Below are 43,616 nucleotides of genomic sequence, written 5' to 3'. Positions count from 1 at the left end.
ACCACTGCGTCTTGCTTGACAATCCAAAAATAATTGAGAGGCTAGGACTTTTGTCCCAGCCTCATCTTTTGTTTTTCAATGAATCATCAGTATTGGATATCAAAGAAGAAGGATCATTAGTTTATTGGACTTGGTAAGAGAATCTCCGTTCGATAGTGGCTATTTTCTTTGAATCGCTTGATAGTTCCTTGGTATTCTTGTACTAGGGCATCAACGTTTCGCAAGCCCCAACCATCTCTTTGACGTGTTTTACGAGTCTCTTGTTCCTGTTCATTAAAGGTATTGTTGATCGAAATAAATAGATTTTGTTGAAAATAACGTATATTTAGTGACAATGTTCTCTCTGATTTATCAGTCAATCGAAGACAGGCTGAAATACTATTATCTAAACAATTTCCTAGAATAACAGCTAGCACATCTGGCTGAATAGATAGTTCTTGTGGTATAAAGCAGTCAATTTCTAATGCAATTTCATCTTCCACATCGTGCAGTTTTTGATTCAGTAAATAATTAACCGTTGGATTTTTGGAGTAAAAGGTTTGTTTTCCTGAAATACTATCGGTTAATGATTGAAGATACTCTCTAGCCTCATCAGGATTTTCTTCTAGAAGTGCCAAGAGGGTTAAATGTTTATTTTTTAAGTCATGCCGAAGACTTTGCAATCGTTGGTATTCTTCTTGAGACTGTTGTGTTTCTCTTAATTGGAATTGAAGTTGTTCTTTATCCAATTTATTTTGATAATAAGCGTGCTGTTGTTGAGAAAGATGCAAGGTAAAATACAGCGAGGAAAACGACAATACAATAAGAGACAAGAGTGAAATGACAGAAAGATAATCTGGTCCAAATACTTGCCCTTGAATAGCAGATACAGTAAAGGCAAAAATAATCGATAAAATCGGCACGATAAATTGATAAAGCCAATTTCTTCTAGATGTTGCCATGCTTAACTTTTGATGTGTTCGAAATAGCTGTCGAAGAACAAGAGTGATCACAGTTGAAAAAAGAAAACTGATGGCAAGGTAACCACTAATCATTCCTAAATTTTTCGATACTTTTGACAGTGGAAGAAATAGTTGGATAGCTTGATTGAGGACAGCTCCGGCTAATAATGTCAGGCTTGTTTGTAAGAATATCCAAAAGGAAGAATCACGAAAGGAGTAGCCAAAATAGAGTCCTACAAGAGAGGATTCTAAAATACTAAGAAGGAGATTGCTGACTAAAAAAACGCGACTTTCTAAAAATATAAACACAAGAGCTACATGAAAAAGCAAGCAACAACAAAGGGCTAAAAGTGTCTCTTTTGAATGTTTACTTTTGGATATTGGCCTATAAAATAAAACACTTGCCAGAAATAAGTCAAACAAGATACTAATGATCCGCAATCCTATTAGCATTAGAAATTCCTTTCACTGAGATAGTTATAGTATTTTTCTTTAAAAGAAGACTGGAACTTACGACTAATTGGAAGTGAATGCTCCTCGGTTCCATTTAGCAAAATAGTTACTGTTTTCGCATCAAAATCTTTTATATATTTGGGATTTACAATATAAGAAGCATGAATTTGAATAAAATAATCAGGTAGTTTATCTAAAATTTCTTGAGTTTTCAGTAAGGACTTATAGGTATCTGCTAGTGTGTAAATAAAAACGGAACGCTTATCTTTTTCAAAATAGGTAATGTCACTTAAAGGAATAGAGTAACTTTGTTTTCCAAATGAGAAGTTAAAGATGGTTTGTCCTAGATCTAAATAACGCAAGATCCTATCTACTACCTTATTTAACCTTTGGGGTTCAATGGGTTTTACTAAGTAATCAAAAGTCTGTACTTCAAATACTTGTTCCATGTAATCTCGATAGCTGGTCACAAAAATAATGGGGATAAAAGGATTGAACTGACGAATTTCACGTGCAAGGTCAATTCCAGTAATTTGTGGCATATCAATATCCAAAAAAACACAATGTGTATCCCTTGTTAACTGTTCTAGCATTTTTTGTGGATTTGTATATAGTTTTGTTTCTACAGGAACCTTGTCGTAAGAAAGTAAATACTGTTCTAACTGACTAGCATCTCTAGTTGAGTCATCACAAATAACGACGTTTAACATAAGTCCCCCTTATCAAATTGAGTTGGCTAATTATGACACTTAAATGGTAAATCATGACGTAAACCATGGAAAGTCATATGTTTATTATACAATAATCTTATCAAAAATGAAGGAAGCTGGGACAATCTTCTCAGTTTTGAGTGATAAGATGAAGACATTTGCGACACTGACTATTAAAGATTTGACAAAATCATTCGATAAGCAACATTTTGCTAATAACCATATTTCCTTAGAAATAGAAGCTGCTAAAATTACAGCCTTTTTAGGACATAATGGTGCTGGTAAGTCCACCCTCTTAAATCAAATGATTGGTTTTACCAAACCCGATAAAGGAGATGTATGCTATGGAGACATTTCTTTTGTACAGAATCGTAAACAAGCTCGCTCAATGATGAGCTATATGTCGCAACAGTATGCACCACTTGAGAAATTGACGGTGGAACAAAACATAGAAATGCTTGGAAGAATGAGAGGGTTAAACACCTTGGATTTGCAAAAAGAAATGGATCAGCTCTTAACCGATTTGGAAATTAAGGAGTACCGGGCAAAACAAGGAAAGGACCTTTCAGGTGGTTTAAAGCGTCTGACCTCTTTTGCAATGGCTTTAATCGGATCTCCGACCATCATTCTTCTTGATGAGCCGACGAACGATGTTGATCCAATACGTCGTGAAAAACAATGGCAATTATTACAGAAGCTAGCGCATAAAGGTCATACCATTATTATCGTGACGCATAATCTCTTAGAAGTTGAAAAATATGCTGACAACTATGCCTTATTTAACCATGGGAAGTTAATCAAATCAGGACCAGTTCAGCAAATAACCTATCAAAAACAGTATCAAATATCTTTTGAGTTTAGGAATAAAGATAGCTTAGCTCTATTTCAAGATTACACCATTATCAATGGTTCGATCTGCCAGATTGAAATAGAAGAGAAGGAGTTAACGAGACTGCTACCAAAAATCACACAGGAATTGGATAGAAAGAATATTTTAAATCTGTCACTTACTCAGAAAAACATATCCATTTCAGATCTTTATAGAGAGGAGTTGACAAACTGATATGACTCAATTTTTTTACTTACTTCGTTGGAACTATCTTCGTCAAAAAGATTTATTTTTACTCTTTACGCTAGCTCAGGTTCTGTTATCCATTTCACTTCTTTTTGGTTATCCACTAGTGATAGGTGAGATTGATACGACAGCTGCCTACTATCTCTCTTCTGGTTCAGTTCTGATAGGAATTATTTCTATTGGCTGTACTATCTCCTCACCTGTTATAGCAAATGCGAAGTCAGAAGGACATGTAGACTATGTACGAGCCCTTCCAATACCTCGAATTCTTATTTCCTTAGCAGATCTTTGGATGTGGATGATTGCTATTTTACCTGGAGTATTCATTTCTGTTATACTTGGCTATTTTCGTTTTTCTGTCCGCTTAAATGTATCTATTCTGGCTGTTTTCATTCTATTTCTTATCTGTCTTACAATGATCAGTCTTGGATTTGCCATTGCGTATACTTTTTCTCCCAATATTGTCACGCTGATGTCTCAGTTGATTCTTATGATCGGTTTGATGTTTTCGCCAATTATGTACCCAGCAAGTCGTCTTCCAGATTGGATAAACCATCTCTACCATGTTCTTCCTTTTGTCCCTTCTGTCAACCTCCTACGAGCTTGCGTCTATGGCCATGACAGCATCTCATTGTTTGACTTCACTATTCTGATTATTTGGATTTTGCTAACACAGTTACTGATCTTGAGAGTTCTTTATAAGGAAAAATAAAGGAAGGAGGGTAGATAGAAGGTTCTTCTACGAAACAGTCATCCATTTAAAAGGAGTTCAATTGAAGAGATATTCCTACAACAAAAAGCAACAGCTGTGTTCAGATGTTGCTTATTTTAGTATATTCGTACCCTTTGTATCTTATTTGAAATACCAGTGGTGTTTGAGGCTGGCAAAAATAGCTTTGCTGGTGATTGTGATGATGATCAGTTTGATGAGGTCGGCAAGGATAAAGGGAGCAACGACCAAAGTAAATGCTTTTTGGAGATCGGTATGCGTGACCAGCATAAAGCCGATAGCTCCTGACACAAAGAGGAGAGCACTACTGAGGAGATTGGCCAAAAAGATAGTGAAAATGCTGGATTTAGCATTGGTAAATAGAGACGTGATCCATGCTCGGAATGGGAAGAAGAGGAGGAAACCAGCAGTAGGACCAAGGAAATGTGAAGCGCCACCAGCACCGCCGGCAAATACTGGAAAACCTAAGAAGCCTAGAAGTAGGTAAAGGCAGACTGTGACAAAGGCATGGCTGGGTTTATAGATGGTCCCGATGATCCCGATCATGAGCGTTTGTAGGGTCAAAGGAATCGGACCAAATGGAATGGTGAATTGAGATAGGACGGAGATCATGGCCACTCCAATGGAGATGAGCACTAAAGGAAAGATTTTCTTCATAACAGTTAACCTCTGATTTATTTTATGGTAACTATTCTACAATAAGGAGCTCAACCTGTCAATAGCCCACGCTTGTTTTAGGATTTTTTAAGTAAAAATTTAGGCAGGCTTAAGACTCCTAAAGTATAATCGCCTTACTAAAGGATCGAGCTCCCTTTAAATTTTAAAAGACAAGTACTTGTACAAAAAGATAAAAGGTAAAAAGATGAATCAAAAAGAAACAAAACAAGTAGTCGAAACGCAAGAATCCAAAGAAAAAATGGTTGTCCTCAAACGAAGTCCTAAGTGGTGGATTGGCATGGCAGCCGTTGGTGGATTGTTGGTCGGTGCTGGAAGTGGCTTTGGTGTCGGTGTCATCGCCTCACAATCTTCCAATAATCAACAATTTTCTCAACCGGTCCAAACGGGTCAGAACCAAGGATCCAATCAGCAACAAAATAGTCAAAATGGCCATGCTTCACAAGGAAACCAGCAAACTGGTGGCCCACAGGATGGCGGTCCTCAAGGCGGTGGCCCACAAGGTGGTGGCCAAGGCCAAGGTGGCGGTCCGGGTCAAATGCCACAAGAAGGCAATGGTGGCCCACAAGGGAATGGTCCAGATAATGGCATGAACCAATCTGGCGGACAAGAAGGGAACCAGGGGTCCTCTAACAAGTCCAATAAGAAGAATTCAAAAAATAAAAACAAGACGAGTGACAGTCAAAGTAACAAAGAAAACACGACAAACTCATAGAATTAGCCTTCCTCAGGCAGGCTGAATTTGATCATAAAACCAGATTCTAAACTATAGGAAATGAAGGCAAGTCGTGTTATAATGGTTAAGAATAGATTAGAAAGACTCACTCACGAAAGAGAAGAGGATACGACGATGATTAAAATTCTATTGGTCGAAGATGACCTTGGTTTGTCAAATTCAGTATTTGATTTTTTAGATGATTTTGCGGATGTCATGCAGGTCTTTGACGGAGAAGAAGGTCTTTACGAAGCAGAAAGCGGGATCTATGATTTGATTTTGCTGGACCTGATGCTTCCTGAAAAAGACGGTTTCCATGTCTTGAAAGAATTGCGTGAAAAAGGCGTGACAACCCCTGTTTTGATCATGACAGCCAAAGAAAGTCTGGATGACAAAGGGCACGGCTTTGAACTAGGGGCAGACGATTACCTGACCAAGCCTTTCTACCTAGAAGAGCTTAAGATGCGGATTCAAGCCCTTTTGAAGCGCTCAGGAAAGGTCAATGAAAACACCCTCAATTATGGCAATTTGAAGGTCAATTTATCTACCAATTCGACTTATGTGGATGGGAAAGAAGTGGAACTTCTTGGGAAGGAATTTGATCTTTTGGTCTATTTCCTTCAAAACCAAAATGTCATCCTTCCAAAGACCCAGATCTTCGATCGTCTCTGGGGCTTTGATAGTGACACAACCATCTCAGTGGTTGAAGTCTATGTTTCAAAAATCCGTAAGAAATTAAAAGGTACTGATTTCGTTGAGAACTTGCAAACATTGCGCAGTGTGGGGTATATCTTAAAAGATGCTAACCAGAATTAAGAAAACCGTCGGGGAAGATGATTTTTCCTATTTCATCCGATATTTTGGGCTCTTTACTTTGATATTCTCAGCCATGACCCTGATAATCATCCAGGTCATGCGCTCGAGTCTCTATACAACGGTCGATGAAAACCTCAAGACTCTCAGTCAGGATCCCTACTCACTTGTAGCGATTGCTTATCGAGACCAGCGACAGTCAAATACCAAAGGAGATGATAATGATCATGAGATGATGATCCCAGATCATGATAAATCAGAACCTAAAGGGGATGTCACATCCAATACCACTGTTGTTTTGCTCAATAAAAAATATGAAAACTTGACAACCGGTAATGGTTTTTTAAACTTCAAAACGGTGACGTTTGGTCGAAAGCTCCTCAACAAGGTTTCCCAGCTTCAAATTACAAATAGCTATGGGAAAAAAGAAAGTTACCGGGCCTATATGGCAGAGTTGAGTTTATCTGATGATGAAAGTGATAGTGATATCAAGTATGCGGTTGTCATGACCAATATCAGTCAGTTAGAGCAGACCAGTGAAGAGCACGAAAGCCAAATCGCCCTTGTCATGATCTGCTTCTGGGGAATCTCTTTATTCGCTAGTCTCTTCTTAGCACGTCTCAGCGTCAAGCCCCTTCTTGAGAGTATGCAAAAGCAAAAGGCTTTCGTGGAAAATGCTTCCCATGAGTTGAGGACGCCTTTAGCAGTTCTGCAAAATCGCCTCGAAACGCTTTTTAGAAAGCCTGAAGCGACCATTATGGAATCGAGTGAGAATATTGCATCCAGCTTGGATGAAGTTCGAAATATGAAGCTCTTGACTACCAACCTTCTCAATATCGCCCGAAGAGATGATGGCTTGAAGCCAGAGATGGAAGACATCGAACCAAGCTTTTTCGATCAGACCTTCTCGAATTTTGAGATCATTGCGGAAGAAAATGACAAAATCTTCCGAGGAGACAATCAGGTGGACAAAGTCATTTGTTCTGATAGAACGCTCCTCAAGCAATTGATGACCATTCTCTATGATAATGCCTTGAAATATACCGATGAAGATGGCGAGATCCAGTTTGAAGTTCAATTGAAGGACAAAAATCTACTTTTGAGGGTGCTGGATAATGGTCCAGGGATTCGAGATGAGGATAAGAAACGGATCTTTGATCGTTTTTACCGCGTCGACAAGGCCAGAACCCGTCAAAAAGGTGGATTTGGTTTGGGGTTATCCCTCGCTAAGCAGATTGTAGAAGCCTTCAAAGGGACCATTCAAGTCAAAGATAATAAACCCAAAGGGACCATCTTTGAAGTGAAATTATCCATTAAGACGGAAAGTCGTAAAAAAAATCGTTCATAATTTTTTAAAAATAGAAAAGAGGAATACCTATGAGTTCAAAAATGTTGCACACTTGCCTTCGTGTGGAAAACTTAGAAAAATCAATCGCTTTTTACCAAGATGCTTTTGGTTTTGAAGAAAAACGTCGGAAAGATTTCCCAGACTACAAGTTCACGATTGTCTATTTGGCCTTGCCTGGAGATGACTATGAGTTGGAATTGACTTACAATTATGATCATGGTCCATATGTGATCGGAGACGGCTATGCTCACGTCGCATTGAGTACTCCTGATCTAGAAGGTTTGAATGCCGAACACAAGGCTAAAGGCTATGAAGTGACGGAACCAAAAGGTCTTCCAGGAACACAGCCGAATTACTATTTTGTTGTAGATCCAGATGGTTATAAGGTAGAAGTCATTCGCGAAAAATAAGAGTGATTAAAAATTAGGGCCGTTGTCGGCGACGACAGTCGGCCTCTTTTTTATGAAACCATTTACAAAAAAGGAATGTTTTTTCGAGAGAAATTTGCTATAATAAAGTTATGAGATTCAAACACACGAAAACTATTTTATTAATCATTATAAATCTCCTTTTTCTGAGTCTTTTGTATATCGGGTATCAAAAGATTCAAAGGCTTCGTGAGCAAAAAGCCTATCAAGATCAGTTTGCTAAGGTTACCCAACTAGAGAAAAGCTCTGAAAAAGGAAAAGATGCCCAGGTTCAGGAAGGAATTTTAGGAACTTCTTATGTGACTGCTTTTTATCCTACTAAGGATGGACAGCCTGTTGAGATTATTAAAGAGAAGATCCAAGAAGACCTTCAGCGTCTAGGAACCGATGAGAAAACCAAAGAGCCTAAGCATCTGACCTTCTACCATAGTGAAGAAGCAGAAGCACCTTTTGTTGGTTATCATCCTATCCAAATTAAACGGGCTGAATACCAGTACAAAAAAGGAAAATTCATCAAAGATGAGACGGTGAAGTTGCCTCTCTTTTACTTGGATGATGAGGACAATCCTTTGACCCTGAGCCAGGTTTTTGCGGATCCAGATGGAGCCAAACAGATCTTTTTGGAGGAACTACGAGGGAATCTAGCCTTTCGTCAGCTAGATGAGGAAAGCATTGATCAAATGGTTGCCCACTTCTCAGAGTTGGACTTGAGCCAATGGGAATTCCAATATGAAAAAGGGAATTTCACCATCCCGTTTCCAAGCAAGGTCAAGGGAGATGATACCTTTACTGTTCCCTTATCTAAATTCTATGACGTGATTGATACAGAGCGCTTGCTTCCTGATGATTTAGCTTCTTACCAATCCTATATTGAAGAACGCCATCGTAAGATGATTGCCCTGACCTTTGATGATGGACCAGATCCAACGACGACCCCTCAGGCACTGGCTATCTTGAAGAAATACAATGCTAAAGCTACCTTCTTTATGGTCGGAAAAAATGTCAGTGCGAATCCTGATATTGCTAAGCAAGTCCGCAAAGAAGGTCATCAAATCGGGAACCATACCTGGGATCACCCTCAATTGCCAAAATTGAGCTTGGATAATGCAAAAAAAGAGATCTTGGATACCCAAGAAGCTATTCAAAAAGCGACAGGCGTTCAAACTAAGATCACGCGTCCTCCGTATGGAGCCATCAATAACGCCATCCAATACAGTGTAGACCAGTCCTTCATCATGTGGGATGTGGATAGCCTGGATTGGAAAACTCATAATACGACGGCTATTCTCAATGAAGTGAAAAAAGAAGTCAAACCGGGTTCGATTATCCTCATGCATGATATCCATCAAACCACGATTGATGCTCTACCGACCGTCCTTGACTACCTCAAATCACAAGGCTATACCTTTGTAACGGTGGATGAATTGTTGGATTACCAACTTGAAAGTCATCGCATTTATTACAATGGAAATTAACATAAAAATCCTCTGCAGTTCATACACTAGCAGAGGATTTTCTTATTCATTTAAATAGAGTTCTGAATTTTTTAAAACCAGTTCACGTACAGAAGTGTATTTTTTTAAGGATTTGAGTTCTTCTGGGTGAGTGATAAAGGTAATCACATAGCCATCCCGCCCCATTCGTCCTGTTCTACCAGCGCGGTGGGTATAGGTCTCCATATCACGGGGAATATCGTAGTTAATCACACACTCAAGATGTTCAATATCGATTCCACGAGCGACCAAATCGGTGGCCAACAAAAGGGTTAGCTGATGGTCTTTGAAGCGTTCCAGAATGACCTTGCGGTATTTGACATTGACATCACTGGCGAGCGACACGGCCTCAACACCACGGTATTGTAGTTTTTCTTCAGCACTCCCCAGATCAGACAGGCTGTTGAAAAAAGCCAGACCACGAAAATCTTCGACGTAGGCGAGTTTACGGAGCAATTCGACCTTGTCCCGCTTATCCACTTGCATATAAAAATGTTGGATATTGTCCAAAGAAACTCCATCAACCGTAACGCGAAGAGTATTTTCCTCTAGCTGATCTGGATCGACCTTGGCTGTCGCGCTCATATAGATATATTGGTGGTCACGGGGAGCATAGTGGCTGATCTTGTCGACGAAGTGGTACTGAGAATCACTCAGTAATTGGTCAAATTCATCTAAAATGATGGTTTCCACATTCATCATTTTGATCTTTTTCAGCTTGATCAGTTCAAAGATTCGACCAGGCGTCCCAACCAGGATTTCGGGTCCTTTTTTGAGTCGTTCGATTTGCCGTTTTTGACTGGATCCTGATAGGAAGAGTTGGGTCTGGAGCCCAAGAGGCTCTGCCCATTGCTTGGTGACATCAAAAATTTGTCCAGCTAATTCTGTATTAGGAGCCAAAATCAAGAGTTGTTGGGCCTTCTTCGGTTTGAGTTTGAGCAAGCTCGGAAAGAGGTAGGCGAGAGTCTTACCAGTACCGGTAGGACTGATCCCGAGGACATTTTCTCCTTCATAGATAGGGGTGAAGATTTGCTCTTGAATTTCAGTGAATGTATCAAATCCGAGTGTTTCTAGCTGATCTTTCCAGATTTGTGGAAATTGTTCTTTCATTCTTTTTCATCCTTAAATTGTATTCCAGCGCTTTGACGCATCTGGTAGAGGGTTTCATGGACCTGCGTAGCCGTTTGTAACCATTCGAGATAAGCAGCCTCCTTATGACCAGCCATGGCATGGGAAAAGGCTTCCGCCTCTTCTTGCATTTGGTGTGGGCAGGGCTGGCTCGGAAGGTCGATGACCTCTCCAGAATAGCTGACGAAGCGAGCCTGGTTGATGGCTGCTACAGCATTTAGAGTTAGTGTTCCAGTCTTAGTATAGATTTCAGCAGGTAGATGGCTGGTGATATTTTTCCCCGCCTGAATGGCAACCTGAAACTCTGGATAGATCAAAACACCCTGACCATAGAGATCAACCGAATTGGGTAATTGCTGAGCGCAATAGTGACTGGAGATCGGTTTTCCAAAGAAGCCAATCGCCAAGTAGAGGCAGTAGACTCCCAGATCCATCAAGGCTCCGCCTGCATAGATATCTGAGAAAATATTGGGCATCTCACCTGCAAGAAGGGCCGGCAATTTAGAAGAATATTTGGCAAAGGTGAAGTTGGCGCCCAGTATTTCCTGGTTAGAGAGGAAGTTTTTAACTACTTGAAAGGCTGCTTCTTGGTAATTTCTGGCAGCTTCAAAGAGATAGACCTGGTGCTCATTAGCAAGCTTGACCAGTTCCTTCCATTCAGAAGGCTTGGTCACAGCCGGTTTTTCAATGATGACATGCTTCTTTGCTAAAATAGCAAGCTTGGCCTGAGCGAAATGAAGAGAATTGGGGCTGGCAATGTAGACCACATCCAGCTCACTGTCTAAAAAGTCGATGAAATCCGTGTAGCAAGAGATCGCTCCATAAGGCTCACAAAACTCTTGAGCTGTCTTCATCTTTCTCGAATACACAGCCTGCAAGTGATAGTGGCCCGTCTGATGAGCGGCTGTAATAAATTCATGTGAAATCCAACTCGTACCAATAATTCCCAGCTTTAACATAAGGTGTCCTTCCGTCATCGATTCACTCTATTATACCATGAAAAGGGGGAGGGGACAGTATAAAGTAGAAAATATGCACTGATTATTGTATAATGAAGTGATATGCTTAGAAGGGAAAACAATAGGATTGAGAAATTCAGAATTATTGATCATTATTCCTGCTTATAATGAGAGTGGAAATATTGAAAAAACAATCAAGATGATTGAAGAACATACACCTGAATTTGATTATGTCATTATCAATGATTGTTCTACAGATCATACACTTGAAATTTGTCGCAATAACAACTTTAATGTTATCGATTTACCGATTAATTTAGGAATTGGTGGTGCTGTCCAGACTGGTTATCAATATGCAGTTAAAAATGGCTATCAATATGCTGTTCAAGTGGATGGAGATGGTCAGCATAATCCTGAATTTATCAGAAAGATGCTTCAAGTCCTTCAAGAGAAGAATGTGAACATGGTGATTGGCTCTCGTTTCATTGAAAATCAAGGTTTCCAATCCTCCTTCGCGCGACGGATTGGAATTTCATTTTTTGAAAAATTAATTAAGATTTTAACCGGTCAAAAGGTAACAGATCCTACATCAGGATTGCGAGTGGCTGATCGAAAAGTGATTGAAGAATTTGCTAAACAATATCCAAGTGATTATCCAGAACCAGAAACGATTGTGTCCCTCTTAACCTCAGGCTATTCCGTTGCAGAAGTACCGGTCTTGATGAACGAGCGAGAACACGGAGAATCATCGATTACATTCAGTAAGTCTGTTTACTATATGATCAAGGTGACAATGGCAATGCTATTGGCTAGAATTGGTGGAGGATATAAGAAATAACATGCTAAATATTTGGTTAACCCTTATTGTAATTATTTTTATCGTTTATATTCTACGCCTAGTTGCAAAGAAAGTCGTTGAACTGAGAAATGTCATTTCTTGGCTCATTCTTTGTTTGCTATCGTTGCCAGTCATTTGGTTTCCTAATTTGATTGGAGCAATATCTTCATTTCTCGGTATTCAGACGCTAAGTAACTTTATTTTTTTATTAAGTACATTTTTATTAATATTTTTAATTTTTTCATTAACTCGTACTGTATCAAAGCAATCCGTTCAGATTAAGAGATTGTCACAAACTATAGCTTTACTAAGAAGTGAGAATGAAAATGAACAATAAAGTAAATAGGAGTATTTATTTTTGGAATTTTGCAGGGAATATAGCAGCAGCTGCAGTTTCTATATTGTATTTGATAATTGTCTCTCGTTATACTTCAGCAAGTGATGCTGATAATTTTAGTTTGGCTTATGCAATTGGAAACCTATGGGTTGTCATTGGTATTTTTCAAGTTAGAAATTATCAGGCGACTGATTTGAAAGAAACGTACTCGTATTTGGAATATTGGCTAACTAGGGTTATTACAGTTTGTTTAATGTTAGTTTCACTATTTCCGTATTTATTTTTTAGTGGAAATAATGTTGGAAAAGGGGATTTATTTTTAATTATCATCCTAACAGTTATTTATCGTTCATGTGATGCTTTTTCTGATTTATTCCAAGGATTATTTCAACAACATGAACGTTTAGATATTGCAGGGAAATTAATGGTGCTTCGTTATAGTTTAAGCACAATCATTCTCCTAATTAGTTTGTTACTTTCAAATTCTTTAATTTTTTCTTTAATTTGTTTATGTTTTTTTAATGTTCTTTTTGTTTATGGGGGTGATTACGTCCAATCCAAACAAATTAGAACGATACCTTTTAATCAGATTTCATCTGCTACATTTAAGCGATCAATTAGTATCATGAAAACTTGCCTTCCATTGTTTGTCAACGGCTTTTTATTGGTATATGTTTTGAATTATCCAAAACAAGTGATTGATAAATTGCTAGTAGAGGGCGTACTACGTGAAGGTGCTCAAAGGGATTTCAGTATTCTATTCATGCCTGTTTTCTTTATGAGTTTATTTGTATTAGCACTGAGACCGTTAATAACCGATTTGGCAAAACAATGGTCAGAAAAAAGATTTCATACATTTAATGCTATGATTCGTAAGATTTTATTATTACTTATGATTTTGGGACTGGTAGTATCAATACTAGCCTATTTGATAGGAATTCCTATTTTAAATATTATAAGTGGTATTGATTTATCAAATTACAGTTTATTACTTACTATTTTAGTGCTTTCCGGCTTTTTATATTCTATAGCTTCTGTAATTGGTGATTTTTTAATTATATTGAGGAAGCAAGTCTATCTACTCTATGTTTATGTCGCAATGGCGTTATTGACGAATATTCTTACGCCTCTGGCGATGAGGGAGTTTGGCTTGTTTGGAGCAGGGCTTAGTTTTGTTATTGTTATGTTGTTTTACACCATTGCTAGTTGGATTGTCTTTGTTATTATGAGAAGGAAGGAGATTCAAAAATATGAATCAGTGGAATGATCATACATTTGTAATCTGTGCTTATGGGGATAGTCCTTTTTTAGAGGATTGTATAAACTCGTTATTAAGCCAAACCGTAAAAAGTAATATCATTTTGTATACTTCTACTCCAAGTGTATTTATCGAAAGTATTTGCCAAAAATATGCCATTCCGTTTAATACAACTGTAGGTGGCGGGATTGGAAAAGATTGGAATAATGCTTTATCTTTTGTTACTACCCAATATGCTACAATAGCCCATCAAGATGATTATTATGAGCCAACCTATTTAATGGAAATTCAAGAGAGGATAAAGAAGCATCAAGATGCTATCATTCTTTATTCTGATTATTTTGAAGAAAAAAATGGAGAGGTCATTAAACCGACTTCAAATCTAAAAATCAAATCATTAATGTTAAAAACAATCTCATTATTCCCTAAAACTAGGTGGTGGAGAAATCGGATTCTTGCTTTTGGAAATCCAATTTGTTGCCCTGCTGTAACTTATAATTTAGAATTGGTTAAGGGCTTTAGATTTGATGAGGAATGGAGAGTTAGTCTAGATTGGCTTGCCTGGTACCATTTGGCTAAATTTGATGGCAGATTTGTATATGTTCCAAAAAAATTAATGTGCCATCGTATTCATGAAGACTCTGAAACGAGTAATACCATTAGTGACAATACTCGAACAAAGGAAGATTACATGATGTTTAAACTCTTTTGGCCAAACGGATTAGCGAAATGTTTAAATCGTTTTTATAAAAAGAGTCAGGATACGAATGGTTAAAGTTTGCGTGCTCGAGGTTTGATAACAATATAAAAGTATGAATATCTTAATTATTTGAAAAACTATGGGTTCTATTAAAATATATAAAGGATAAGATTGTGAAAGAAGCGCCTAAGATTAGTGTCATTATTCCAGTATATAATGCAGAATTATATCTCAAAAGATGTATAGATTCCGTTTTGAATCAAAGTTTTAAATCATTTGAAATTATTGCAATTGATGATGGTTCAAAGGATAATTCGTTTAAAATATTGAATGAATACCAACAATTTTCTCCAAATATTAGAACTTTGAGTCGAGAAAATAAAGGTGCAGCCTATACTAGAAATGAAGGTATCAAGCTTGCAAAAGGTGAATTCATCATGTTTATCGATAGTGATGATTATATAAACCCAGATTACTTGCAGGTGTTTTATGATGAAATATCAAGTGGGATAGATGATGCAGTTATTGGTGGCCTTCAGAGAGTAAACCAAGATGGTAAACAACTATTTTCTATCCAATTGGGTAAAGATAAATGGTCGAAATATAGATCGATTTCACCATGTGCTCGCATCTATAGAAAAAAATTCTTACAAGATAACAATCTTCATTTTCCGGAATTTCCTTTGGGTGAAGATTTATTATTTAGTTTAAAAGTGTATTCAAAGTCAAAAAATATAAATACGATTAGTTATTGTGGTTATTTTTGGTTTTATAATGAAAATAGTGCATCTAATACACTTAATAAAGGTTTTAACCCAGATGTAAATATTATTGATCTATTGACTGAAATTTCTAAAATTATTCCGAAAGACTATTACGAACTAGATCTAATCAAATTCTTTATTAAAAAATTCACACTATATTGGTTATTAGATGGCGGAAGAAACTCGAGTAGTGATGAATTTTTATCACAATATAAAAAAATAAATGAGTGGGTGATAAATCATGATATGCAAAGTAAGATTTCAGGTCTAAATCCAAAAATCAAAAGTGAAAGATTAATCGTGAAAGTAGCCATTGTATTTACTGATTTGTTGAATAGACTTAAATTAATGAAATTGTTTTCAAAAGTATATTGTAAAGGTCATATTAAGAATAAAAAGTGATATCTATTATTGCTATTAAATGACCATTCCTTTGGCTATTGTAGAATCTAATTTATATCTATAGTGAGGTTATCTTGAATAAAATATTTAGAAATATTGGAATCGCAGGTTTATTTACTTCTTTGATTTCAATTTGGTTATTATTAACTACTGTAAAAAAAATAGGTGCCCCAGATGCGTCTATTAAAATTATACATTGGATAACAAAATATGAAAACATCTTGTTGATTTTAATGTTATTCGTCGCTTTATTATCTGTTGTTTTTTTGATAAGTTCTTCCAAAAAAATTAGAGAGTTATTATTTAAATATAGGTATATATTAGCTTTAGTAGTATTATTTATTGCTGTTTTATTTAAAATTAATGGGTCATCCATGGGAATTTTAGGTATCTTTTTAAATAATACTGATAAAGATCATATATTACTTGGTGTAAGTAGGACTTTACGATCGGATGAGTGGTCGGTAAGTCTTCCATTTCAATTATCTCAATCATTTAATCATTATGCTTATTACTCATCTTTGATAAGGGGTGGAGGTACAGATACTTTTATTTTGAGTGGTTTAGCATCATGGGATTTTGCTACCTTATTTAGACCAGCGAACTTAGGATTCCTATTTTTAGGTTTTGAGCGTGGCCTTTCATTTTTATGGACCTTCAAAATACTATTTCTATTCATGTCTGTGTTTGAAATGGGCCGGGTTGTGACGAATGATAATAGAAAGTTATCATTGTTTCTATCATTTATGATAACATTTAGTGCCGTTGTTCAATGGTGGTATGGCATGATCGAAATGATTGCGGCAGGTAGTATTTTTATTGTCTTATTTGATAAATATTTGAAAGAAAATAGGCCTTTTCTAAAATTAATTTATACAGTAATTATGTCATGGGCGGGAAGTGTATATATTCTTACCTTCTATCCGGCCTGGCAAGTACCATTGGCTTATATTTTCTTTGTATTATTAGTTTATATTATCATTGAAAATTACAAGACTTTTAATTTCAATTATAAACTTGATTTATCACTGCTTACTTTAATGACAGTCCTTATCATTACTTCCTCATATATAGTATTAAGTAAGGCATGGCCTACTGTTCAAACAACAATGAATACTGTCTATCCAGGTAATAGGGTTTCTTTTGGAGGTGGAGCCTTTAAATGGATATTTGACTATGTTTATCAGATTTTCTATCCTATAACTGATATTATTGATGAGCGTGCAATGGATTCAGTTTATGATCTGTTTCCAGTCACACAGGTTTTAGCAATTTTAGCAATTATTAAAACAAAAGATAAATTGTTAAGTATGCTAATGATGATTGATGCCCTATTCTTGTTATATATCTCATTTTCTATTCCCAAAATTTTTGCAAGAATTACGTTATTGTCTTTTACAACCCCTGCAAGATTACTGAGTGTCTTTGGAATTTTGAATTTAATAATATTAGTTCGTTTTCTAACGATTTCAACAAAAAGATGTTTATCAAGGATTGGCTCTTTTATCACTGCTATCCTGTTATCAGTAGGAATCGTTTTTATTTCTAAAGGGGAGATTAGAGAGTACTTATTGACAACAATAGGTGGAGTTGATCAACAGACTTACTTTAGATTATTTACTTTAGTTGCAATTTTTGTATTGTTTGCTATCCTGTATTTTGTATTTCGTAGAAATTTAAATGGAATCTTAGTTATGGGAATTTCCATTAGTTTCCTAGCTGGTGTACTTGCGAACCCAGTTCGTGTTGGAAGTGATGTAGTAACAAAAAGTCCTTTAGTAGAACGTATTAAATCTATAAATAGTTCTGATCCAGGATTATGGATCGTCGAAGGAGGACTTCCTGCATTACCATACAATAATGTACCATTATTAGGAGGAGCTTCTGTTTTAAATTCTACAAATGCATATCCGAATATAAAATTATGGAAGAAAATTGATAAAGAAAATGATGATTCGAAAGTATACAATCGTTATGCACATATTAGTTTTAATCTAATAGATGAAAATTCTGAAGCAAAATTTAAATTGAATAGCCCAGATTCTTATACTGTTTCACTACCAATCACTGAATTGAAAACACTGAAAATTAAGTATATTATGACTGATCGGAATCTTGAAGATCTTTCTAATGGCATGATAAATTTTGAGCAGATAGCTGATGTGAATGGAATTAAAATATATACGGTTAAGTATTAATTTTATAGTATATAACAAAAAACTAGGGGAAACCCTAGTTTTTTGTTACAATAGAAAGTGAATAAGTCAAGGAGTAAGAGATGACACTATCAGTTGTAGTCCCATGTTTTAACGAAGAAGAATCAATTCCATTGTTTTATAGAGAAATGGAACGTGTTCGGATGAAGATGGGAGAAAAGTTTGAATATATTTTTATAAATGATGGCTCTTCAGATGGTACGCTATCCGTTCTTCGAAAGCTACGTGTTACAGATTCAAATGTGCACTACCTTTCTTTTTCTCGAAATTTCGGAAAAGAGGCTGCACTATATGCTGGACTTGAGCGTGCTAGTGGTGAATACGTAACCGTCATGGATGTAGATCTGCAGGACCCTCCGGAGTTATTGATCGAAATGAAGCAGAAGTTGGAGGAACAGCCGAATTTAGACTGTGTCGGAACGAGACGCGTAACCCGTGATGGGGAACCACCGATCCGCTCTTTCTTTGCACGGATGTTTTATAAATTGATCAATCATATTAGTCAAGTGGAAATGGTTGACGGGGCGCGTGATTTTCGTTTGATGCGTCGTCCTATGGTCGATGCGATTCTTGAGCTCTCGGAGTACAATCGTTTCTCAAAAGGAATTTTTGCTTGGGTAGGATTTGATACAGAATACCTCGAATATAAAAATGTTGAGCGCGTGGCAGGAGAGACATCTTGGAATTTTTGGTCCCTCTTTAAGTACTCGATTGAAGGGATTGTCAATTTCTCGGATGCCCCATTAAACATTGCCTTTATTGGTGGACTGTTATCTTGGATTTTGGCCTTTATCATGATGATTTTGATTGTAATCCGTACCTTGGTCTTTGGGGATCCTACTTCAGGTTGGCCATCCCTTATGACAGTGATTCTTTTCCTGGGAGGGTTCCAATTATTGACCATTGGGATTTTAGGGAAATATATCGGTAAGATTTTCATGGAGACTAAGAAACGTCCAATCTATGTAATCAAAGAGAAAAGCAAGTAAAAAGCAGAAAACTTCTGCTTTTTTTGCTATAATGATAGGGATAAAGCATTTGAAAGGAACGTAACATGATTTTAATTACAGGTGCAAATGGTCAACTTGGAACGGAGCTTCGCCATTTGTTAGACGAACGAAATGAAGAATATGTAGCTGTTGATGTAGCTGAAATGGACATCACAAATTCAGAGAAAGTAGACGAGGTATTTGCGGAAGTAAAACCAACCTTGGTCTACCACTGTGCTGCCTATACAGCTGTTGATGCTGCGGAAGATGAAGGTAAAGAGTTGGACTATGCCATCAACGTGACGGGTACGGAAAATGTAGCAAAAGCGTCTGAAAAACACGGTGCAACCTTAGTTTATATCTCAACCGACTACGTTTTTGATGGGAAAAAACCAGTGGGACAAGAATGGGAAGTAGACGATCAACCAGATCCTCAAACAGAGTACGGTCGTACCAAACGTATGGGGGAAGAATTGGTTGAGAAGCATGTATCTAACTTCTATATCATCCGTACAGCTTGGGTATTTGGGAACTACGGTAAGAACTTTGTTTTCACCATGCAAAACCTTGCGAAGACTCACAAAACACTTACAGTCGTTAATGACCAACATGGTCGTCCAACCTGGACACGTACTCTTGCAGAGTTCATGACTTATTTGGCTGAAAACCGTAAGGAGTATGGTTATTACCACTTGTCTAACGATGCGAAAGAAGATACAACTTGGTATGACTTTGCAGTTGAAATCCTCAAAGATACGGATGTTGAAGTGAAACCAGTGGATTCTAGCCAATTCCCAGCTAAGGCAAAACGCCCTCTCAACTCAACGATGAGCTTGGCTAAGGCTAAGGCTACAGGGTTCGTCATTCCAACTTGGCAAGATGCTTTGAAAGAATTTTATAAACAAGAAGTGAAATAAGAACAAATAGAAGCGGCCCTGGAGGGTCGCTTTTCTGTTTGGATTAGGCAAAAAGCCTAGAAAATGGTATAATTGAATAGACTGTGAATGATTTGAAAGGGAACTCTATGCAACATGTTTTTATTATCGGAAGTCGTGGGCTTCCGGCTCAATATGGCGGTTTTGAGACTTTTGTGGACCAATTGGTTTCGCATCAAGTGTCTTCAGATATCCAATACCATGTTGCCTGCCTTTCTAATGATCAAGCTTATCAACATTTTGACTACAAGGGTGTCGATTGTTTTACCATTAAAGCCCCTAAGCTTGGGCCTGCGCGTGTCATTGCCTATGATATGATGGCCATCAACTACGCCTTGAAGCTTATTAAGAAACAAGGAATTGAACAGCCGATTTTTTATGTCTTGGGCAATACAATCGGAGCCTTTGTGGCGCCTTTTGCGCGTAAGATCCATAAGATGGGTGGTCGATTCTATATCAATCCAGATGGACTGGAGTGGAAGCGGGCCAAGTGGGCTAAACCGATCCAAGCCTATCTCAAGTATTCTGAAAAGATCATGACGCGCCATGCTGACCTGGTAATTTCAGACAACCCTGGTATTGAGTCCTATATCAAGGAAGCCTACTCTTGGTCTAAGACGACCTATATTGCCTATGGAACGGACTTATCTCCGACCAGCCTAAACAGTCAGGATAGGAAGGTCCGAGAATTCTATCACAAGTGGCAGACACAAGAGAAAAACTATTACCTAATTTTGGGCCGCTTTGTCCCAGAAAATAATTATGAGACCGCCATTCGTGAATTTATGACCTCTTCAACCAAGCGGGATTTGGTGATCATTTGTAACCATGAAGGCAATCCTTATTTTGAGGAGCTCCGAGCTCGGACTGGATTTGATCAGGATCCTCGTATTAAGTTTGTAGGAACGGTTTATGATCAAGACCTTTTGAAGTATATCCGTAAAGAAGCCTTTGCCTATATCCATGGTCATGAAGTGGGCGGGACCAATCCTGGTCTCCTAGAGGCTCTTGCCCAGACGGATCTGAATTTAGTTTTAGGGATCTCCTTTAACCAAACGGTCGCTAAGGACACGGCTCAATATTGGACTAAAGAAACTGGGAATTTGGCACATTTGATTGATCAGGTTGATTCTTTAGAAGATGTATCTGAATGGGGTCAACGTGCCAAGGCCAATATGAAGCAAAACTTTACCTGGGAAAAAATTGTAGGTGAGTACGAGGAATTATTCTTATCATGAAAGTAAATATCTTGTTGTCCACCTATAATGGTGAACAGTATCTAAAAGAGCAGGTTAAAAGTATCCAAGACCAGACTTATCAAGACTGGCAACTCTTGATCCGAGATGATGGGTCAAGAGATGGTACGGTGAAGATTATTCAAGAGTTGGTTGCCCAGGATGAGCGCATTCGCTTTATCAACCAGGGAGCTATCGAAAATCTCGGTGTCATCAAGAGCTTCCATGCCCTCTTGAAATATGAAGAAGCAGATTTTTATTGTTTTAGTGACCAAGATGATGTCTGGTTACCAGACAAGATTGCTCTTCAGGTAGCAGAAGCAGAGAAGCATCCTCAAGAAGAGCCTTTGCTGGTCTACACAGATTTAAAAGTGGTCGATGAAAACTTGAACGTGCAGCATGAGAGTATGATTCGCACACAGTCTGATCATGCCAATACAGAACTGATTCAAGAGCTGACAGAAAATACGGTAACTGGCGGAGTGGCCATGATTAACCACTCTCTGGCGGAGTTATGGACAGGTCAAGAAAAACATGCGCTCCTTATGCATGATTGGTATTTGGCCTTGTTGGCAACTGCCTTTGGGAAGCTCATCTATATTGATCAGCCAACAGAATTGTACCGTCAGCACAGTAGCAATGTTCTGGGTGCTCGAACCCTCAGAAAACGGGTTAAAAATTGGATTCGACCTCATGTGCTGTTTGCCAAGTATTGGAATCTCATAGAGTCTAGTCAAGAACAAGCAAAAAATCTATTGGATCTGCCTGTCAGTTTCCAAACTAAAGAAATTATTGAAAACTTTGTCACCATTATGGATGTTCCACTAAAAGAACGTCTGAGACGGATTCGTCAGTATGGTTATCGGAAGAACCGGGCTTTTCACACCTTTGTGTTTACCAGCTTGATTCTGACAAAGTTTGCATATCGAGGTAAAAAATAATGTTTGACGTTTTTAGTCAGAAAAATCGAATTTTATTACGAGAATTAATCAAAACAGACTTTAAATTACGCTACCAAGGATCAGCGATCGGTTATCTTTGGTCCATTTTAAAGCCCCTGATGACCTTTACGATCATGTATATTGTCTTCATCCGATTCTTACGCTTGGGTGGAGATGTGCCCCATTTCCCAGTTGCCCTCTTGTTGGCCAATGTAATCTGGGGCTTTTTCTCAGAGGCAACATCCATGGGGATGGTGTCGATCGTTAGTCGAGGCGACCTATTGCGGAAGTTGAACTTCTCCAAACATATCATTGTCTTGTCTGCGATTTCAGGAGCAGCCATCAACTTTGTCATTAACCTTGTAGTGGTCTTGATTTTTTCATTCTTTAATGGGGTGACATTCTCTTGGACAGCCTTGATGGTCATTCCGTTGTTCTTTGAGTTATTCTTGATGGCGACAGGATGCGCATTGATTTTAGCGACATTTTTTGTTCGTTTCCGTGACTTAGGTCAAGTATGGGAAGTACTCCTGCAAGCCGGCTTGTATGCGACGCCAATTATCTATCCGATTACCTTTATTGCAGACCGCAATCCATGGGCTGCTAAGTTGGTCATGATGAATCCTTTGGCCCAAATTATTCAAGACATGCGTTATTTCTTGATTGATAAGGCCAACACCCCTGTCTGGCTTTTGGTGGAAAATAAGTTCTTGGTTTTGATTCCTTATGTTTTACCAATTCTTATTTTTGTCGCTGGCTTTGCTTACTTTAACAAACATGCTAAGAAATTTGCGGAGATTCTCTAATGACAGATAAACAAATTGCAGTAAAAGTAGACCATGTCAGCAAGTACTTTAAGTTGCCAACAGAGGCAACCAATAGTCTTCGAACTGCCCTGGTCAATCGCTTCAAAGGAATCAAAGGATACAAAGAACAACATGTTCTTAAGGATATTTCTTTTGAAGTAGAAAAAGGTGATTTTTTCGGGATCCTCGGTCGAAATGGTTCTGGAAAATCGACTCTCTTGAAAATTATTTCTGAAATCTATGTGCCAGAAAAAGGTACCGTCACCATCGATGGGAAACTGGTGTCCTTTATCGAGCTTGGAGTAGGCTTTAACCCAGAACTGACAGGTCGAGAAAATGTCTATATGAACGGTGCGATGCTTGGCTTTTCAACAGCTGAAATTGATGCCATGTATGATGATATCGTAGACTTTGCTGAGTTGCATGAATTCATGAACCAAAAGCTTAAGAACTACTCATCAGGCATGCAGGTTCGTTTGGCCTTTTCGGTTGCCATTAAGGCCCAAGGCGATATCTTGATTTTGGACGAGGTCCTTGCAGTAGGAGATGAAGCCTTCCAACGCAAGTGTAACGATTACTTTCAAGAACGCAAGAAATCAGGGAAAACCACGATTCTGGTTACCCATGATATGGGAGCCGTCAAGAAATATTGTAACAAGGCTGTTTTGATTGAAAATGGCTTGGTGAAAGCAATTGGTGACCCCTTTGACGTTTCTGATCAATATAGTTTTGACAATTTGGAATCGAACTCCCATCATAATGGAAATGAAGATGAGGGTATAGTCACATCGGAAGTTGAAGGTTTCACGGCTAGATTGCTTTCTCCTAAGAAAGTAACTCCTGACGATGAGGTGGTGATTGAGTTTTCATTTAATCTATTAGATGAGTCTGTTAATCCTCACATAGCCTTTTCATTTGTTGATATTTCTACTGGAAATGGACTGTATAACGATAATTCCATGGATATTCCATTATCCGGTATCGGTGCTAAAAAAATCACTTATAAATGTAAGTTGCCGTACTTTAATCATGTGAAGTTAAGACTAGTAGCATTTTTAAGAGATGAAAATCAAGAAAACTTAGCAATATTGTCGACAACGAACCCTCCAGTCTTTTCAATTGATCGGGTTGTGGATCGAACAAATCGTTCGGAGTTGGATTCTTCGACTGGTTTGTTGATCCGTCAAGGTAAGTGGGAATAATTTCTTTGGTGTAGGCTATGAAAATTTTATTTGTATCTCCTGTTGGAGCCATGTTTAGTGGAGCAGAAGTATCGATTGTGAACCTAATGAAATTATTGGTTCAGCAAGGTCACGAAGTTTATAATGTGATACCGGATAATGCTCCACACATTGATAAAGACTATCTCCGTCATATGGATACAACTGGAATTAAACTATTTCAGTTAAAAACCAATCAGTGGTGGTGGCCTGAGTCTAAGACGCTGAACATTTCAGAGTTAGAAATCCAAGCTTCTCAACAAAAGAATATTGAGGAAGTAAGAGAAATCATTCAGAACGAACAGATTGAACTGGTTATTTCGAATACAGTCAATGTGTTTCAGGGGGCCTTTGCAGCTGCATGTGAAAAGGTCAGACATTTTTATATTATTCATGAATTTCCTTTTGGCGAGTTCGGTTATTATAAGGAATTAATTCCTTTAATCGATGATTTATCTGATAAAATTTTTGTAGTCGAAGGGGAATTGTACCAGACTCTAACGAATTATTTTACGACTGACAAATTGATTCCGTTTATTCCCTATACAGAAGTTCAAGAGCGTCCTCTTAAGAATTCTACTATTTCTCGTTTCGTATCAATCGGTGGGATTAACGAACGAAAAAATCAGCTTGAGTTGCTTGCAGCCTATAATCACTTAAATCGGAAAGATATCGAACTGGTTTTTATCGGAGGATGGGATGAGCAGTACAAAAAGTTGATGGATGACTATATTCAAACGCATCATCTAGATCGTGTGACTTTTGTTGGTTTTCACTCGGATCCATGGTCCTTGGTGACAGATAAAGATATCCTCGTCTTGCCTGCTAAATTAGAAACATTTTCTTTAGTATTTGTGGAATCAGTCCTCAATGGAGTTCCGGCAATCATTTCCGATAATTTAGGTCATTTGTCTTCGAGTAAATTTTTAGAATCTGGAAATTTATATCCGCTAGGGGATAGGGACTTGCTAAGTCAACAAATGGCTACAGTGATTGATCATTTTGATGCATATAAAGAAAAGCAATTACTGGATCAAGAACTCGCTCGAAAGAAATATAATCTTAAGACAATCTATGCTGATTTTAAAGATAACATTGAAGTAGAAACGCCAATTGGTAACCAAAAGCTATCTTCCAAGTATGCTCGATTTTTGGGGATGAAATTCAATAATCGTGATCTCGAAGTGATTGGTAAATCTCAGGTGGTGATTTCAGCTTCTAACGATGGACTCCACTCAGCCTACCATGAAATAACAAAAGAGAGAATGGAAAATAAGGGCTCTATTATCTTCCAGCTTGAAAAGGAAAAGAGTCTAAAAATATTACTTTCAGAATTTCCTAGCTCCTATAAAAGATTGTCATTGATTGCATTGGAGGATCAAAGAGAAATTCCTCTTGTAACTTCAAACGGAATTGATTTCGAGGATGTTTTGGTTTTCTTTAATACCCATCCACATATTCTTTTTGATCTTTCGAATAGTTCAGGTAATCAATTTCAATTCTCCTATAAAAAAGAAAGTGACGAAGAATTTAGCAGACACCTATTCAACTTACATGAGAATCATAAAAAATTATCTCATGAATACAATTCCGTCATCCATTCTCGCCGTTGGACCATTCCAACAAAGATCTTGAAATTCTTTAGAATAAGGAAATAATATGCAACGTTTACTTTTATATGTTCACTATAATAAGTTTAATTTTATTAGTGGACATGTACTTTACCAATTAGAAAACATTCGTCCCTTGTATTCACGGGTGGTCTTTATCTCCAATAGTCAACTACCAGAAGATGTGAAGTCTAATTTAGTAGCACAGCATCTGGTAGACGATATTCTAGAGCGCCAAAATAGTGGCTTTGACTTTGCGGCTTGGCGGGATGGAATGAAGACAGTTGGCTTTGACCAACTGGCTCATTTTGATTCGGTTACCCTCATGAATGATACCTGCTTTGGACCTCTTTGGGATCTAGAACCAATCTACCAAAAATTTGAGAATGATGATGAGGTTGATTTCTGGGGAATGACCAATTACCGGAAAGACAAGGATTTTAACGAGCATATTCAGAGTTATTATCTTAGCTTTAAAAAACAGGTTATTGAATCAAGTACTTTCCATGAATTTTGGCAGGAAGTTCAAGACTTTACCAATGTTCAGGATGTAATCGATAACTACGAAACCAAGGTCACAACGAACTTCTTGGATGCAGGTTTTCACTATAAGACGGTCTTTGATACCATTCATGAAGACACCACAGGGATGCTTTATCCAGACTTTTCTTACTACAATCCTACAGCGATTCTCAATCATAAGGTTCCTTTCATCAAAGTCAAAACCATTGCAAACAATGAAGGAATTATGCCTTATATTTTCGACGAGTTGGAGCGTGTAACGGACTATCCATTAGACTTGATTCTCAACCATATGTCTATGATTGATCGTCCGGACTATCCTTATCTCTTGTCTCGTAAGTACTTGAAAAACCAAGAATTAGCTGGAGAGTTCGGTAAAAAAGTTGCGGTTCATCTCCATGTCTTTTATGTGGACCTCTTGGAAGAATTTCTAGATGCATTTCAAGCCTTTCATTTTGCTTATGACTTATGGATCACGACGGATGTAGAAGAGAAGAAGCAGGCTATTGAGAAAATTCTTTCTCATCGAACACAAGATGCGACGGTTGTGGTGACTGGAAACGTTGGTCGGGATGTGCTGCCAATGTTGCTCTTAAAAGAGCAACTCTCTCGTTATGACTATGTAGGCCATTTCCATACCAAGAAATCCAAAGAAGCAGATTTCTGGGCAGGTGAATCTTGGCGCAAAGAATTGATCGAGATGCTGGTCAAACCGGCTGATCAAATCCTAGCCAATATGGAAGCCAATCCAAAAGTCGGAATCACTATCGCAGATATTCCAACTTTCTTCCGTTACAATCGAATAGTGGTTGCTTGGAATGAGGCTCTTATTTCACCAGAGATGAACAAGCTCTGGGAACGGATGGGAGCGACCAAGACGATTGATTACAAAAATTTCAATACCTTTGTCATGAGTTATGGGACCTTTGTTTGGTTTAAATACGATGCTTTGAAACCACTCTTTGATTTGAATTTGACAGCAGCAGATGTTCCAGCAGAACCTCTTCCTCAAAATTCGATATTGCATGCGATCGAACGTTTGTTGATCTACATTGCTTGGGATCAAAAGTATGACTTTAGGATCTCTCAAAATCCTCATGTCCTGACACCATTTATTGATAATAAGCAATTGAACAATCGTGAAGATCTCCAACCCCATACCTTTGTGGACTTTAATCAAATTGGTGGGATCAAAGGAGCCTTGAAGTATATCGTGATAGGGCCTGCAAGAGCTGTGAAATATATACTAAAAAGAATGATAAAGAAAGTGAAATAATGAAACGGAAAAAAGAGTTTAATTTTAAAGAATTTATCCTCTCAGCTTTATCGAAAGTTTCAAGAACTCAATGGTATTACATTGCAACTTTATTTTTATTCTATTTCATTGATGTTTTTCTTTTAAATTGTCGACTAATTGATACCATAGGATCCACAACTTCTGTTAGGGAATTGAATAATAATTTTGGATTAATTTTTGGAATAGCCATTTTATTGATTGCTTATTTGAGTTCAAAATTTGATTTTAAGTGGTTCTTTCTGTTGAAATGTATTGTAGGGTATTTTATATATACAAGTTTATCGTATTTAGTAGATGTTACTACTAACATTAATAACCCTAAATTTAAATTATGGAATTTTAAAAATAATCCGTTTCTTCAAACAAATGGATTATGGACTTTGTTTTCAATTATATTAATTTCTAGTCTTTGTTTCATTTTTAGAAAATATTACGAAAATAAAACTCATCGTGGAAGAGTTACTGTTGCAATTAATAAAGAGTTTGAATATTTACTATTAGGACAATTTTTGACTTTATTAATATTTTCGGATAGTAAAATTCCATCATTTATTTCAAAAACAACTACTTTTATAAAGATTGGGGAGAAATATAATTTAGGAAAGTATTCAGAAGCTCAATTTTGGTCTCTCTTTCCAACTACTTTTGGTTTGTTTATTTTATTAAGTTTTGTCACGTTTTTGTTTATGAAAGGTCAAAGTGATTTTATAAAAAACAAACCATCCTTCTCTTTATCTGTATTCTTTAGTGCTGTATTTGCTATAGTATTCAATTTTACTTTGCAAATTGGGATGGGAAATAGTGAAAAGTTTTTAGGTTATTCATTTCTACCAGGAGCTTTGTTATTTCAATTTATAACACTATTTCTTTTATTTATTTCAGTTTTTTTGGTAACTAATAAGGTTGTTTTAAGTACTTTAATCATTCTTTCTTTTGGTACAGTCTTTTCTATTGCTAATGCAATTAAATTTTCAATGAGGAATGAACCAGTTTTGCCAAGTGATTTATCTTGGTTGTCATCTGTTGATCAATTATTTGGTTTTGTAGATCTGTCTATTGTACTTTACAGCATTTTATGTTTAGTATTATTACCATTGCTATATATTATTTTAAGAAAACTTTTCTTTCAAGGACGAATCTTGAGAAGTTTCCTTTTTAGAATTCTGCTATTATTAACCATTATAATAGTTTATGTTAATGTTTTTGATTTATTGAGTAATAAAGAACAAAATGGTCAAGTTAGAGACGGTGTTCCGATTGTTTCACAATTAAATAACTTTCAAAATATTGTTTGGATGGGAAATACTGTTAATGCTAGATATAAATCAATTTCATATGTTTGGTTTAATCAAATGGCGACGGAAGTGGTTCCTATCCCCGAGGGATACTCTAAAGCACGGATAAATAAAATAAAAGAAAAGTATGCATCAATAGCTTCGGAATTGAATAAGACAAGAAATTCAAATATCCAAGATAATACAATTATTTATATTTTGAGTGAGAGCTTTTCAGATCCGTCACGAATTGATACTGTTAAGTTAAATAAAGATGTTATTCCGAATATAAGATCCATAAAGAATAATACAACAAGTGGTTTAATGCAATCAGATGGTTACGGGGGTGGAACTGCAAATATGGAGTTTCAAACTTTGTTTGGACTTCCATATTACAATATGTCTCAAAGTGTTTCTGTATTATATACAGAGGTATTTCCTAAGTTAATACAAAAACCATCGATAAGTAACAGTTTTAATGAGAAAGATAGGATTGCTATTCATTTTAATGATCCTAGAAATTACTCTAGAAATGTTGTATATAAAGATTTAAAATTTAATAAATTTATTACTTCTCCTGCAAAAGGGGTAGAACATGAAAAACAAGGTGCGTATTTAAGTGATCGGACTCTTTATAATACGATTCTACGAAATCTGTCAACTAATAAAAATGAAAATCAATTCTTTTCAATTATTACGATGCAGAACCATGCCCCTTGGTCTGAATCTAGTCCAGAAGATTTAACCGCTATTGGAGAAAAATTTTCAGATGAGGAGAATGCAAAATTATTAAATTATTCTAGATTGTTAACACATACGGATAGTGATACCCAATCCTTCCTGGAAAGTCTTTCTAAAATAGATAAGAAGATTACAGTGGTATTTTATGGGGATCATTTGCCAGGTCTTTATCCTGAGTCCGCCTTTAAGAATAATCCGGAGAGTCAGTATCAGACAGACTACTTCATTTGGAGTAATTTTGATGCACCGAAATTGAACTATCCTTTGGTCAATTCAAGTGATTTCTCTGCTATGGTCTTTGAACAGACCAATTCAAAAGTTTCGCCTTACTATGCTTTGTTAACAGAAGTGCTGAAAAAAGCAAGTGTCGATAAAAAGGCCCTAGAAGGAGAAGCACAAGAAATTGCAGAGGATTTGAAAATGGTTGAATACGACCTGATTAGTGGGAAAGGTTACCTTTCTAAAGACTTCTTTAAAGTCCCAACCAATAAATCCAATTAAAAGGAGTGCTAGCAGTTAAAAATCTTTGTGATTTTGGCTGTCTGGCTCCCTTTTTTTTGTTTTTTATGCTAAACTATTAGATGGGGGTACGCTCATGATTAAGATATTTGGAAAGGTCCATTATCATTGGCAACCGGACTTATCTATTCTTGTGACTTATTGGTCCATTGCAGTGATTCCGGTCTTTATTGGACTGGCCTTGATGTATGAGAGCTCTAGTGTGCCAACGCTAGTTTTGTTTTCGTTCTTTTTATTTATGGTCTTGCTCGCGATTGGGGTCCATCGTTACTTCACGATTTATGAGGATGGGATCTTGCGGATTATTACTGCCAATCCTTTTACTCCAATCAAGGTGAAGATTGACTCGATCGAAAAGGTCGAAGTAAATAAGAAGTCGATCAAGCTCATTTTTAATGATGGTTCGCGCAGTCGGACATTCTGTATGCGCAAATGGCCGAAAAAATACTTTATCAATGCACTTGCCTTAAATTCATCTTTCAAAGGTGAAGTGGTCTTGACGGACAACTTCATCCATGTGGATTATTACGAGATGTATTATGCAGATAAATAAAAAAGCCCTCTTAATCTTTTAAGAGAGCATGAGTGGGGCATTCTTTAATAGCCTCGAGAACATCGTTTGTGACAGGAACTTCCTTTTCAAGGAGGTCGTCGTCTTCAGCAGCAAATTTAACGATGCCATTGTCATGGTAATCAAAAATTTCAGAATAGGTCTGACAGAGACCGCAAGCGATGCAACGATCTGGAATTAACGTAACTTTCATACTTCTATTGTAATGATTTTTACGAGAAAAAACAAGGAGGAAGTCATGGCAAAAGAACCATGGGAAGAAGATATTTACGATGATGGAGAAGAAACATTGAAAAGAACGAGTAAGTTAAATGGAATAAAGGCAGATCGTCTGTTGACGATTTTAGCCATTATTTTCTTTGTAGTAGTAGTGGCGATGGTCTGCTTGTTGATTTTCCTATCAACAGGTGGCAGCAATAAATCAAAACAAATGTCTGGTTTCTACAATGGTGAGACTAAGGTTGAACAGAAATCATCAGCCCCTGCAGCACAAACTGACCAAGCGGCTAAAGACGATAGTTCAAAAGATGAGAACTCGGAAGAAGGTACGATCACTGTTCAAGCAGGTGAAGGGGAAGCAGCGATTGCTGCGCGTGCTGGTATTTCCATTGCCCAATTGGAACAGTTAAATCCATCTCACATGTCTACAGGATCATGGTATGCGAATCCTGGTGATGTCGTTAAGATTCAGTAGGAGTTGAAGACAGAATGAAACAAATTCAAATTGCCATTGATGGACCGGCTTCTAGTGGAAAGTCCACAGTTGCAAAGATCATTGCCAAGGATCTAGACTATACGTATCTAGATACGGGGGCTATGTATCGTGCAGCGACTTACCTAGCTTTGCAAAATAATCTGACAGCCGAACAGGTAGATGACTTGTTAGCCCTTTTAGATCAATATCCAATTAGTTTTGGTCGTTCGGAAGAAGGAGAGCAACTTGTTTTTGTAGCAGACGTGGATATTACCCATCCAATTCGTGATAACCAAGTGACCAATAATGTTTCGTGGGTCGCAGCGCTTGCGCCTATCCGTGAAAAGTTGGTGGCTCTTCAGCAAGAGATTGCAGAGAAGGGTGGAATCGTCATGGACGGTCGCGATATTGGGACAGTTGTCTTGCCAAATGCAGAATTGAAGATTTTTTTGGTTGCTTCGGTTGAGGAACGTGCAGAACGTCGCTTCAAGGAAAATGTTGAAAAGGGCATCACAGCGGATCTTGAATTGTTAAAAAAAGAAATCGCTGAACGTGACTATAAGGATAGCCACCGTGCTGTGTCTCCTTTAAAACCTGCAGCAGATGCCATTCATTTTGACACAACGGGTGTTGGCATTGCAGACGTTGTGGCCTTTATTGAAGAAAAAGCAAAAAAACTTCTTGACAAATAATAAAAAACTTGATATCATATAAAAGTTGAGAAAAGCAGAAGTGAGAACTTCTCGCCTTGTGACGCAAGTTGCCTGGCCCCTACGGATCAAGTTTCAGTAATGAAATACATCATGTAGTTCGGGCCTGTATTGCAGGTCCGTTCTTTGTTTTTCTCGAATAATAAAAAAGAGGTGAAAACCATAGCAAAGCAAGACTTATTCATCAATGATGAAATTCGTGTACGTGAAGTTCGCTTAATCGGTCTTGAAGGTGAGCAATTGGGTATCAAACCACTTAGCGAAGCGCAAGCACTTGCGGACGACGCTAATGTTGACTTGGTTCTCATTCAACCTCAAGCTAAACCTCCTGTTGCGAAAATTATGGACTACGGTAAGTTCAAATTTGAGTACCAGAAGAAGCAAAAAGAACAACGCAAAAAACAAAGCGTTGTGACCGTGAAAGAAGTTCGTTTGAGCCCAGTGATTGACAAGGGTGATTTCGATACAAAACTTCGCAATGCTCGCAAATTCCTTGAAAAAGGAAATAAAGTGAAGGTATCCATTCGCTTTAAGGGTCGTATGATTACCCACAAAGAGATTGGTGCTAAAGTTTTAGCCGACTTCGCTGAAGCGACACAAGATGTGGCAATCATCGAACAACGAGCTAAGATGGATGGACGTCAAATGTTCATGCAATTGGCGCCAGCAACTGACAAGAAATAATCTGTCAGAAAGTTAAAAAAAGGAGAAAATATCATGCCAAAACAAAAAACACACCGCGCATCAGCTAAACGTTTCAAACGTACAGGTTCTGGTGGACTTAAACGTTTCCGTGCTTACACTTCTCACCGTTTCCACGGAAAAACTAAGAAACAACGTCGTCATCTTCGTAAAGCATCTATGGTGCATTCAGGAGATTTCAAACGTATCAAAGCAATGCTTACTCGCTTGAAATAATCGCGTATTCGTAAGTAAAGAATTCTAGGAAATATTGGAGGAAATATAAATGGCACGTGTTAAAGGTGGCGTTGTATCACGCAAACGTCGTAAACGTATTCTTAAATTAGCTAAAGGTTACTATGGAGCTAAACATATCTTGTTCCGTACTGCAAAAGAACAAGTAATGAACTCTTACTACTATGCATACCGTGACCGTCGTCAAAAGAAACGTGACTTCCGTAAATTGTGGATCACACGTATCAATGCGGCAGCTCGTTTGAACGGACTTTCATACTCACAATTGATGCATGGTTTGAAATTGGCTGAGATCGAAGTTAACCGTAAAATGCTTGCTGACTTGGCTGTTAACGATGCAGCAGCTTTCACAGCTCTTGCAGATGCAGCTAAAGCAAAACTTGGTAAATAATGTTTATAATAGGCTGGGCAAAAGTTGTCCAGCCTTTGATGTATGATAGAAATAACTGTATGACGCAGTGGTTGATTGGTATCTTTATTCGCTTTTTAAGCTCTAAAGATGACCTAATCAACTGTGCGGGGGTGGAAAACGAACTCTTTTTTACTAGTCAGAGTTCTTTCCCACTCCCTTTTTTTCTTGCTGATTTCATGCTATAATGAAAATAATCGTAACCGATATGAGGAGAGATGGAGGATATAAAGGTGACACACAATCGACTAGCATGGGATGAATATTTTGCAGCACAGGCCTTACTGATTTCGAATCGAGCGACCTGTAATCGAGCTAAGGTTGGGGCTGTACTAGTTAAGGATAATAAGGTCATTGCAACAGGTTATAATGGATCCGTTTCTGGGACAGATCATTGTCTAGAAGATGGCTGTCTTATGGTCGAGGGACACTGTGTCCGGACGATTCATGCGGAAGTCAATGCTATTTTGCAAGGAGCTGAACGGGGGATTCCCAAAGGATTTACAGCTTATGTGACACATTTTCCTTGTCTCAATTGTACCAAGCAATTGCTTCAAGTTGGTTGCAAGCGGGTGGTATACATTCATCAGTATCGAATTGATGAATATGCCGAATACCTCTACCGTGAAAAAGAAGTAGAACTGGTCAATTTACCAATTGAAGAAGTGAAACGAGCTATTGCAGAGGCTGATTTTATTTAGGGAAGGCTTTTAGTCCATTTCACGATATGTTAGCAATCTAATTGGAAACCTGTCCAAATTAATGTTTAAGAGATAGCATTGAATAGATGGCTATCATGAAAAGAATAATGGAATCAAGTATAATGGTGTTAACGGAAAAACATAAAAATATAAGAAAGGAAGGAGAAAGTGATGACAAACCAAGAGAAACATTTTGAGGAAAATAAAGAACATCGTAAGATAAGTGAAGATTATCCCAATTCTGTATCTGTTCAGAATCCTCCAAAAGAAAATAGCTTACATTCTATTCTTCTTTCAGTGACATTTTACTTATCCATTATCTATCTTGTATTGTTTTTCTTTTACTTTGCACCTTGGGGTGATGGTTGGGGATTTGTCGTTTTGATTTTCCTTGGTCCAAACTTATTAAGTCTTGCGATTGGGGCCTTTCTAATTCGACTAGGGATGAAGAAGGGGTATAAAAGCCTTCTCTATGCGAGTGTTGGACTCTATCTGCTGTCTATCATCTTGGCTTTTGATCCGGACTGGGAAATATTTCGAATTGCTCCCTTATGTTTAGGTATTTTGGATTTAATCGGAACACTCCTGGTTAAAGAAGAGAAAAGCTCTTAATCAAAAAATGGGTATGGTCAACTCTACTCAATAAAAAGTATTCGGGTCGATCAAAGAGATAGTTAAATCAGTTCATCCGCTCTATTTTTAAGCGCTATTATTTGAAAGAATAACTAAAAAGGTTAGGAGAAAGTTATGACAGATCAACAGAAAAATCTGGAAGTAGATACAGAAAAAGAGGCATTCGTTTCAGATGAAAGTCTTCTTCCTAACAATGAAATGAAGCCAGAAAAGAGAGTTGGGACTTCTGCAATACTTTATTTTGCCCTGTTAATCGCCATTGCTTATACAGTTTAACTTTTATTAGGTCTCTTTGCAATGGGAGCGTGGGCTGGTGGATTTTTGTACTTTTTGGGGATCCATATGATTAGCTTTGTGATTGCAACCATCCTGCTTTGGAATGGATATGTGAATGGCAATAAAGCAACTCTTTATATAGCAGCAGCTATTTATGTTTTTTCATTTATTGCTGCGGGTGATCCGGATTGGGTGATTAATCATATACCACAGTTTGTGGTAGGAGTGCTGGTATTGATTGGAACTGTATTGTTAAAAAATGAAGAGTGATGATAGCAGGTAGGATGTTCAATCCTATCTTTTTTATTTATTTAGTACTGATAACGCACTGAGAAAACGGTTACAAATTGTGTTATAATTTAAATAAATGGATCGTTAAATACTTTTCTTAGAAAGCGGAGGAGAATCTATGTCTAGAAAAAAATGGTATGGTATACTGCTAATTCTTGAAGCAATTCTTTATCTTGTTTCTTATGGTAGTAGTCTAGTAGAGAGCTATAATGTCCAAAATTTAAATGGAAATACACCACTGATCACTACCTCTAGTATTTTTTCTATATGGAATGGAATGATTATTTGCTGGGTAATTTGGAGAATCATGAAGCAGCGTTTAAATGTTGAAGGATTGATAGCTGCTCTTCTCCTCTCAATTACCCAACTACTGATGTTTTTTTTACCACCTTTCTCCCCAACAAATCTGATGAACATTTCCTTTGTGCTAAATATCATTTGTTTAATATGGATTTGCTTGCTTATAAAGAATGTAGAAATGAGGGAGCTTTTAAACAATTGGAAAAGTAAAGATGGTTGGAAATCATCGATAGCTTATTTAGTACTATTTGTTGCCTCTACAAATATTTCTCCACTATTTATATTGATTGGTATGGATAGAACGAGTGATATTTACGCTTTTACACTTCGATACAGTGTAATGGAGTTAATGTTTTTACTTCTGATTAATGTTATGATCACAAGTACAAGTGAGAAACTTCAGAAAGTATTTTCTCTCTTGCTCATTTTATCTTCTCTTGTTGTGATAGGTGCAGTATACTCTTTCATCTCTCGTATAAGCTTTTACGGTCTCTTTTATCTTCTCTTATCGATTTATATTGCTTGTCGTGTTTTTAGTTTACTTGAGAAAGTTGCAGTTAGCTGGGAGTCCAAGGTGAAAGTACAAGATCTATCATCTATTGACACTAAACCAGAGATGGCGGACTCTCAAGTAGAAGGAGACATAGATGTAAACGATCAGTTGAATGCTGATATACAATCAAACAATGATAAAGAAAATTCGCCAAAGAGGATTATTCTTCATTCGTCTTGGTTATGGAGCGCCCTTATAATAGCAGTCTGCCACCTTGGTATTATGATTTTTCCTTTATTTTTAGGAAACCCCATGTATCTACTGATCTTATATATTGGTGCCATCCATTATATTTGTTTTATGATTGCGACTTTCATCCTTTTCATAGCTATGAGGAATGGAAATGTGGGTCTCTTAAATACATCAGCCGTCTTATTTATTGTTTCCATCATAGGTACGCTAGATCCTTATTGGACAGGTCCAAATATTTTATCCTTGGTTTTAGGAGTCCTGGTATTTATTGGAGGTATATTATTTAAAAATGGAGACTGATTAAAGTAGATAGGGTTGAAAATTTTTAAAGAACTGTTATCATTTAAGTAGGTGGTAGGTTTTCGAGTACCCATTGGTACGCGGACGCCTATCATTTTTGAAGATAAAAAAAGCACCGTGTGAGGGTGCTAGATCTTGCCTGCTGAACTCGTCAATTGATAGATACCCTACGGGGTATTTTTTGTGAACTTTTTAGGAACTTTGAGGACTGTTTAAGTCAGTTTAACTAGGTAGTGCATAGACCGAAAAAGCTGATTTAATGGGCTTTTTGAAAAATCATTTTCCATATCATATGTAATGTGTTATAATGAAGTGTTATATGGTCCCGATAAGGTGGTAGAAATCTTCTATCAGTACTTTGTAACTCTATAACAATATTTTTTAAGGGGGGACATTTTTATGTCAGAACGTAAACTTTTCACGTCTGAATCAGTATCTGAGGGGCATCCAGATAAGATTGCAGACCAAATTTCAGATGCTATTTTAGATGCTATTTTAGAGCAAGATCCAGAAGCTCACGTAGCTGCCGAAACAGCTGTTTATACTGGTTCCGTGCATGTCTTTGGTGAGATTTCAACGACTGCTTATGTGGATATTAACCGTGTGGTTCGTGATACCATTGCAGAGATTGGTTATACTAATACGGAATATGGATTCTCAGCTGAAACTGTAGGAGTACACCCATCTTTGGTGGAACAATCTCCTGATATTGCCCAAGGGGTTAATGAAGCCTTGGAAGTTCGTGGAAACGCAGATCAAGATCCACTTGATTTGATCGGAGCAGGAGACCAAGGTCTCATGTTTGGTTTTGCAGTGGATGAAACAGAAGAACTCATGCCATTACCGATTTCACTCAGCCACAAGTTGGTTCGTCGTTTGGCTGAACTTCGTAAGTCTGGGGAAATCAGCTATCTTCGTCCAGATGCCAAATCACAGGTCACTGTCGAGTACGATGAAAATGACCAGCCAGTGCGCGTGGATACGGTGGTTATTTCAACTCAACACGATCCAGATGTCAGCAATGAACAAATCCATGAAGATGTAATTAACAAGGTCATCAAAGAGGTGATTCCAGCTTCTTATCTAGATGAGGAAACCAAATTCTTCATCAACCCAACAGGTCGCTTTGTTATCGGTGGGCCTCAAGGGGATTCCGGTTTGACAGGTCGTAAGATCATCGTGGATACTTATGGTGGTTATTCACGTCACGGTGGTGGTGCCTTCTCTGGTAAGGATGCGACGAAGGTGGACCGTTCCGCTTCCTATGCAGCTCGCTATATTGCAAAAAACATCGTGGCAGCAGGGCTTGCTAAGAAAGCAGAAGTGCAATTGGCTTATGCCATTGGGGTTGCTCAACCTGTCTCTGTTCGTATTGATACCTTTGGTACGGGAACAGTTGCTGAAAGTAAGCTTGAAAAAGCAGCGCGTGAGATCTTTGATCTTCGTCCAGCAGGGATTATCCAAATGTTGGACCTTAAACGTCCAATCTACCGTCAAACAGCAGCATACGGCCATATGGGACGGACAGATATTGACCTTCCATGGGAACGTTTGGACAAGGTAGAAGCCTTGAAAGAAGCTGTAAAATAATTCGTTGAAATGGAAAAGTTAGGGTCAAGTTGATCCTAGCTTTTTTTCGTTTTGAAAATTCCTACAGATGGAAAAATAGGTCGATCTGTGGTATAATAGATGCAGTATTTTGAATACGTTGTCCCTTTTATTTCCGTTACAAAAAACGATAGTAAAAGGAAAAAGACTTGAAAGAGCTAATAAATTATTAAGATGAAAAAAATTGTAATAAATGGTGGTCGCCCTCTAAAAGGAGAGGTGACCATTAGTGGTGCAAAAAATAGTGTAGTAGCCTTGATTCCGGCGACCATTCTGGCGGATGATATCGTGACCCTTGATGGGGTACCGGATATCTCCGACGTGGCGAGTCTGATTGAAATCATGACCATCATGGGGGCTAAGATTGAACGCAAAGAAGACAGTTTGATCATTGATCCACGTGGGGTGAAGAATATGCCCATGCCATTTGGAAAAATCAACAGTCTGCGAGCTTCCTATTATTTCTATGGCAGCTTATTAGGACGCTATGGTCAAGCAACGGTTGGACTACCTGGAGGGTGTGACCTTGGACCACGTCCGATCGATTTGCATTTGAAGGCCTTTGAAGCAATGGGAGCCGCTATGACCATGGATGGCTCTAGTATGAAACTTGCGACTGATGGCAAGCCTCTTCAAGGAGCAAACATCTACATGGATACTGTTAGTGTCGGTGCAACGATCAATACGATTTTGGCAGCGGTCAAGGCTGAAGGTCGGACAGTGATCGAAAATGCTGCGCGGGAACCTGAGATTATCGATGTGGTAACCTTGCTAAACAACATGGGAGCCCATATTCGGGGAGCAGGTACGGATATCATAATCATTGATGGTGTTCCACAATTGCATGGAACTAGACATCAGGTGATTCCAGATCGCATCGAAGCTGGAACCTATATTGCCCTTGCAGCTGCTATTGGAGAAGGTATCCAGATCAATAATGTCCTGTATGAGCATTTGGAGAGCTATATTGCCAAGTTAGAGGAAATGGGTGTGCGCATGACCATTTCTGAAGATAGTATCTTTGTAGAAAAGCAGACGGGCTTGAAGGCCATCCAGATCAAAACCTCTCCTTATCCTGGTTTTGCGACTGATTTGCAACAACCGATCACACCTTTGCTCTTAACGGCTGCAGGACGTGGGCGCATTGTTGATACGATTTATGAAAAACGGGTCAACCATGTGCCAGAATTGGCTAAAATGGGAGCCACCATTTCGACCTTAAACGACCACATTATCTATGAAGGGCCAAATCAATTGACAGGATCCAGTGTGAAAGCGACGGATCTTCGAGCTGGTGCGGCTTTAGTGATCGCCGGTCTCATGGCTTCTGGAACAACAGAAATTACAAATGTGGAATACATCCTTCGCGGGTATTCAGATATTATTCATAAATTGACCCAACTTGGAGCAGACATCCAGTTGGTAGAGGAATAGTGACAGAACTAGGGATCTGATAGTGGCGGCTGGATACACGAACAATGGAGTTTGAAATGAATATTTGGACGCACTTAGCTGCCTATTCACTAATTGAAACACAAAGGTTGTATTTACGACCTTTTCTCTTTGAGGATGCGGAAGATTTTTATAAGATTGCTTCGAATCCTGATAACCTACAATTTATCTTTCCTGCACAAGCCGATCTTTCTGAAACTCAATATGTACTAGCCAACTATTTCATGAAAAATCCTTTGGGGGTTTGGGCGATCTGTGATCAGGAAACCAATCAGATGATCGGTTCGATCAAGTTTGAAAAGTTGGATGAAATCAAGGGTGAGGCTGAGTTAGGCTACTTTTTGCGCAAAGATTTTTGGGGAAAGGGTCTGATGACAGAAGCGGTCAAAGAGTTGGTCTATCTATCATTTGAGAAATTTCAACTGAAGGAGCTTAAGATTGTCACCCATGTTGAAAATGCAGGGAGTCAAAAGGTCGCTTTGAAGGCTGGTTTTCGTCTCTTTCGTCAATTCAAAGGGAGTGACCGCTATACGCGTAAAATGCGCGATTATTATGATTTCCGCCTAGGTAGAGGGGACTTCTATGAGTAAACACCAAGAGATTTTAGACTATCTCGAAAAATTACCGATTGGAAAACGGGTCAGTGTCCGCAGTATCTCCAATTTTTTGAATGTCAGTGATGGGACGGCCTATCGTGCCATTAAAGAAGCTGAAAATCAAGGAATTGTGGAAACGCGTCCTAGAAGCGGAACCATCCGTGTCAAATCGCAAAAAGCTGTACTAGAGCATTTGACCTATCGGGAAATTTTAGAAATCACCGGTTCAGAAATATTAGCTGGTGAAGAAGGTCTCGAAAAAGAATTTAATAAATTTTACATCGGTGCTATGACGGAAAAGCACGTCCTAGACTATGTGTCTGAAGGTGGGCTTTTGATCGTGGGTGACCGTACTAGCATCCAACGATTGGCTCTTAAACATGACAATGCGGTCTTAGTGACAGGTGGCTTTGAAGTGAGTGAGGATGTGATTGATCTGGCCAATCAGGTACAAATCCCAGTCATCCGAACTTCACACGATACCTATACCGTCGCGACTATGATCAATAAGGCCTTGTCTAATATGCAGATCAAGACGGATATCTTGACAGTCGAGCAGGTCTATCGGCCCTTCCATGAGTACGGCTATCTTTCTGAGACGGATACGGTCCGGGATTATTTAGATTTGGTTCGAAAGAATCGCTTTAGTCGTTTTCCGGTTGTCAATCAGCACCAGATGGTAGTGGGCGTCGTAACCATGAGAGATGCTGGAGATAAGGCGCCTCAGACGACCCTTGATAAGGTGATGTCACGGACCATTTTTACCACTAATTTGTCCACCAGCATTGCGACGATTAGCCAACGGATGATCGCTGAAGATTATGAAATGATTCCTGTTGTTCGTAATAACCAGACCTTGCTGGGTGTTATTACGCGTCGGGATGTCATGGATCGGATTAGCAAGGTGCAGTTTTCGAGCTTACCAACCTTTAGTGAGCAAATTGGTCAAAAGATTCAAACAGAGAACGACCATTACCAATTCACAGTGGAGCCAAGTATGCTGGAGAAAAGCGGTGTTTTGGCCAATGGGGTCATGATCGAAGTGCTGATGAAGGTTATTCGCAAGATGATGCAACACAGTGGGCGTAGCTTGATTGTCGAACAGTTGATCATCAATTTTTTACAGGCTGTGCAGGTGGATGATGTGATCCGCATTGAACCACAACTAGTTCGACGAACCAGACGTTCGGCCTTGGTTGATTTTAGCTTGTATTTAGATCTGCAGCTAGTTGCGAAAGCAACCATTACAATTAAGATTAATTAAACAAAAAGAAATGAGGAGACAATGATTACATTAAAATCACAACGTGAAATTGAAGCCATGGATCGTGCAGGTGATTTCCTTGCCAGCATCCATATTGGATTACGTGACTTGATCAAGCCAGGGCTTGACCTATGGGAAGTAGAAGAATATGTCCGTCGTCGCTGTAAAGAAGCCAATGTCTTGCCGCTTCAGATCGGTGTAGAAGGCAGTCTCATGGATTATCCTTATGCGACTTGCTGTGGTTTGAATGACGAAGTAGCCCATGCTTTTCCACGTCACGTCATTCTCAAAGATGGGGATCTCCTCAAGGTAGACATGGTCTTGTCAGAACCACTCGATAAATCTGTTTTGGATGTTTCAAAATTGGATTTTGATAATGTAGCCCAAGTGAAGAAATACACGGAGTCCTATAGTGGTGGCTTGGCGGACTCTTGCTGGGCTTATGCGGTGGGAAATGTTTCCCAAGAAGTCAAAGATTTGATGGATGTGACCAAAGAATGTCTCTATAAGGGAATTGAGAAAGCGGTCGTAGGTAATCGCTTGGGAGATATTGGCGCAGCGATTCAAGAGTATGCGGAAAGCAAAGGCTATGGCGTAGTGCGTGATTTGGTCGGTCACGGTGTCGGGCCTACCATGCATGAAGAACCAATGGTCCCACATTATGGTCGTGCTGGACGCGGTCTTCGCTTACGTGAAGGGATGGTCTTGACGATTGAGCCAATGATTAATACCGGTACTTGGGAGATTGATACAGATATGGAAACTGGTTGGGCCCATAAGACCCTTGACGGTGGCCTTTCTTGTCAATACGAGCATCAATTTGTGATTACAAAAGATGGTCCAGTGATCTTGACTAGTCAAGGTGAAGAAGGAACATACTAAGAAATAGAGAGGGAAGAATGGAGCTGAAGGCAAGTGTCTGGTTTCGCTCTTTGCTCTTTTTTAGTAAAATGGGGAGGTGACGAATGAAAAAGGTCCTACAAAAAGTACTGGGACAGCCATTTATAAAGGGCTTCGTGCGGTTTTATCAGAGTGCAGAGTCTGATATCACTAGCATTGCTGTAGCCTATTATTTGCTGATCTCCATTTTCCCTTTGATGCTGATTGCAGCCAATATTCTGCCTTACTTTCATATTCGTCCCACTCAGATTCTTTTAAGCTTACAGAAAGTTTTGCCAGCCTCCTTATATCGAATAGTGGCACAGATGATTTCGAGTGTCTTGACCAAACCTTCGACAGGCTTACTGAGTTTCTCGATTATTTCTGCTTTGTGGATCTTCTCTCAGAGCATTGCCTACCTCCAAAAAGCCTATAACAAGAGTTATGGGGTGGAAAAGGAGCGTGGTATTATCTGGGGGCGACTCTTTAGCTTTCTGATCAGTTTTGCCTTGCAGGGCTTGTTTGGACTCTCGCTGATCCTTTCCATGTTTGGGAAAATGATCGTTCGTTATCTCTATAAGACCTTTTCATTTGATCGGACGATTTATGTGCGCTTACTGAATTTGACAGAGCCGACCATCTACCTTTTGCTATTTGTCAGTCTGGTCTTGCTCTATTACACCCTTCCAAATGTCAAAATTCCAAAATTTAGATATGTATTGCCAGGGGCGACCTTCGTTGTTGCTGTCCTGTATGCGATCTTGAATATCTTTTGGAAATATGTGGATCGTTATGTGAGTCATTTCTTAGATGCTCGTTTCTTCGGTTCTGTCGTCCTAGCGGTCATTATGTTCTGGTTCATCTTGGTAGCTAAAATCATGATTATTGGTTGTATTTTAAACGCCAGTATCCAGTTTGCTAGAGAAGCCAAGTTCCAAACGCGCAATGGAGAAATTGTCTCCAAATTAAAAACGGAAGAAGTAGCTTTTCGGCATAAAGAAGCTTCACAAACATTAAAGCGACGGTTACGCTTGAGAAAAAAAGATAAAATAGAATAAGGGAGAGTGGGACAGAAATCGGTCATTCGTTAGAATTCGATTTCGTCGTCCCACCTCTGCACAGTTGAGTAGGGCTGTAAAAGCTGATGAAATCAGCGTAGTAGAGCCCACTCAACCACTG

At 38.3% G+C, this 43,616-nt stretch carries 45 protein-coding genes and 1 other annotated feature; of the genes, 39 read left to right on the top strand and 6 right to left on the bottom strand.

What is annotated here, in order from left to right:
- Nucleotides 1–116: 116 nt before the first annotated feature.
- Together ADI76_RS07855 and ADI76_RS07850 are read right to left on the bottom strand one after the other, a co-directional pair.
- Nucleotides 117–1,394, bottom strand: a complete 1,278-nt coding sequence (locus tag ADI76_RS07855) for a sensor histidine kinase (protein WP_049515599.1) — start codon at nucleotides 1,392–1,394, stop codon at nucleotides 117–119.
- Entirely contained in the window at nucleotides 1,394–2,104 is a 711-nt protein-coding gene (locus tag ADI76_RS07850; protein ID WP_014713137.1) for a LytR/AlgR family response regulator transcription factor, read from the bottom strand. Before ADI76_RS07850 ends, ADI76_RS07855 begins: the two co-directional genes overlap by 1 nt.
- 106 nt (nucleotides 2,105–2,210) lie before the next feature.
- On the opposite strand from ADI76_RS07850, the gene ADI76_RS07845 reads away from it, so the two are divergent.
- Nucleotides 2,211–3,167: an ABC transporter ATP-binding protein gene (locus ADI76_RS07845; RefSeq protein WP_049515604.1), complete on the top strand. Its 957-nt coding sequence runs from the start codon at nucleotides 2,211–2,213 to the stop codon at nucleotides 3,165–3,167.
- A 1-nt stretch (nucleotide 3,168) separates the two neighbouring features.
- Nucleotides 3,169–3,891 (top strand): ABC transporter permease, encoded by a 723-nt coding sequence (locus ADI76_RS07840; RefSeq protein WP_049515597.1) that lies wholly within the window; start codon nucleotides 3,169–3,171, stop codon nucleotides 3,889–3,891.
- A gap of 141 nt (nucleotides 3,892–4,032) precedes the next feature.
- On the opposite strand, the gene ADI76_RS07835 is transcribed toward ADI76_RS07840, so the two are convergent.
- Nucleotides 4,033–4,566, bottom strand: coding sequence for a biotin transporter BioY (locus ADI76_RS07835; RefSeq protein ID WP_049515594.1), 534 nt, complete (start codon nucleotides 4,564–4,566; stop codon nucleotides 4,033–4,035).
- Nucleotides 4,567–4,771: 205 nt separating this feature from the next.
- Between ADI76_RS07835 and ADI76_RS07830 the strand changes: the two genes are divergently transcribed.
- The 5 genes from ADI76_RS07830 (at nucleotide 4,772) to ADI76_RS07810 (ending at nucleotide 9,363) form a co-directional block, all read left to right on the top strand.
- Nucleotides 4,772–5,299 carry a hypothetical protein gene (locus ADI76_RS07830; RefSeq protein WP_049515592.1) on the top strand — a complete coding sequence of 176 codons (528 nt, stop codon included), beginning with the start codon at nucleotides 4,772–4,774 and terminating at the stop codon, nucleotides 5,297–5,299.
- A 135-nt stretch (nucleotides 5,300–5,434) separates the two neighbouring features.
- Nucleotides 5,435–6,115, top strand: coding sequence for a response regulator transcription factor (locus ADI76_RS07825; protein ID WP_021152983.1), 681 nt, complete (start codon nucleotides 5,435–5,437; stop codon nucleotides 6,113–6,115).
- Nucleotides 6,099–7,460 (top strand): sensor histidine kinase, encoded by a 1,362-nt coding sequence (locus ADI76_RS07820; RefSeq protein WP_049515589.1) that lies wholly within the window; start codon nucleotides 6,099–6,101, stop codon nucleotides 7,458–7,460. Before ADI76_RS07825 ends, ADI76_RS07820 begins: the two co-directional genes overlap by 17 nt.
- A gap of 29 nt (nucleotides 7,461–7,489) precedes the next feature.
- Entirely contained in the window at nucleotides 7,490–7,870 is a 381-nt protein-coding gene (locus tag ADI76_RS07815) for a VOC family protein (protein ID WP_003006623.1), read from the top strand.
- Between the two features lie 110 nt (nucleotides 7,871–7,980).
- Complete coding sequence (locus ADI76_RS07810) at nucleotides 7,981–9,363, top strand: polysaccharide deacetylase family protein (protein ID WP_049515587.1); 1,383 nt, start codon at nucleotides 7,981–7,983, stop codon at nucleotides 9,361–9,363.
- A 42-nt stretch (nucleotides 9,364–9,405) separates the two neighbouring features.
- Here the strand turns inward: ADI76_RS07810 and ADI76_RS07805 are convergent, their stop codons facing one another.
- Together ADI76_RS07805 and ADI76_RS07800 are read right to left on the bottom strand one after the other, a co-directional pair.
- Entirely contained in the window at nucleotides 9,406–10,491 is a 1,086-nt protein-coding gene (locus ADI76_RS07805) for a DEAD/DEAH box helicase (protein ID WP_049515584.1), read from the bottom strand.
- On the bottom strand, nucleotides 10,488–11,468 hold the full coding sequence (locus ADI76_RS07800; RefSeq protein WP_049515602.1) for a Gfo/Idh/MocA family protein: 981 nt from the start codon (nucleotides 11,466–11,468) through the stop codon (nucleotides 10,488–10,490). Before ADI76_RS07800 ends, ADI76_RS07805 begins: the two co-directional genes overlap by 4 nt.
- A gap of 127 nt (nucleotides 11,469–11,595) precedes the next feature.
- Between ADI76_RS07800 and ADI76_RS07795 the strand changes: the two genes are divergently transcribed.
- From ADI76_RS07795 to ADI76_RS07715, 16 genes are all read left to right on the top strand, one after another.
- A complete protein-coding gene (locus ADI76_RS07795) occupies nucleotides 11,596–12,306 on the top strand; it encodes a glycosyltransferase family 2 protein (protein ID WP_049472007.1) in 711 nt (236 codons plus the stop codon).
- A 1-nt stretch (nucleotide 12,307) separates the two neighbouring features.
- Nucleotides 12,308–12,643, top strand: coding sequence for a DUF2304 domain-containing protein (locus ADI76_RS07790; protein WP_049515582.1), 336 nt, complete (start codon nucleotides 12,308–12,310; stop codon nucleotides 12,641–12,643).
- A complete protein-coding gene (locus tag ADI76_RS07785) occupies nucleotides 12,633–13,910 on the top strand; it encodes a lipopolysaccharide biosynthesis protein (RefSeq protein WP_065428413.1) in 1,278 nt (425 codons plus the stop codon). Before ADI76_RS07790 ends, ADI76_RS07785 begins: the two co-directional genes overlap by 11 nt.
- Complete coding sequence (locus tag ADI76_RS07780; protein ID WP_049515577.1) at nucleotides 13,894–14,676, top strand: glycosyltransferase family 2 protein; 783 nt, start codon at nucleotides 13,894–13,896, stop codon at nucleotides 14,674–14,676. Before ADI76_RS07785 ends, ADI76_RS07780 begins: the two co-directional genes overlap by 17 nt.
- 98 nt (nucleotides 14,677–14,774) lie before the next feature.
- The gene (locus tag ADI76_RS07775; RefSeq protein ID WP_239683632.1) at nucleotides 14,775–15,767 is read left to right on the top strand and encodes a glycosyltransferase family 2 protein; all 993 of its coding nucleotides are present in this window, start codon (nucleotides 14,775–14,777) and stop codon (nucleotides 15,765–15,767) included.
- Nucleotides 15,768–15,841: 74 nt separating this feature from the next.
- A complete protein-coding gene (locus ADI76_RS07765; RefSeq protein WP_152905778.1) occupies nucleotides 15,842–17,965 on the top strand; it encodes a DUF7657 domain-containing protein in 2,124 nt (707 codons plus the stop codon).
- Between the two features lie 80 nt (nucleotides 17,966–18,045).
- Entirely contained in the window at nucleotides 18,046–18,972 is a 927-nt protein-coding gene (locus tag ADI76_RS07760) for a glycosyltransferase family 2 protein (protein ID WP_049515568.1), read from the top strand.
- Between the two features lie 65 nt (nucleotides 18,973–19,037).
- Nucleotides 19,038–19,889, top strand: a complete 852-nt coding sequence (gene rfbD / locus ADI76_RS07755; RefSeq protein ID WP_049472001.1) for a dTDP-4-dehydrorhamnose reductase — start codon at nucleotides 19,038–19,040, stop codon at nucleotides 19,887–19,889.
- A 107-nt stretch (nucleotides 19,890–19,996) separates the two neighbouring features.
- Nucleotides 19,997–21,145 carry a beta 1-4 rhamnosyltransferase Cps2T gene (gene cps2T / locus ADI76_RS07750; protein ID WP_049515567.1) on the top strand — a complete coding sequence of 383 codons (1,149 nt, stop codon included), beginning with the start codon at nucleotides 19,997–19,999 and terminating at the stop codon, nucleotides 21,143–21,145.
- Nucleotides 21,142–22,083: a glycosyltransferase family 2 protein gene (locus tag ADI76_RS07745; RefSeq protein WP_049515566.1), complete on the top strand. Its 942-nt coding sequence runs from the start codon at nucleotides 21,142–21,144 to the stop codon at nucleotides 22,081–22,083. The genes cps2T and ADI76_RS07745 overlap by 4 nt, the downstream gene beginning before the upstream one ends.
- Nucleotides 22,083–22,889, top strand: a complete 807-nt coding sequence (locus ADI76_RS07740) for an ABC transporter permease (protein WP_003003247.1) — start codon at nucleotides 22,083–22,085, stop codon at nucleotides 22,887–22,889. The genes ADI76_RS07745 and ADI76_RS07740 overlap by 1 nt, the downstream gene beginning before the upstream one ends.
- Complete coding sequence (locus ADI76_RS07735; RefSeq protein ID WP_049515565.1) at nucleotides 22,889–24,091, top strand: ABC transporter ATP-binding protein; 1,203 nt, start codon at nucleotides 22,889–22,891, stop codon at nucleotides 24,089–24,091. Before ADI76_RS07740 ends, ADI76_RS07735 begins: the two co-directional genes overlap by 1 nt.
- Nucleotides 24,092–24,108: 17 nt before the next feature.
- Complete coding sequence (locus tag ADI76_RS07730; RefSeq protein ID WP_049515563.1) at nucleotides 24,109–25,767, top strand: glycosyltransferase family 4 protein; 1,659 nt, start codon at nucleotides 24,109–24,111, stop codon at nucleotides 25,765–25,767.
- A 1-nt stretch (nucleotide 25,768) separates the two neighbouring features.
- Nucleotides 25,769–27,517, top strand: a complete 1,749-nt coding sequence (locus tag ADI76_RS07725) for a rhamnan synthesis F family protein (protein WP_049515560.1) — start codon at nucleotides 25,769–25,771, stop codon at nucleotides 27,515–27,517.
- On the top strand, nucleotides 27,517–30,054 hold the full coding sequence (locus tag ADI76_RS07720) for an LTA synthase family protein (RefSeq protein WP_049515558.1): 2,538 nt from the start codon (nucleotides 27,517–27,519) through the stop codon (nucleotides 30,052–30,054). The genes ADI76_RS07725 and ADI76_RS07720 overlap by 1 nt, the downstream gene beginning before the upstream one ends.
- A gap of 94 nt (nucleotides 30,055–30,148) precedes the next feature.
- Nucleotides 30,149–30,625, top strand: a complete 477-nt coding sequence (locus ADI76_RS07715) for an EbsA family protein (RefSeq protein ID WP_049515556.1) — start codon at nucleotides 30,149–30,151, stop codon at nucleotides 30,623–30,625.
- 10 nt (nucleotides 30,626–30,635) lie between these two features.
- On the opposite strand, the gene ADI76_RS07710 is transcribed toward ADI76_RS07715, so the two are convergent.
- Nucleotides 30,636–30,836, bottom strand: coding sequence for a ferredoxin (locus ADI76_RS07710; protein ID WP_045759303.1), 201 nt, complete (start codon nucleotides 30,834–30,836; stop codon nucleotides 30,636–30,638).
- A gap of 45 nt (nucleotides 30,837–30,881) precedes the next feature.
- Between ADI76_RS07710 and ADI76_RS07705 the strand changes: the two genes are divergently transcribed.
- The 16 genes from ADI76_RS07705 (at nucleotide 30,882) to ADI76_RS07630 (ending at nucleotide 43,495) form a co-directional block, all read left to right on the top strand.
- The gene (locus tag ADI76_RS07705; protein WP_003006692.1) at nucleotides 30,882–31,337 is read left to right on the top strand and encodes an SAG1386/EF1546 family surface-associated protein; all 456 of its coding nucleotides are present in this window, start codon (nucleotides 30,882–30,884) and stop codon (nucleotides 31,335–31,337) included.
- Between the two features lie 14 nt (nucleotides 31,338–31,351).
- Nucleotides 31,352–32,029, top strand: coding sequence for a (d)CMP kinase (cmk, locus tag ADI76_RS07700; RefSeq protein ID WP_023917816.1), 678 nt, complete (start codon nucleotides 31,352–31,354; stop codon nucleotides 32,027–32,029).
- 26 nt (nucleotides 32,030–32,055) lie between these two features.
- Nucleotides 32,056–32,184 (top strand) — a sequence feature (ribosomal protein L20 leader region).
- A gap of 16 nt (nucleotides 32,185–32,200) precedes the next feature.
- On the top strand, nucleotides 32,201–32,731 hold the full coding sequence (infC, locus tag ADI76_RS07695; RefSeq protein WP_003003721.1) for a translation initiation factor IF-3: 531 nt from the start codon (nucleotides 32,201–32,203) through the stop codon (nucleotides 32,729–32,731).
- A gap of 33 nt (nucleotides 32,732–32,764) precedes the next feature.
- Nucleotides 32,765–32,965 (top strand): 50S ribosomal protein L35, encoded by a 201-nt coding sequence (gene rpmI / locus ADI76_RS07690; RefSeq protein WP_001125942.1) that lies wholly within the window; start codon nucleotides 32,765–32,767, stop codon nucleotides 32,963–32,965.
- A 49-nt stretch (nucleotides 32,966–33,014) separates the two neighbouring features.
- Nucleotides 33,015–33,374 carry a 50S ribosomal protein L20 gene (rplT, locus tag ADI76_RS07685; RefSeq protein ID WP_000124830.1) on the top strand — a complete coding sequence of 120 codons (360 nt, stop codon included), beginning with the start codon at nucleotides 33,015–33,017 and terminating at the stop codon, nucleotides 33,372–33,374.
- 251 nt (nucleotides 33,375–33,625) lie between these two features.
- Nucleotides 33,626–34,093 (top strand): deoxycytidylate deaminase, encoded by a 468-nt coding sequence (locus ADI76_RS07675; protein WP_049490930.1) that lies wholly within the window; start codon nucleotides 33,626–33,628, stop codon nucleotides 34,091–34,093.
- 171 nt (nucleotides 34,094–34,264) lie between these two features.
- The gene (locus ADI76_RS07670; RefSeq protein ID WP_049515551.1) at nucleotides 34,265–34,705 is read left to right on the top strand and encodes a hypothetical protein; all 441 of its coding nucleotides are present in this window, start codon (nucleotides 34,265–34,267) and stop codon (nucleotides 34,703–34,705) included.
- A 135-nt stretch (nucleotides 34,706–34,840) separates the two neighbouring features.
- The gene (locus ADI76_RS11735) at nucleotides 34,841–35,002 is read left to right on the top strand and encodes a hypothetical protein (RefSeq protein WP_239683631.1); all 162 of its coding nucleotides are present in this window, start codon (nucleotides 34,841–34,843) and stop codon (nucleotides 35,000–35,002) included.
- Between the two features lie 66 nt (nucleotides 35,003–35,068).
- Nucleotides 35,069–35,272, top strand: a complete 204-nt coding sequence (locus ADI76_RS11730; RefSeq protein ID WP_239683630.1) for a hypothetical protein — start codon at nucleotides 35,069–35,071, stop codon at nucleotides 35,270–35,272.
- Nucleotides 35,273–35,411: 139 nt separating this feature from the next.
- Nucleotides 35,412–36,638 carry a hypothetical protein gene (locus ADI76_RS07660; RefSeq protein WP_049515548.1) on the top strand — a complete coding sequence of 409 codons (1,227 nt, stop codon included), beginning with the start codon at nucleotides 35,412–35,414 and terminating at the stop codon, nucleotides 36,636–36,638.
- 399 nt (nucleotides 36,639–37,037) lie between these two features.
- On the top strand, nucleotides 37,038–38,228 hold the full coding sequence (metK, locus tag ADI76_RS07655) for a methionine adenosyltransferase (RefSeq protein ID WP_049515546.1): 1,191 nt from the start codon (nucleotides 37,038–37,040) through the stop codon (nucleotides 38,226–38,228).
- A 192-nt stretch (nucleotides 38,229–38,420) separates the two neighbouring features.
- Nucleotides 38,421–39,680 carry a UDP-N-acetylglucosamine 1-carboxyvinyltransferase gene (locus ADI76_RS07650; RefSeq protein WP_049471988.1) on the top strand — a complete coding sequence of 420 codons (1,260 nt, stop codon included), beginning with the start codon at nucleotides 38,421–38,423 and terminating at the stop codon, nucleotides 39,678–39,680.
- Between the two features lie 56 nt (nucleotides 39,681–39,736).
- Nucleotides 39,737–40,288 (top strand): GNAT family N-acetyltransferase, encoded by a 552-nt coding sequence (locus ADI76_RS07645; RefSeq protein ID WP_024055817.1) that lies wholly within the window; start codon nucleotides 39,737–39,739, stop codon nucleotides 40,286–40,288.
- Nucleotides 40,281–41,558, top strand: a complete 1,278-nt coding sequence (gene spxR, locus ADI76_RS07640; RefSeq protein WP_049515543.1) for a CBS-HotDog domain-containing transcription factor SpxR — start codon at nucleotides 40,281–40,283, stop codon at nucleotides 41,556–41,558. Before ADI76_RS07645 ends, spxR begins: the two co-directional genes overlap by 8 nt.
- Nucleotides 41,559–41,579: 21 nt before the next feature.
- A complete protein-coding gene (locus ADI76_RS07635) occupies nucleotides 41,580–42,440 on the top strand; it encodes a methionyl aminopeptidase (protein ID WP_003003694.1) in 861 nt (286 codons plus the stop codon).
- A gap of 83 nt (nucleotides 42,441–42,523) precedes the next feature.
- The gene (locus tag ADI76_RS07630; RefSeq protein WP_049515541.1) at nucleotides 42,524–43,495 is read left to right on the top strand and encodes a YihY/virulence factor BrkB family protein; all 972 of its coding nucleotides are present in this window, start codon (nucleotides 42,524–42,526) and stop codon (nucleotides 43,493–43,495) included.
- The last annotated feature ends 121 nt before the right edge of the window (nucleotides 43,496–43,616 follow it).

Source organism: Streptococcus parasanguinis (genome assembly GCF_001074805.1).
GTDB classification, from domain to species: domain Bacteria; phylum Bacillota; class Bacilli; order Lactobacillales; family Streptococcaceae; genus Streptococcus; species Streptococcus parasanguinis_A.
This window is presented reverse-complemented; position numbering and strand designations above follow the sequence as displayed.

Coding starts and splice junctions, on each gene's coding strand:
- ADI76_RS07635 (WP_003003694.1), top strand. CDS start 41,580: ATGATTACATTAAAATCACAACGTGAAATTGAAGCCATGGATCGTGCA.
- ADI76_RS07650 (WP_049471988.1), top strand. CDS start 38,421: ATGAAAAAAATTGTAATAAATGGTGGTCGCCCTCTAAAAGGAGAGGTG.
- cps2T (WP_049515567.1), top strand. CDS start 19,997: ATGCAACATGTTTTTATTATCGGAAGTCGTGGGCTTCCGGCTCAATAT.
- ADI76_RS07660 (WP_049515548.1), top strand. CDS start 35,412: ATGTCTAGAAAAAAATGGTATGGTATACTGCTAATTCTTGAAGCAATT.
- ADI76_RS07730 (WP_049515563.1), top strand. CDS start 24,109: ATGAAAATTTTATTTGTATCTCCTGTTGGAGCCATGTTTAGTGGAGCA.
- rpmI (WP_001125942.1), top strand. CDS start 32,765: ATGCCAAAACAAAAAACACACCGCGCATCAGCTAAACGTTTCAAACGT.
- spxR (WP_049515543.1), top strand. CDS start 40,281: ATGAGTAAACACCAAGAGATTTTAGACTATCTCGAAAAATTACCGATT.
- ADI76_RS07840 (WP_049515597.1), top strand. CDS start 3,169: ATGACTCAATTTTTTTACTTACTTCGTTGGAACTATCTTCGTCAAAAA.
- ADI76_RS07805 (WP_049515584.1), bottom strand. CDS start 10,491: ATGAAAGAACAATTTCCACAAATCTGGAAAGATCAGCTAGAAACACTC.
- ADI76_RS07815 (WP_003006623.1), top strand. CDS start 7,490: ATGAGTTCAAAAATGTTGCACACTTGCCTTCGTGTGGAAAACTTAGAA.
- ADI76_RS07820 (WP_049515589.1), top strand. CDS start 6,099: ATGCTAACCAGAATTAAGAAAACCGTCGGGGAAGATGATTTTTCCTAT.
- rfbD (WP_049472001.1), top strand. CDS start 19,038: ATGATTTTAATTACAGGTGCAAATGGTCAACTTGGAACGGAGCTTCGC.
- ADI76_RS07780 (WP_049515577.1), top strand. CDS start 13,894: ATGAATCAGTGGAATGATCATACATTTGTAATCTGTGCTTATGGGGAT.
- ADI76_RS07630 (WP_049515541.1), top strand. CDS start 42,524: ATGAAAAAGGTCCTACAAAAAGTACTGGGACAGCCATTTATAAAGGGC.
- ADI76_RS07800 (WP_049515602.1), bottom strand. CDS start 11,468: ATGTTAAAGCTGGGAATTATTGGTACGAGTTGGATTTCACATGAATTT.
- ADI76_RS07850 (WP_014713137.1), bottom strand. CDS start 2,104: ATGTTAAACGTCGTTATTTGTGATGACTCAACTAGAGATGCTAGTCAG.
- ADI76_RS07715 (WP_049515556.1), top strand. CDS start 30,149: ATGATTAAGATATTTGGAAAGGTCCATTATCATTGGCAACCGGACTTA.
- metK (WP_049515546.1), top strand. CDS start 37,038: ATGTCAGAACGTAAACTTTTCACGTCTGAATCAGTATCTGAGGGGCAT.
- ADI76_RS07855 (WP_049515599.1), bottom strand. CDS start 1,394: ATGCTAATAGGATTGCGGATCATTAGTATCTTGTTTGACTTATTTCTG.
- rplT (WP_000124830.1), top strand. CDS start 33,015: ATGGCACGTGTTAAAGGTGGCGTTGTATCACGCAAACGTCGTAAACGT.
- ADI76_RS07745 (WP_049515566.1), top strand. CDS start 21,142: ATGAAAGTAAATATCTTGTTGTCCACCTATAATGGTGAACAGTATCTA.
- ADI76_RS07790 (WP_049515582.1), top strand. CDS start 12,308: ATGCTAAATATTTGGTTAACCCTTATTGTAATTATTTTTATCGTTTAT.
- ADI76_RS07670 (WP_049515551.1), top strand. CDS start 34,265: ATGACAAACCAAGAGAAACATTTTGAGGAAAATAAAGAACATCGTAAG.
- ADI76_RS11730 (WP_239683630.1), top strand. CDS start 35,069: ATGATTAGCTTTGTGATTGCAACCATCCTGCTTTGGAATGGATATGTG.
- ADI76_RS07835 (WP_049515594.1), bottom strand. CDS start 4,566: ATGAAGAAAATCTTTCCTTTAGTGCTCATCTCCATTGGAGTGGCCATG.
- ADI76_RS07735 (WP_049515565.1), top strand. CDS start 22,889: ATGACAGATAAACAAATTGCAGTAAAAGTAGACCATGTCAGCAAGTAC.
- ADI76_RS07705 (WP_003006692.1), top strand. CDS start 30,882: ATGGCAAAAGAACCATGGGAAGAAGATATTTACGATGATGGAGAAGAA.
- ADI76_RS07845 (WP_049515604.1), top strand. CDS start 2,211: ATGAAGGAAGCTGGGACAATCTTCTCAGTTTTGAGTGATAAGATGAAG.
- ADI76_RS07740 (WP_003003247.1), top strand. CDS start 22,083: ATGTTTGACGTTTTTAGTCAGAAAAATCGAATTTTATTACGAGAATTA.
- ADI76_RS07645 (WP_024055817.1), top strand. CDS start 39,737: ATGAATATTTGGACGCACTTAGCTGCCTATTCACTAATTGAAACACAA.
- ADI76_RS07830 (WP_049515592.1), top strand. CDS start 4,772: ATGAATCAAAAAGAAACAAAACAAGTAGTCGAAACGCAAGAATCCAAA.
- ADI76_RS07825 (WP_021152983.1), top strand. CDS start 5,435: ATGATTAAAATTCTATTGGTCGAAGATGACCTTGGTTTGTCAAATTCA.
- ADI76_RS07720 (WP_049515558.1), top strand. CDS start 27,517: ATGAAACGGAAAAAAGAGTTTAATTTTAAAGAATTTATCCTCTCAGCT.
- ADI76_RS11735 (WP_239683631.1), top strand. CDS start 34,841: ATGACAGATCAACAGAAAAATCTGGAAGTAGATACAGAAAAAGAGGCA.
- ADI76_RS07785 (WP_065428413.1), top strand. CDS start 12,633: ATGAACAATAAAGTAAATAGGAGTATTTATTTTTGGAATTTTGCAGGG.
- cmk (WP_023917816.1), top strand. CDS start 31,352: ATGAAACAAATTCAAATTGCCATTGATGGACCGGCTTCTAGTGGAAAG.
- ADI76_RS07760 (WP_049515568.1), top strand. CDS start 18,046: ATGACACTATCAGTTGTAGTCCCATGTTTTAACGAAGAAGAATCAATT.
- ADI76_RS07710 (WP_045759303.1), bottom strand. CDS start 30,836: ATGAAAGTTACGTTAATTCCAGATCGTTGCATCGCTTGCGGTCTCTGT.
- ADI76_RS07725 (WP_049515560.1), top strand. CDS start 25,769: ATGCAACGTTTACTTTTATATGTTCACTATAATAAGTTTAATTTTATT.
- ADI76_RS07810 (WP_049515587.1), top strand. CDS start 7,981: ATGAGATTCAAACACACGAAAACTATTTTATTAATCATTATAAATCTC.